This is a genomic window from Streptomyces sp. NPDC091416, from assembly GCF_044756845.1.
Lineage (GTDB): Bacteria > Actinomycetota > Actinomycetes > Streptomycetales > Streptomycetaceae > Streptomyces.
Map to the genome: position 1 here is coordinate 1 of NZ_JBIVTU010000015.1, position 57671 is coordinate 57671.

General features: G+C 70.9%; 31 protein-coding genes. 14 read left to right on the forward strand and 17 right to left on the reverse strand.

Annotated elements, in window-relative coordinates:
* Positions 1-664 precede the first annotated feature (664 nt).
* Entirely contained in the window at positions 665-1432 is a 768-nt protein-coding gene (locus tag ACIQMX_RS34130) for a hypothetical protein (protein WP_402483960.1), read from the reverse strand.
* Between the two features lie 315 nt (positions 1433-1747).
* Here ACIQMX_RS34130 and ACIQMX_RS34135 point away from each other — a divergent pair, with 315 nt between their 5' ends.
* A complete protein-coding gene (locus ACIQMX_RS34135) occupies positions 1748-2563 on the forward strand; it encodes a class I SAM-dependent methyltransferase (protein ID WP_363070245.1) in 816 nt (271 codons plus the stop codon).
* A gap of 191 nt (positions 2564-2754) precedes the next feature.
* Here ACIQMX_RS34135 and ACIQMX_RS34140 read toward each other — a convergent pair whose 3' ends face one another.
* A complete protein-coding gene (locus ACIQMX_RS34140; RefSeq protein WP_363069953.1) occupies positions 2755-3033 on the reverse strand; it encodes a hypothetical protein in 279 nt (92 codons plus the stop codon).
* Positions 3034-3480: 447 nt separating this feature from the next.
* Here ACIQMX_RS34140 and ACIQMX_RS34145 point away from each other — a divergent pair, with 447 nt between their 5' ends.
* The 4 genes from ACIQMX_RS34145 (at position 3481) to ACIQMX_RS34160 (ending at position 7558) form a co-directional block, all read left to right on the forward strand.
* Positions 3481-5625 (forward strand): cellulose binding domain-containing protein, encoded by a 2145-nt coding sequence (locus ACIQMX_RS34145; protein WP_363069955.1) that lies wholly within the window; start codon positions 3481-3483, stop codon positions 5623-5625.
* A gap of 454 nt (positions 5626-6079) precedes the next feature.
* On the forward strand, positions 6080-6364 hold the full coding sequence (locus ACIQMX_RS34150; RefSeq protein WP_363069957.1) for a transposase: 285 nt from the start codon (positions 6080-6082) through the stop codon (positions 6362-6364).
* On the forward strand, positions 6325-6672 hold the full coding sequence (locus tag ACIQMX_RS34155) for a hypothetical protein (RefSeq protein WP_402483963.1): 348 nt from the start codon (positions 6325-6327) through the stop codon (positions 6670-6672). Before ACIQMX_RS34150 ends, ACIQMX_RS34155 begins: the two co-directional genes overlap by 40 nt.
* Before the next feature lie 322 nt (positions 6673-6994).
* Positions 6995-7558, forward strand: a complete 564-nt coding sequence (locus ACIQMX_RS34160) for a DinB family protein (protein WP_402483965.1) — start codon at positions 6995-6997, stop codon at positions 7556-7558.
* Positions 7559-7597: 39 nt separating this feature from the next.
* On the opposite strand, the gene ACIQMX_RS34165 is transcribed toward ACIQMX_RS34160, so the two are convergent.
* Positions 7598-7894: a transposase family protein gene (locus tag ACIQMX_RS34165; RefSeq protein ID WP_402483967.1), complete on the reverse strand. Its 297-nt coding sequence runs from the start codon at positions 7892-7894 to the stop codon at positions 7598-7600.
* A gap of 252 nt (positions 7895-8146) precedes the next feature.
* Here ACIQMX_RS34165 and ACIQMX_RS34170 point away from each other — a divergent pair, with 252 nt between their 5' ends.
* A complete protein-coding gene (locus ACIQMX_RS34170; protein WP_402484171.1) occupies positions 8147-8911 on the forward strand; it encodes a GNAT family N-acetyltransferase in 765 nt (254 codons plus the stop codon).
* A gap of 29 nt (positions 8912-8940) precedes the next feature.
* Here the strand turns inward: ACIQMX_RS34170 and ACIQMX_RS34175 are convergent, their stop codons facing one another.
* Both ACIQMX_RS34175 and ACIQMX_RS34180 read right to left on the reverse strand, forming a co-directional pair.
* The gene (locus ACIQMX_RS34175; RefSeq protein ID WP_402483969.1) at positions 8941-9375 is read right to left on the reverse strand and encodes a hypothetical protein; all 435 of its coding nucleotides are present in this window, start codon (positions 9373-9375) and stop codon (positions 8941-8943) included.
* A gap of 299 nt (positions 9376-9674) precedes the next feature.
* Positions 9675-10037 carry a transposase gene (locus ACIQMX_RS34180; RefSeq protein WP_402483971.1) on the reverse strand — a complete coding sequence of 121 codons (363 nt, stop codon included), beginning with the start codon at positions 10035-10037 and terminating at the stop codon, positions 9675-9677.
* Between ACIQMX_RS34180 and ACIQMX_RS34185 the strand changes: the two genes are divergently transcribed.
* Positions 9946-10398 carry a hypothetical protein gene (locus ACIQMX_RS34185; RefSeq protein WP_363069965.1) on the forward strand — a complete coding sequence of 151 codons (453 nt, stop codon included), beginning with the start codon at positions 9946-9948 and terminating at the stop codon, positions 10396-10398. The two genes, ACIQMX_RS34180 and ACIQMX_RS34185, sit on opposite strands and share 92 nt — an antisense overlap.
* Before the next feature lie 695 nt (positions 10399-11093).
* On the opposite strand, the gene ACIQMX_RS34190 is transcribed toward ACIQMX_RS34185, so the two are convergent.
* Complete coding sequence (locus tag ACIQMX_RS34190; protein WP_402483973.1) at positions 11094-13031, reverse strand: NAD-binding lipoprotein; 1938 nt, start codon at positions 13029-13031, stop codon at positions 11094-11096.
* A gap of 809 nt (positions 13032-13840) precedes the next feature.
* On the opposite strand from ACIQMX_RS34190, the gene ACIQMX_RS34195 reads away from it, so the two are divergent.
* The gene (locus tag ACIQMX_RS34195) at positions 13841-17005 is read left to right on the forward strand and encodes a discoidin domain-containing protein (RefSeq protein ID WP_402483975.1); all 3165 of its coding nucleotides are present in this window, start codon (positions 13841-13843) and stop codon (positions 17003-17005) included.
* Between the two features lie 334 nt (positions 17006-17339).
* Here ACIQMX_RS34195 and ACIQMX_RS34200 read toward each other — a convergent pair whose 3' ends face one another.
* The 5 genes from ACIQMX_RS34200 to ACIQMX_RS34220 all read right to left on the reverse strand — a co-directional run bounded on the left by ACIQMX_RS34200 (position 17340) and on the right by ACIQMX_RS34220 (position 45538).
* Complete coding sequence (locus ACIQMX_RS34200; protein WP_402483977.1) at positions 17340-19514, reverse strand: discoidin domain-containing protein; 2175 nt, start codon at positions 19512-19514, stop codon at positions 17340-17342.
* Positions 19515-19738: 224 nt separating this feature from the next.
* Entirely contained in the window at positions 19739-21928 is a 2190-nt protein-coding gene (locus ACIQMX_RS34205; RefSeq protein WP_402483979.1) for a discoidin domain-containing protein, read from the reverse strand.
* Positions 21929-22745: 817 nt separating this feature from the next.
* On the reverse strand, positions 22746-30320 hold the full coding sequence (locus tag ACIQMX_RS34210; RefSeq protein WP_402483981.1) for an amino acid adenylation domain-containing protein: 7575 nt from the start codon (positions 30318-30320) through the stop codon (positions 22746-22748).
* Positions 30317-44914 (reverse strand): amino acid adenylation domain-containing protein, encoded by a 14598-nt coding sequence (locus ACIQMX_RS34215; RefSeq protein WP_402483983.1) that lies wholly within the window; start codon positions 44912-44914, stop codon positions 30317-30319. Before ACIQMX_RS34215 ends, ACIQMX_RS34210 begins: the two co-directional genes overlap by 4 nt.
* Before the next feature lie 405 nt (positions 44915-45319).
* Positions 45320-45538, reverse strand: coding sequence for an MbtH family NRPS accessory protein (locus ACIQMX_RS34220; RefSeq protein ID WP_363069978.1), 219 nt, complete (start codon positions 45536-45538; stop codon positions 45320-45322).
* A 762-nt stretch (positions 45539-46300) separates the two neighbouring features.
* Here ACIQMX_RS34220 and ACIQMX_RS34225 point away from each other — a divergent pair.
* Positions 46301-47194, forward strand: a complete 894-nt coding sequence (locus ACIQMX_RS34225; protein ID WP_402483985.1) for a hypothetical protein — start codon at positions 46301-46303, stop codon at positions 47192-47194.
* 242 nt (positions 47195-47436) lie between these two features.
* On the opposite strand, the gene ACIQMX_RS34230 is transcribed toward ACIQMX_RS34225, so the two are convergent.
* The 3 genes from ACIQMX_RS34230 to ACIQMX_RS34240 form a co-directional block, all read right to left on the reverse strand.
* The gene (locus tag ACIQMX_RS34230) at positions 47437-47661 is read right to left on the reverse strand and encodes a hypothetical protein (RefSeq protein ID WP_363069982.1); all 225 of its coding nucleotides are present in this window, start codon (positions 47659-47661) and stop codon (positions 47437-47439) included.
* 176 nt (positions 47662-47837) lie between these two features.
* Positions 47838-48443 (reverse strand): maleylpyruvate isomerase family mycothiol-dependent enzyme, encoded by a 606-nt coding sequence (locus ACIQMX_RS34235; RefSeq protein WP_363070249.1) that lies wholly within the window; start codon positions 48441-48443, stop codon positions 47838-47840.
* 378 nt (positions 48444-48821) lie between these two features.
* Positions 48822-49601, reverse strand: coding sequence for a VOC family protein (locus ACIQMX_RS34240; RefSeq protein WP_363069984.1), 780 nt, complete (start codon positions 49599-49601; stop codon positions 48822-48824).
* A gap of 422 nt (positions 49602-50023) precedes the next feature.
* Between ACIQMX_RS34240 and ACIQMX_RS34245 the strand changes: the two genes are divergently transcribed.
* Complete coding sequence (locus tag ACIQMX_RS34245) at positions 50024-50563, forward strand: metallophosphoesterase family protein (RefSeq protein ID WP_402483988.1); 540 nt, start codon at positions 50024-50026, stop codon at positions 50561-50563.
* 234 nt (positions 50564-50797) lie between these two features.
* Here ACIQMX_RS34245 and ACIQMX_RS34250 read toward each other — a convergent pair whose 3' ends face one another.
* Positions 50798-51739 (reverse strand): aldo/keto reductase, encoded by a 942-nt coding sequence (locus tag ACIQMX_RS34250; protein WP_402483990.1) that lies wholly within the window; start codon positions 51737-51739, stop codon positions 50798-50800.
* A 98-nt stretch (positions 51740-51837) separates the two neighbouring features.
* Between ACIQMX_RS34250 and ACIQMX_RS34255 the strand changes: the two genes are divergently transcribed.
* Positions 51838-52428: a TetR family transcriptional regulator gene (locus tag ACIQMX_RS34255; RefSeq protein WP_402483992.1), complete on the forward strand. Its 591-nt coding sequence runs from the start codon at positions 51838-51840 to the stop codon at positions 52426-52428.
* Between the two features lie 200 nt (positions 52429-52628).
* Here ACIQMX_RS34255 and ACIQMX_RS34260 read toward each other — a convergent pair whose 3' ends face one another.
* Positions 52629-53117, reverse strand: coding sequence for a lamin tail domain-containing protein (locus ACIQMX_RS34260; protein WP_363070251.1), 489 nt, complete (start codon positions 53115-53117; stop codon positions 52629-52631).
* A gap of 864 nt (positions 53118-53981) precedes the next feature.
* On the reverse strand, positions 53982-54179 hold the full coding sequence (locus ACIQMX_RS34265) for a DUF4236 domain-containing protein (RefSeq protein WP_219572337.1): 198 nt from the start codon (positions 54177-54179) through the stop codon (positions 53982-53984).
* Positions 54180-54792: 613 nt separating this feature from the next.
* Here ACIQMX_RS34265 and ACIQMX_RS34270 point away from each other — a divergent pair.
* From ACIQMX_RS34270 to ACIQMX_RS34280, 3 genes are all read left to right on the forward strand, one after another.
* Positions 54793-55053 (forward strand): hypothetical protein, encoded by a 261-nt coding sequence (locus tag ACIQMX_RS34270; protein ID WP_402483994.1) that lies wholly within the window; start codon positions 54793-54795, stop codon positions 55051-55053.
* A gap of 90 nt (positions 55054-55143) precedes the next feature.
* Positions 55144-56016, forward strand: coding sequence for an oxygenase MpaB family protein (locus ACIQMX_RS34275; protein WP_402483996.1), 873 nt, complete (start codon positions 55144-55146; stop codon positions 56014-56016).
* 227 nt (positions 56017-56243) lie between these two features.
* On the forward strand, positions 56244-57554 hold the full coding sequence (locus ACIQMX_RS34280) for a PP2C family protein-serine/threonine phosphatase (protein WP_402483998.1): 1311 nt from the start codon (positions 56244-56246) through the stop codon (positions 57552-57554).
* The last annotated feature ends 117 nt before the right edge of the window (positions 57555-57671 follow it).

Genomic DNA, 57671 nt, shown 5'->3' on the forward strand with positions numbered 1-57671 from the left:
TATGACGTGCACACAGTCGGCAAACCAGGCTCCGCCAAGCGACGAACGAAGAAGTCAACGACTCCACGTCCACGCCGCACAGGTTAAAGATCAAGTTAGGCCCGGGACGGGACAGAAAGCCGACCATCAAGGTGGCCTGCCAGGTACGGGCATGAACGTACATGCCGACAGTGCGACACTCCCAGCCGAGCTCGCGGGCCACGGAGCCGTGGCTCCGGCCAGCGCGAGTCAGAGCTCGGACCGCATCGAACAGACTCCGGGCATCACGCCCAGCCCTGCAGTTTACTGCGGCACTCTCAATAGTCTCCTCAGCCAGCAGGCCATCATCCTCCGTCCTCACTGACCGGTGGCAGGGCTGCAGGCAGGCAGCCGCCGCAGGCAAAGGGCCTGTCCTGAACTCGGCGAAACAAGCCCTGCCAGAGGTAAAAGCGGTCGCTGACCCACACAACTTCCAGGGCGCCAACTGCGATGCCCTGCCGGTAGATGAGGCAACCATCACGGCAAGCCACCTCAACACCCAGGTGATCACAGAACCAGCGCCCGAACTGTTCCACACCACGCCCCGCCCAGAAGGCGAGCGCGAACCAGGTGGATACGCCGACAAAGAAAGCGCCATAGCTACCGCCGTGAAGACAGGATGACAGCCGCCCTGCCGGGTAACGACCTACCGTGGGGGAATCTTCCCCGTGAGCTGCTGCCATCGGTGACGTTCGGCATCCAGGTCGGCCAGAACGGTTTCGCGGCGGGGGTTGGTCTTCTGCCAGGCACAGACCGTGCGCAGGTTCTCCACGGCTTCATCGCGGGCGGAGGTATCGGCCCGTGCGATTTCGAGTTCCTTGCGGGCCTGTGGCAGCCGAGAGCTCTGGCGTGCCCGGAACTCGTACTCATCGGCTGCCGCGTTCAAAATATCGAGGGTGAAGTCGCTGAGTTGCTCCGAGGTGAAAAACGAGGCGTTCTCGCAGTCCGGGTCGCGGCGGCGGGGGTACTTCGCCCGGTGGGTACGGCCGCTGGGCTCGGTCAGGTCGATCATGTACGTGGGATCGGACCGGAACACGGCTTTCAGCCCCGCGAGCGGGATCACACCCGACTGACCGGCCAGCTCTACCACGTGCTCGTACACGGTGATGTCCCCGACCGGGCCCTTCACAAGCCGCCCTCTCCCAGGGTCCAGCAGTACCCTGATCTCCTTCTCCAACGCCCGGATTTCCTGCTGGTACCCGGTCTCCGCCCGGTCGGCCTTCCGCTGCGCGGCTCTCTCGGCCTGGCGGGCCTCCTTGGCCAACGTGCTCAGATCACGCCGGCAGCGCCTGAGAGCCGACCGCTCGTCCGCGTACACAGCACTGAAGGCGAAGACCCACTTGCCGGGGTACCTCGACCAGTACCAGCCCACCCCGGCGAGCACCGCCAGTACGACGAACAGCAGCGTACGCATCCCGAGTTACTCCCCTGTCAGCCATCACGCATGGAACTCATGTCATACCGCTACAGAGCACAGGGACGAGGCCGAACCGGCCAGAACAACAGCAGAAGGCGTACCGCCAGCCGCCGACTCACCCGGCCCACATTCCTCGGTAAATGCGGCTCCAACCGTGCCCATTCGTCGTCAAAGAGATCGCCCCGCCCCATACTGACCGCAGCGATACTTCGCAAGGCGAGTCACGCGACCCATCGAGCAGACCCTAACCGTGCACGAGCTCGTTAGGCTGGCGTAGTGGCTAATGAGCAGAAGCGGGTGCAGCCGTCGGGAGTGTGGGCCACGGCGGTGGGGGTGGCCAGGGTGCGGGCGCTGGAGACCGAGCGGGAGAACGCTCTGTTCCGCGACCCACTGGCAGAAGCCTTCGCCGCTGCCGGCGGCCTGTGGCCTTCCTCGCCGCCGCTGCCGGATGACGAGACCGCGCGACGCCGTCGACTGGCCGTGTCGTTCTCCATCGTCATCAGGACGAAGTTCCTCGACGACCTGTTGCAGCAGGCCTCCGCATCCGGGGTCCGGCAGGTCGTGCTGCTCGGCGCCGGCATGGACAGCCGGGCCTTCCGGATGGGTTGGCCGGAGGGCACCCGGCTGTTCGAGGTCGACACCGCTGCACCACTGGACTTCAAGGCTTCGGTGCTGCGCCAGGAGCGGGCCGTCGCACGCTGCGAGCGGATCACCGTCGCGGTGGATCTGCGTGAGGACTGGCCAGGCGCGCTGGCCGCCGCAGGGCACGACCCGACCATGCCGACCGCGTGGATCGCCGAAGGACTGCTGATCTATCTGCCCGAGGACGCGGTGGAACTGCTGCTGGCCCGGATCAGCGCGCAGTCGGCAACAGGCAGTCGGATGGGGCTGACATTGGGATCGCGCGGCGTGATCGAGCGCTTCAGCGCGAAGCTCGTGCCGGGATCGGCGGCGTCCATGTGGCTCTCGGAGACGCCCGACGACCCGGTGGGCTGGCTGGCCGGACACGGCTGGGAGGCCGACAGCCACACCCTGCGCGAGCGCGCTGCCGCCTACGGCCGTCCGATCCGCACCCCGCCGCGGCGCGAGGAGCGGCCCGGCGGGCTGATCTCGGCGCTCCGCCGGTAGAGCGCCTCGAACGGCCCGCGCCGGGCAATCGCAACGACTGCGAGGCATGGGAACTGTCCGGAGCCAGGAGCTCGATCGGCAACACCACCAAGCATGGGGCACCCCTCGATGTCCACAAGGGCCACTGCTCCTCGACCGGGAAACTGTTCCTCGACCGGGAAGCGAAACCGCCCCATCACACGGGAACAGGCTCAGCTTGCCGTCCGACCTCGGCGTGAGACGAGCCGGGAGAGCGCCTCTGTGGGCCAGCAGAGGCATGCGAGAAGACGGCTGTTGACCACGAACCAGTGGACGCTGACTCGCCCCTGCTCCTTGTCCAGGATCAGTGGGGCTTCATCGCGAAAGACGTAGCGGAGGTATCGGCGGCGGACCGGCGCTCCGGCCATCAGCAGCACTGGTGAGGCGGCAAGGACGGCCACGGGAACCAGGGCTCCCGCAGCGGTGAGCTTCGGCTTCTCCTCGTATCGCATGCGCTCAGTGTGCTGGTCCCCGAACCCTGACCCGCGCCACTCGGTGACAGAACTGGACTCCGGATACGGCCGAGTGAGGCTGCGGGCTGGCGAACATCCGGCCCGCGCAGACGCCAGGGCCCGCTGACGTGCCGCGAAGAGCCCACGACCCGCAACAGCGATCAGTCCGTCTGCGGCAAGTGCGGGTCCTGGTTCCAGAGCGGCCGCAGAAGCAGTGCCCGATGGCTGCCCAGCTCATCCGCCTGCCTGCCGCACCTCGCCAACAACCGGCACAGCCAGATCTTGACTGGATCGGCTCCGATGGCCCTCGTCCGCACCATTGACGCGGTCATGCCTCCCCCGCATCATCATGGGAGCGCTCCCATACACGCAACGAAGGCACCCCACCGACCACTCACGCCGGGCGTCCTGCCGACCGACGCGGCACTCGCCCGAGGAGGACACGTCATGCCGCTCGCCCACCTCCCCGCCACCGGCCGGTTAGGCCGGCCGTCCCGCAGAGCCGGAAGAACCGCGGGCAGACGCCCGGCCGCCGCGTTCGTCCTCGCCCTCGCCACGATCGCCGCCCTCGCCGCCGCTCCCCCGGCGCCCGCCGCGACCGGCCGGACCGCCACGGCGACGGCCGCGGACGAGGCGTCGACCGTCGAGGTATCCGTCAACGCGGGGGTGGGGCTCGGCACCATCGACAAGGCTGCGTTCGGCGTCAACCACGCACTCTGGGACTCGCACATGAACGACCCCGAGGTGACCGGCCTGCTGGGCGAGGCAGGCGTCGGCATGATGCGCTACCCCGGCGGCTCCTACGGCGACATCTACCACTGGAAGGACCACACCGCCCCCGGCGGTTACGTGGCGCCCGGCACTACCTTCGACGAGTTCATGGGCAGCGTCCGCGCCACCGGCTCACAGCCGATGATCATCGCCAACTACGGCACCGGCACCCCTCAGGAGGCCGCTGATTGGGTCCGGTACGCCAACGTCACCCGCGGCTACGGCGCGAAGTACTGGGAGATCGGCAACGAGATCTACGGCAACGGTCACTACGGCGGTGGCTGGGAGGCCGACGACCACGCGGACAAGAGCCCACGCGAGTACGCCCGCAACGTCCTCGCCTACGCCGAGGCGATGAAGGCGGCCGACCCGACGATCAAGATCGGCGCCGTGCTGACCACGCCCGGCGACTGGCCGGACGGCATCACCGGCCCGGGTGACTCGGCCGACTGGAACCACACCGTGCTGTCCGCGGTCGCCGGAACGATCGACTTCGCCATCGTGCACTCCTACCCGGGCGGCGCCACCGCCGACGAGGCCCTGGAACGGACCGCCCGGCTGCCCGGACAGCTCCGCGAGGTCCGCCGGCAGATCGAACGGTACGCCGGTGAACGCTCGCCGGAGATCGGCATCGCGCTCACCGAGGTCAACTCCAACGTCCAGATGAACAGCCGCCCCAACGGCCTGTTCGCCGCGGAAACCTACATGACGGCGCTGGAGAACGGCGTCTTCAACGTCGACTGGTGGAACGTCCACAACGGGCCCACCGAGGCGGGGACGGTGGACGGCGACACCGACTTCAACGACTTCGGCCTGCTCTCCAGCGGCGGATGCGTCGGCGACGTCTGCCAGCCGGCCGTGAACACGCCGTTCCACCCGTACTTCGGTATCAAGTCGCTGACCAAGCTGGGTCGCCCCGGTGACACGATGGTCGCCTCCTCCACTGACAGCGAGCAGGTCTCCGCGCACGCCGTGCACCGGGCCGACGGCACGCTGAGCGTGATGCTGATCAACAAGGACCCGCTGAACTCCCACACCGCGGACATCAGTTACGCCGGATACACGCCCACTGCCCAGGAACCGGTCGTACACCGTTACGGCCGCGGCGACACCGATGTCACCCGGGTGGCCGCCACCGCCGGGGGCGACCAGGTGCTGCCGCCGTACTCGATCACCACCATCACCGTCGCCCCGCACGCCCCCGCGGCCTCGGTCGGCGCACCCGGCGCACCGAAGACCACCGTCACGGACAGTTCGACCGCCACGGTGAGCTGGACGGCCCCCGCGAACGGCAAAGCGGTGCGCTACGAGGTGTACGAACGCCTGGGCGCCAACGCCCAGCTGCTCGCCACCTCGACATCCACCTCTGCGACGCTGCACAACCTGCCGCCGGGATCCGAGCACACGGTCAACGTGCTCACCCGGGACGCCGACGGCCGCCTCTCGCGCCCCTCCGATCCGCTGACCTTCACCACCACGGCTCCGCGCGACAGCAGCTGCCTGGTCAACTACCGGGTGGACAGCGGCTGGGGCAACGGATTCGTCGCCACCGTCACGGTCTCCAACGTCGGTGACGCCCCGATCAACGGCTGGACGCTGGACTTCACCTGGCCGTCCACCGGCCAGGCCGTGCAGAGCTCGTGGAACGCGAACGTCACCAGCTCGGGAACACGCGTCCATGTGACCGACAACGGCACCAACGCCGAGCTGACGCCACGCGGCGGCTCCACCGCCACTTTCGGCATCGTCGGAGCCAACGACGGTGCCAACCCCATCCCGATGACGTTCACACTCAACGGCACGGTCTGCCGCACCTCCTGATCCACCGCCCGTGGCCCGGTCCGGCCCGTCCTCCGGCAGGCCGGACCGGGCCACGGGCGCGGGCGCGCTGGAGGATCCTCACCCGCACCACGCGGAGGCAGGCGTGGAACCAGTGCTTCGTTCTTGACAGGGACACCGTCCCTGTCGAACCCGGCCGCCAGGGTCGGGCGTCTGCACCTGTGCCAGGTTGCGGTGTCCCAGGCCGAGACCGGGCTGCCGTCCGGCCTCCGCCATTGGTCGACGACGAGTACGGCGTCGATTCCGCCGCACACATGGGCAAGGTCACGAACCGGTACAGGGGGCTATCACCGTTCACGCGACCCGCTGCTCTCCGCGTAGAGGAGCGGGCCCCAGTCCCGTCGGGCGACCCCGCTCCTCGACGGTCAGACGTCCTACGGGTCCGCGCGGTCGGTGCCTGCACCGGGCTGCTTCGGAAGTGGATCAAGGCCGTGCGATGATCAGGTTCTATGGCTCGGGGGGATCTGACAGACGCTCATGGGCGACGCTGGAACCTCTGCTATCGCAGGACATCAAGGCTGGCCGACCGTCGGTGCACACCAAGCGGCAGCTGATCAACGGGATACGGTTCCGGACCCGCGCGGATATGCCGTGGTGCGATCTGCCCGAGCGGTGCGGGCCGTGGGAGACGGTGTACGGGCTGTTGGCCGATGGCAGCGTGACGGCATATGGCACCGCATCTTGGAGCAGCTCCAGGCCTGGGCCGACGCGAAGGGCCTGATCACCTTGGACATCTCGGTGGACTCCACGATCGCCCGCGCGCACCAGCACGCAGCCGACGCCCGGCAAAGTGGGATCTGCAGGTCGTGCCGCCCGGCGGCGTCTTCGCCGAGCCCGACGACCACGGGTTGGGACCTCGCCTGCGGCATCAGTTCAGACGACCACTGGTACGACTGGTTCGACGTCCACATCCACGCCGAGGCTCTGCAGAGCCTCGGGCTGCACCCCGAACAGTCGGCCTCCCAGGTCACAGTCCCCTCTCCGCCCCGCTGGTGGCACGCCGCCGCAGACCGTCGCACCCGCTGGTGATCCACTTCTGAAACAGGCGCCCTAGCAAGGGACGAACCAGCCGCGACCGCGGCGTTCTATGAGCTTCGCCATCTTCGACCATGCAGGTCGAAGGCCTGGCGTTGGTGCTCGCTCGGGATACTCATGCTGATCTCGGGCGGGAGTCTGCGATATTGATCATCAGTCATGTCAACGGTCGCGGCTGTGACGCTGGCCGTGGCGCGGTCCGAAGGGCGCATCACGCCCCAGCGTCATCTCCTGGTGCGGTACGCCTCCGACCCACGGCCGGTGACGGCGTCCGCCAGGGGCGCAGCCAGGTCTCCGCTGTATGTAGTGTGCGGAAATGACAAGAAGCGAGCGAATCGCGGACCAGTTGGACTGGTACTGGGGCAAGAACCTGCGGCCACGACTGGAGGGTCTTTCCGGCGAGGAGTACTTCTGGGAGCCGGTGCGCGGCTGCTGGAGCATCCGCCCGCGTGGTACGTCGGACGCACCGATGTCGGAAGGTCCGGGGGAATGGACGATGGACTTCGCCTCCCCTGCCCCGGTGCCGGCGCCGGTGACCACGATTGCCTGGCGGCTGGCACACATCGTCGTCTCGTGCCTGGGCTATCGGGTCGGATGGTACTTCGGCGGCCAGGACCTCGAGTCCCAGGCATTCGCCTACGCGGGGACCGCTGACGAGGCGCTGAAACAGCTCGATGAGATGTACGGGAGATGGAACACGGGGGTCCGCGAGCTCTCGGACGCTGACCTGGATAATCCGCCCACGGTGGGGCCCGAGCGGTTTCCCATGGAGAACAGGGTCCTGCACGTCAACAGGGAGCTGATCCATCACGGCGCCGAGATTTCCCTGCTGCGCGACCTCTACCGCTGGCAGGACGGAACGGTGCCGCGCCGAATATGACTGGTCATCTGTCAGCGTGAAACTCTAGGTTCGAGAGGATCAGGAGAGCGCGCAGAGGGTCGGTGGCGCGAGCGGGTTCGGTGCGGAGTTGGTGAGGATGCGCCAGGTCTTCAGGTACCCGAAGCCGTGTTCGAAGGGGGCGCGTGTGGCGGCCATGACCCGGTTGGCCTCCTTCTCGCCGGGGGTGAGCTTGCGGGCGTGGGTGGCCTCGGAGCCGGTGACGATCATCGGATCGCCGCTGTCGCCGGAGAGGCCGAGGAAGCCGAGTCGGTCAAGGCGCCGATGGCAGCCGCGCGCGCAGGTGGGTGAGGATGTGGTCGCGGCGCAGAAACCCACTCTCCGAAGTCCGCCGACGAACGGAGGCTCCGCCCCCTCACCACCCGGCCGGGCGAGCGCCTTCAGCTCAGCCGGACCTCATACCGATACCTCTGCCCCCGCGTCTCCACGCACACCAACCTAGGACGCATATCGAAGGTGCTGGTCGGCGGCGTGGCACGGCCTAAAATGAGGTGCAGTCTTCGCTCAGTCGTGCTGGGATCGGTCCCTGTGAATGATTACTTTCTCCATGAAGCCGACTTGACGGACAGGATGGAACGGAACCTGGCGGAACACGCCTGCCATCTGCACCGGAGCATGTCCGCTGCGACCGTCGCAGAGACCGGTGACCTCCTGGTCGCGGACAGCGGCCTGGACGACGACACGTTTAACATCGTTGCCGCAGCCCGCTTCGCCGCCGGCGACGCCGCGGCCCGCATCTCCGAGACCGTCGGGACGCTGGCCGGCACCGGCCGCGATTTCTCCTGGTGGGTGGGACCGGCCTCGACACCGACAGATCTCAGCGCCCGCCTGACGGCGGCCGGACTGCCGGTGTCCGAGCGTGAGACGGCGATGTGGGCCGAGTTGGACGACGCCCTGCCGATTCCCTCTGTCCCGGGTCTGGACATCCGAACAGTAACCACGCCCGAACAGCTCGCCGACTACGCCACGGTCCTGGCCGCGAACTGGAATCCACCCGCCGAAACCGTCCGCGCCTTCTTCGCCCGGGCCGCTTCCCGGGCCCTGGCCGCTACCTGTCCCGCCCGGTACCTGGTGGGCTACGTGGAGAACAGTCCGGTCTGCTCTGCCGAGGTGTTCCACCACGCGGGAGTCGCCGGCATCTACAACATCTCCACCCTGGCCGCCCACCGCCGACGCGGCTACGGCGGAGCCATCACGCTCGCGGCCCTTCACGCTGCCCGCGAACGAGATCACAGCATCGCGGTCCTGCAGGCATCGGCCGACGGGGAGCCTGTGTACCGCCGCCTGGGGTTCCACGCCTGCGGCCAGTTCGTCGAACATGCCATCAACACCTGAACCTCCGCGACTCCACGGACATCCCTCCGTCACCCCTGATTTAGCTGGTCCAGCCATTCATTGATGGCCGTTACGAGGACAGTGGCCTCGTAACGGCCCGCGAGCTTGTCGTATCTGTTGGCCACTACCCGAATCCTTTCGATGCGGGTGATGCCGCACTCGACGGCATGCCGAGCCTTGCAGTCCTCGGCGTTGAACCCGGACGGCCGGCCACCGAGGGAGTCGAGCTTCTTGCGGTTGCGCACATGGTCGGCCTTGTCCGGAATGGTGTAGCGGATGCCGCGGCGGCGCAGGTAGGCGGCGGCTCTTCCGGGAGGCGTACGCCTTGTCCGCACGGACCCCCGGTTGGGGCGGACACGCGGCCGGTCGCCCTGCCCGAGGCGGGGCACACGTACCCTCTCCAGCACCGGCGGCTCGAGCTGCGGCGAATCGCCGCGCTGCCCTGCCGTGATCACGATCGACATGGGCTTCTGTCCCTGCTCGACCGCCAGGTGCAACTTGGCGGTGAACCCGCCGCCCGACCTTCCCACCCCGTGGTCTCCGAGCTCGGTGAACACACCACCCGGCGGTTCTCGCGGCCGGTCACCACGCTAATAGGCCCCAGCCGCATTGCTGGTAAGCGCGGCAGACTGTGGAGTCGACACTCAAGTCCCAGACGATCGCGCCCCTCGCGTCGGCCAGGGACTGAAGCCGAGTGAGAATCCGCTGCCAGGTGCCGTTGCGCTGCCACCGGTGGAACATGTCGTAGGCCCGGCCATGGTCCTTATTCGACCGGCACGTCCCGCCACGGCACACCGGTCCGTACACGGATCCGGATGCCGTCGATCAACTGCCGGCGCGGCCAGACAAGGGGCGGTCCCACTCTCGCGCCCTTCGGCAGCAATGGTGCCGGCACTGCCCACTGCTCGTCCGTGAGCAGCCCGGTCGGCCCGCTTGGCCAACTGAACTGCGCCTCTGACCATCGGCCAACACTGCGGCAGTTGCCGACCTGTAAATCGAAAGACGGATCCCGTCCCCCGCAGCAGACTTCCCTCATGTCTACCGATTTCAGCGGGATGGTCGAGTGCAACCCCGGAGCACATCTCTGGGGTCCGGATGACGAGGACTCCGTGTGGCAGTCCGCCATCGACGTCTGGCTCCTCAACTCCGGCAATGCCTACGACGCGCTGGCCGCTCTCTTCGGCATCCGCAACTACTTCGGCTTCCGTCCGCTGGCGGAGGACCGCGGCCTGCCGGAGGACACATCCGACGGAATCCGCGCCATGTTCGCCGCTGCCGGCGGACCCGATGGTGTGTACGGCACTACCTGGATCACCTGGGCGGAGCTGACCTCGGCCGACTGGAAGGAGACCAACAGCTCAGGTTCGCTCACCCGACAGGAGGTGGCAGGTGACACGACCCATTGGGGTCCGGTCTGGAGTGTGATGCGTACCCTTGCCGAGCTCCATGGCCCCGAGAGCGTCCGGCTCGTCGTCTGGTTCCACTGACGGGGCAGGGGTCTGCAGCACCGCTTCGACGGGTCGACGTGAGCGCTCAGAGGCCGACTCAATCGCTCAGTCAAACCGGCGCCGGTCAGCGTCAGCGCACACCCGAGCCGACCCCGGACGGGAGCACCACCAGCGGCACCGCGTAGGCGAGCCGGCGGGCCCAGCGCGGCACCCCTGCGGCGGGCTCGTGCGCCGCACGCCACGCCCGGGCAGGCGGCCCTCGCGGCGTGGCGTGTTTGCTGCTTCGTCGGTGGTCGTGGTCGGCCTGGCCTGGCCTGGAACATCTGCGCTCCTCTCGTCCACGGGCCGGGCCAGGCCGTGCGCTTCGAGACTCGCAGCAGGCGAGGCCGGTCAGGATCGCTCCGCAGACCAAACGACGTCCGCCGGGTGGGCGAGCACGAATGCGGACGCTCCGTCTCAGGGATGACGGGTCATCGGAGGACGATCCGTCCGTGCGACCCAGGTTCACCGGCAAGGAAGCCGAAGCGACCGGGTTCACTGTCAGACGCCTGTGTTCGATGACAGCGGACAGTCACAGAGGCTGAGCCGGAGCCGGAGCCGGAGCCACTACTGGTGAGTGAAGACGGGCAGGTCCTCTCCTTCAGTCTCCTGGGCGGCAGCCCTGGGCAACACATCCCGGATGCGCCGCCCTTGGCACCATGGGTGATCGCGCCGCCCGGCGGGCTGCCTTCAGGTCAGTGCCGGGCCATGACGATCACCTCGTCGTCCGCGGTCCAGTGGCGGACTTCGGCCTTGGCCGGGTTGATGCGCACCTCGTGGCCGATCCTTGCTCGTACGGCGCCGCGACTGCGGTAGCCGAGGGCGCATTCCCCGCGGCGCGAGGCGGCCTCGACGACCGTGGCGAAGGATGCCCGGTGTCCTGGGCGGATGTAGTCGGCGGCGGGCTTGAGATGAATCGCGTTGCCCTGCGGAGCCAGTAGCTCGCCGAACAGGCCGGCGAGGTGCCAGTTCTGGGAGATCTGGGCCATCAGAAGACCGACCAGTTTTCCACTCACGATGAAGTCGGCGCCGACGCCGGCGGGGGCGAGGGCTCTGTTGCGGTCGTCGGTCATTTCGGTGACCACCCGGACCGGGACCCCTGCCGTGCGCTCACGGTCGCGCAGAAGCAGCAGCGTGACCAGCGTCCGGTCGTCCGGTGAGTCATGACGGGGCCCGTGGTCGGGCCAGTGGTCGGAGGCGTGGTCGGGGCCGAGCACGATGACACCGTCGTGCTCGGAGAGGTCCACGTCGTTCAGCGTCTCCGGAAGGGTGGGGTCGCCCGGTCCGAAGGTGACGGTCAGCGTGGGAGCGGCTTGCGCGGCGGCGGCCCGTACCTCCGTTGCCAGGCTCTCGCCTCCGTGGGCGACGACGTGGAGAACGGAACCGGGCGCGACATGGCCGGAGAGGTGACGGACGATGTGCCGGGCGCGGCGGTTCCATCCCAGGAGCAGCACCCGTTCGGGGCGGGCCGCTGCCGGTGGCCGGTTCGTCATCACCGACTCGTCGAATGCGGCGGGTTCGAGGGTGGTGCGTGTGGTGTCGTCGTCCCGGGCGATTACGACGAGACGGTCTCCCGGGCACAGGACCGAGTCGCCCGGGGGGTTGAGGCTAAGGGTTCCGTCCGCCCGTACGAGCCCGACCACGCTGGACGTCGGGCATGTCCTCAGCACTTCGGCGAAGACACGGCCGATCCCGTCCGGGGCGTCGACGACGTAGAACTCGTCGCCGGCGAAGTCGAGCAACTCCTGGTAGACGAGCGACAGTCCGGGCTGTCTGGCGCACTGGGCCACCAGACGCGCGGTGACGTCGTCGATCTCGAGCACGACCCCGCCCGGGCCGGCCGCGAGTTCGGCGGCGAGGCGGTACTGGGCGTCCCGCACCACCGCCACGGTCCGCACCCGGCTGTCGTCGTCGACCGCGGTCCGCAGAGCCAGCAGGTTCTTGACGATCTCCGCGTCCTCGTGGGGGTGGTCACGCGGCAGGACCAGGACGGCGTCCGCCGTCGCCGGGCTGACTCGCGTGAGCGCGGCCGGGTCGGTGGGGCGTCCGTTCCGGCAGACGACTCTGGTCCGGCCGGTGTCGCCCACCTCGCTGCGCAGTTCCTCCTCCATTTCCGTCACGTCCCGGTCGGCCAGGACCGCGATGGCGCTCCGGCCCTGGTTGGCGTTTGCTGCGACGAGTTCGGCCACCACGGTGAAGATCTGGTCCGACCAGCCGAGCACGACGGTGTGACCGCTCTCCAGCACCGTGGAGTGGCCACGCCGCAGGGCGATGAGTTCCTCGGTGAGCGCCGTGGTGACGAGACCCACGATGGTGGAGACGTAGAAGAGTGCCATCAACGCCAGCAGGACCGACAGAATGACGCGCAGCGGTGAGCCGACCTCTCCTCCCAGCCTGAGGGTCTGCCCCACGCTCCGCCACACGGCCGCCGTCTTGGCGCCGGCCGTGTCCGGGGCCCTCTCGTCCGTCCACACCAGCAGTGCGCTCACCGGGATCACGACGGCCAGGCATGCGACGGCAAGCCATCCGATGAGTACGGTGACACCCCTGGCCAGTGTGTTGTCGAACCAGTACCGGGCGCGCTCGTACAACGGAGCCCGCGGCGGTGGCGTTTCCCGCACCGGGCGCGGCACCGGGGACGCTGTACTCCGTGGCTGTCTCTGCTTCCCCACGCGGGCGCCGACCGCGCTCCGGCGCCGGCCCTGATCCTTGATCATCCTGTACACAGCAGCAGCGTGCGGAATCGGCTTCTCCGCCACACGGGTATCGGGCGGCGTTTCATCCGATAGGGAACGGAACCGGGGCAGCGGGCAGTCGGGCGGCGCTGCGGCACGCCGGCCCGAAGGGCCGTCGAGCGCGGCAATCCGGCGGAGCCGGGCTGATGAACCCGCTCAGCCGTGAACAGCCTCAGCAGGAAGCCGAGTGCTCCGCCCGTACGGCGGTGCGCAGGCCGCCCGGGGCGGCGGGGGCGGCGGGGGCGGGAGGGCGGCGACGGACCCCGCGGCGTCGGCCCCCTCCACCACGCGTACGGGAGAACGGGGTGTGCATACGTCCGCTGTCATCCGCGACACCCGCGACACTGCCACGGTCACCGTCTCCGTCGTCCGGGCGATCTCCCTGCGGGGATGGTCGCCGGCACACCCGGGATCCGTACGGGCACGGGTCGACAAGGCGCCCCTGCGGCCCTGCCGGAATCGCGAACGGCATGGCCCGGTCCGTGCGCTCCCCGCGCACGGAGGCGCAGGCCGCACTCGCTCATGCACATCACGGGCGTCCCTGCCGTACCTCCTGGCCTGCCCGTTTCTTCCGCGCGCCCTGCGGCAGCCGCGATTCCGTTTCCTCGTTCCGCGCGGACCGGACACCACGGAACCCCTTGACGCACAACGGGGCACAGGACAGGATGAGCGAAATCTGACAACGTTGTCATTCTTGCGGAGGACCCATGCCCGACAACCCGGCCACCTACGACAGACGCCGGTTCATCCAACTCGCGGGCCTGACGGGACTGTTGACCGCCGGCTCGCTGAGCCTCCCGGGCATGGCGGCAGCTGCGGGACCGTCCGTCGCCCCCGGCACGCGTCATGGCGACGACGAGCGGGACAGCATCGCGGACACCTATTACCAGGTTCTGCTCACGCATACGCGCTGGGCGGAGACGCAGTGGAACCCGGCTCTCGGGCACTACACGGCCAAGGACTTCGGCTTCGCGGTGGTGCTCGGCAACGCGGTGCTCCTGACTCAGGGCACGTACGATTCGGAGCTCGCCGGCATCGGCAAGGACGAGCTGCGGTCCCGTACGCTCGCCACCATCAAGCACTTCGCGGCTTCCCACCGCCTCACGGGCGGTTCCGAGTGGGGCCGCACGCTGTTCTTCGACACGACCTTCCAGTTGTACTTCGTGCTCGCCGCCCGGCTGCTCTGGGACCAGCTGGACGATGTCACGCGGCAGAACGTCGACACGATCGCCCGCGAGCAGGCGCAGTACACCACCTCCCTCGGCAGCAAGAACGACCCCGCCTCCGGGAGCTGGACGCCGAACGGGCTGAAGGGCGGCTTCGTCGGCGACACCAAGCTGGAGGAGATGGGGGTATACGCCCAGTCGCTGGCGCCGGGACTCGCCTGGGCCCCCGCCGATCCGCGTCACGCCGAGTGGACGGCCGCCTTCGGCCGGTGGACGCGGAACGAGGCGGGTCTGCCCGCGGCGGATCTGGCCAATCCCGCCCTGGTCGACGGAGTCGCCGTGCGGGAGAACACCGCGACGAACCTCTACGACACCTTCATCGTCGAGAACCACAACTCCTTCGGCCCGCACTACCAGGAGGAACTCTGGCGTACCTCCGGCCGCAACGCCGCCCACTTCATCACCGCGGGCCGTCCCCTGCCCCAGGTCCTGACCGAGCAGCCGAACGCGGGTCCGCTGTGGCGCACCCTGCTGATGGTGATGAGTGACGCGGGCGAACCGCTGATGCCCATGGTCGCGGACCGCGAGCACCTCTACGGACGCGATGTGATCCCGCTGGCCTTCCTGGCCCAGGTGACCGGGGACCGCGCCGCCGCCTGGGCGGAGGCTGCGATGGCGCAGCGGCTGGCGCCCTACCAGGCGTATGCGCCGGAGTACCGGCTCGCCAAGTTCTCGGGGGAGGCGAAGTACGAGCCGGAGGCCCGGGCCGAGATCGCCATCAGCTATCTGCTGCACCGGTGGCGGGCGGCCCACGGTGGTGTCGTGGCACCGATGTCCGACGAGGAGTTCTACGCGAATGCCTCCGGCGTACGGGACTTCGCCGAAGGCCCCGGGCTGGTGGTCCAGCAGACGCCGGCGGCCTGGGCGGCCGCCGTGAGCAAGCCGGGCTTCGTCAAGTTCGCCTGGCAGCCCGCCCATGACGACTGGCTCTTCGCGCTGAGCGGCAGCACCCCGATGTTCCTGCCCTCGACCGCGAGCAAGGTGCTGCGGCGCTCGGTCACGACGTACCGCCAGGTCCGCGACGGCATCGACGCGACCGCTTCGGTGCTCGAACTCGAAACCGGCATCGCCGGATTCACCACCCTCCCGTCGGGCGAGGTCGTCTACGCGACGAGCGGTACGGCCGCCGGTGAGGGACACCTGCAGATACACAACCTGACGATGCCGGGCCTGGCCGGCCTGGACGGCAGTCGTACGTACACCGCGGCCGAGGGATCGGTCCAGGTGAAGTCGAAGGACAGCGGGAACACCTCGGGCGGTGCCGGGCCCCGGGTGGACACGCTTGTGCTCCCCCGCGGTTCCCACCGTTTCGTCCGGATGCAGGGCGTCTCCGGGCACCCGCAGTACGGGTACTCCCTGTACTCCTTCTCCGTCCGGGACGGTGCGGACGGAACCGATCTCGCCCGCACCGCCGTCGCCACCGCTTCGTCGGCGGCACCCGGCCGCGAGGCGGCATTCGTGCTGGACGGGGACGGCGCCACCCGCTGGGCCGTCGCCGTCGCCGAACGGGGGCGCCAGGACAGCTGGCTGACGGTCGACCTCGGCAGTGCCGTCGCCTTCGACCACGTCACCCTGGCCTGGGAGTCGGCGGCGGCGAGCAGGTACCAGGTGCAGGGCTCCGACGACGGCGAGAACTGGACCGAGTTGACGCGCTTCCCGGAGGCGGAGCTGACGAGCCGCGGTGGCTGGCTCTCCGTGGACGGAAGAGCCGGGCTTGTGGTCCGTGGCTCCGCGCATCCGCTTGCCGTCTACGGCGACATGCTGGTCCTGTCCGACGGTCCCGCCGAGGCCCTCACCGTGGAAGGGCATCCGAACGGGGATCCCGCCGCGCTGAAGGCGGCGGCGTCCCGGGAGGCGCCGCGGGCCGCTGACTCCGCCGTTCACGCCAGCACCGCTGGCGGACATCTGAGCCTGTTCAACCTCTCCCCCGACTCCGTGAAGACCGTGGTGGCGCTGCCCCGGCAGGATTCCGGCATCGTTCTCTACGCCGGTTCGCAGACGGTGACCGGCTCCGGCACCGACTTCACGGCCGAGCTGAAGGGCGCGACCGCGGCTGTCGCCGCGGCCCGGTTCACCCTGCGTCCGGCGACGGGGCGGACGGTACCGACGGGTGTCAGGGCGGATGTGGTCGACGCCTCGACCATGCGGCTGACCGGGCCGTCGTGCGACCTGCTGGTGACCGCCGCCGACGGACAGCGCACGAAGGTCCGGCTGCGCCGCGGCCGGACCTCGACGGTGTCGTTGCGCGACACCGTTCCCTATCCGCTCGACGACGCCGCGCTGGGATGCGACACGTTCCCGAACGCACCGCGCCCCGCAGGCATGTCGGACCCGTCGGCCGCGGTGGACGGCGACCGGCACACCTCGTGGACCCCGGGATCCGACCGGGCCCGGATGGTCGTGGACCTCGGCTCGCCGCTCCCCGTCGGGCGGGTCCTCGCGGAGTGGACGACGGGCAGGGTGCCGGGGGCGACGGTCGAGTTCAGCGACGACGGTGTCACCTACCGGCCCGGCGGGACGCTGCGGGGCCGGGCCACCTCGACCGGCTTCACCGCAGGCACCACCGCACGGTATGTGGCGCTCGACGTCACGGGCTGGCGCAGCGGGCACGCACGCCTCAGGGCCCTCTCCGTGCTCCCCCGGTAAGCACGCCTGACATCGCACGCGCCCCGGGCACGGCTTCGCCGGCAGCACCCAGCTGCCGGCTGAGCCGCCCGCGGGCCGGACGCGTCGGCGCCGAGCGGGGACGGCTCCACGTCCTGCCGCCGGTGGCGCGCAGCCCGCGGGCCGGAAGGTGGACGGCAGCGGCTGTCCGGCTTTCCGTCCCGCTGGGCGTCGTACGCATGCTGCGGTCCCGCCGGACCAGGTGGCCACCGGACGGGACGTGAGCGCGGAACACTCTGACACGGGCCGGCAGGACCCGGCCGCGCCGTGACGGCGGCGGCCGGGCCCTGCCGGACGTGCATCAGGCTCCGTACGATCAGCTGTAGATGCCGAACTCGTGCAGTGAGTAGCCCCAGGCCGTGCCTCGCGCCTTCAGCTGAAGACGCACATGGCGTGCGGTGGCGGGGGCGTCGATCGTGTCGATGTCCCCGTTGCCCGACTCGGTCGTGTGGATCGTGCGCCAGTTGGTGCCGTCGTCGGAGACCTGCACCTCGTAGGACTTCGCGTACGCGGGGTCCCAGACCAGCTGGATCTTACGGAACGCGGTCGGCGCGCCGAGGTCCACCTGGATCGACTGGGGGTCGCTCCAGTCGCTGGCCCAGCGTGTCTCCGTCTTCCCGTCCGTCACCAGCGAGGCGGGGCAGGGGCAGTCGCCGTAGGACGCCTGGAAGGAGGAGGCAGTGGCGGTCTTGTGCAACGCGACGTTGGTGCCGTCGACGGGCGGCACGACGACCTTGACCGACTTGGTTTCGATTCCGGCGTTGCCGTGGCCGTCCTCGGCCTGGATGTACACCTTCCACACGCCGAGCTTCTCGGGCGCGGTGACGGCGAAGGTGCCGTTGCCGGTGGAGCGCCACTGGGCCTCGACGAGCCGCTTGTCGCCGCCGGCGTAATTGCCGCTCAGGAAGATCTTGTACGTCACGGGGTCGCCGTCCGGGTCCCGCACGTCCGCGCGGACGGTGAACTCCTTGCCCGCCGGGGCCGAGGATGCCGGGGTGACGCCCATGTTCGTGATGACGGGAGGCGTGTTGTCCCCGCTCGTCGAACCGGAGTAGGCCTTCTTCACCGCGTAGTACGACAGGCGCTTCAGCCCGTCGGGCAGCAGGTTGAACCAGACGCCGCCGAAGTCGTGCTCGAGTCCGTAGTGGAAGAGCGTGGCACCGAGCGCCACGCTCTGGTGTCCGGTGACGCAGCCCCACGCCCTGGTGTAGCCGTCGGCCTTCTGGACGTCGGTGGGCTCGTCGGGCACACCGTTGGCATCGTCCGGGACCTCCCACTCGCCGGCCGGTCCGCCTTCGGTGATGATGTAGGGCTTGTTGTAGCCACCCTGCTCCCAGGCTCCGCGCACATTGCAGATGTCGCCGTAGGAGTTCATCGAGTAGAGGTCGAGGTCGGGGGCGTTGCGCTTGTAGTAGGGCCAGGCGCCGGTCCACGCGTCGGTGGAGGTGACCGGGTGGTCCGGGTCGATGGAGTGGATCTTCTTGGCGACGTCGTTGACGAAGGACGTGTAGGCGTTGCGCTGGTTCTCCAGCTCGGTGCCGCTGTAGCAGTTCTGGAGGCCGAGCACCGATTCGTTGCCGACGTTCCACATCAGAACACCGGGGTGGCTCTTGTAGACGTCGACCCACTTGGCGAACTCGGTGAGCGAGGTGCTCTTGTACGCGGCGTCGGTGACGTAGTTGACGCAGCCGCCCGCGCCCGGGCCCCCGCCGGGCTGAAGCCAGAAGCCGCTGACGACCCGGATGCCGTTGGCCGCGGCCTCGTCGAGCAGGGGCTTGCTGGAGCCGTCCGTGCCCCAGGTCCGGATGGTGTTCACGCCCATCGATCTCAGGTCGGGCATGTAGCGGGCCGCGTCGGCGACGGACGGGCCCCAGGTGAGGCCCTTGACCTGGTAGGGCTTGCCGCCGACGGTGAGCTGCCAGTTGCCCTGCGAGCCGGTCACGGCGACCGCGCCCCCGGTGGCGGGCGGCGGACCGTCGCCGTCGCCGTAGACCTGGAACTCCCACAGTGAGTACCCGTACCCACTCGTGCGCGCGGTGCCGAGCATCCGGACGTAGCGGCCGGCGCCGGACACGGCGACGTCGTCGGTGCCGCCGTCACTTCCCGTGACGGTCTTCAGGGTGCGCCAGTCGGTGCCGTTGTCGGAGGCCTGCAGTTCGTAGTTCTTGGCGCGTGCCGCTTCCCAGGTCAGCACGATACGGCTCAGGTTCTGCCTGCTGCCGAGGTCGACCTGGAGCCACTGGGGGTCGCTCCACTGGCTGGCCCAGCGGGTCCCGGTGAGGTTGCCGTCCACGGCGGCGGACGCGCTGTACGCGTCGCCTTCGCTGGACGACGCCGTGGCGGTTCTGCCCTGGGACAACAGAGTCTCGGCTGCCTGGGCGGGAGGGGCGGCGGTGAGGGTGAGTGACGACGCGACCAGCGCGCCGAGGGCCAGCAGGGGCACTCCGGCACGTCTGCGTGACGACGTGGGGTGCAAAAGGAGTTTCGACACATCTGCTCCTGGCAGGTTCGGGTGCCGGACGGAGGAACGTGCGTACGCAGGTCCTGAATCCGGCCGGCGTGTGGGGAGACGGCCCGTCCGCCGGACCGGGCGGGGCATCCGGCATCTGTGCGTGTGCGCTGTGCGATCCCTCCGGGCGGGTCGCGGGGCTGAAGCCCGCCCGGAGGGCGTTGCGTCCGGTCCGCTCCGGCGAGCCGATGCGGACCGGTGGATCATCAGGGGTAGGACACCACCGTCGACGGGACCGTCGAGGTGCCCGAGGTGGGCGATCCGGTGTCGTTGATGACGTGGTTGTAGTGACCGTTGCCGCCGAGGGAGACCACCAGCAGGCTGTGGAACTTCACGCCGGGCTTCACCGGGGCCTTGAATCCGTGGTCCTGACGGATCGTCGGGTCGACGTTGTAGTTGGAGTAGCTGCCCATGCCCCAGCCCTCGTGCGTGTTCACGGAGTCGTCGACGCGGTAGGCGGCGTAGCCCTTGGTGTCGCCGTTCTGGATGGCGGCCTGGTTGGGCGCGTCGTACGCCTTCTCGTTCTGGTAGAAGATCGTCCTGCCCCGCTCCCCGTACCAATCGACGTCGTACTTGTTGAAATGCTCGACGAACAGACCGGTCGCCAGTACGTCGTCACCGTTGACCCGTACGCCGTAGTCGGCGCGGTTGGTCTCCCAGCCCACGCCCTCGCCGTGGTCGGCACGCCACACCCACGTGTGGTCGATGATCACGTCGTCGCTGTTGACGACGATGCTGGTCGTGGCCTTGCCGGGGCCGGCGCCGCCGACCCGGACGTACACGTCCTGGACGGTGGTGGGGTTGGCGGAGTGGTCGGCGGCGGCGCCCTGACCGCCGACTTCCAGCAGGGTCGGGGAGTTGACCGGGCCGGCGTCGATGAGGAAGCCGGCGAGCCTGACCCCGTCGACGTCGGCGACCTTCATGGCGGTCACGCCGTTGTCGGGAATGATGGTGGCGAGGCCGAGACCCAGGACGACGGTGTCGGCCCGGTCCACCTCGATGGTCCGGTCGACGTGGTAGATGCCGGGGGTGAAGAGCAGATTCAGCCCCTGCTTCAGGGCGGCGTTGATCGTCGTGGCGGTGGCACCGGACTTGACGACGTAGAACTTGCTCAGCGGGATGGACGTCCCCTGCGGGGTGCCGTTGGCCCATGTGGTGCCGCGGGCGTTGGTCCGCTTGGCCGGCGCGAAGACCTTGAACTCGCCGCCGTCCATGTAGAGGAAGGGCTTCTCGCGCGAGACGGGCGTGGTGTCGAGGGTGGTGTAGCGGGGCTCGGGGAAGCTGTTCGCGGGTGCGCCCTCGACTCCGGAGAAGGTCATGTTCCAGACCCCGTTGGTCCAGCCGCCGATGGTGCTGTCGCGGGTGTACCACTGCTGCTGCGAGTAGGGGCCGACCTGGCCGTCGATCTTGCTGTCGGCGATGTACCCGCCGCTCGCCCAGCCGTAGCCGTTCGGCGCGAGGTTCAGGTCGCCCTTGACGTGCATACGACGGAACGACGCCGCCTGGGAGACCGCCCAGCGGTCCGTGCCGCTGACCGGGTTGAGTGCGAGGTTCTCGGCCGAACGCCAGAAGTTCTGGGTGGCATTGCCGTTGAACCAGCCCGCGTCGACGGTCACGTCACCGTTGAACGTGGTGTCGTCCGGCTTCAGCCCGAGGCCGGCGATCTGGGTGTAGAAGCCGATCTGGGCATTGATGTTGTCGTACGTGCCCGGCTTGAAGAAGAAGGCATGGCGGCCGCTGCCGAACTGCGCCGACTCCTGCTCGCTGAAGACCTGGTCCAGCTTCGCCTGGATGCCCGGCGTGGAGGGATCGAAGATGTGTACGTTCGGGCCGAGGTCTCCCCCACCGGGAATGACCGGTCCCGTCTCGCCGTCCGTGCTGCCGAAGACCTTGAACTCCCAGAGGGAGTAGCCGTACCCGGTGGCTCGCGCGGTCCCGAGCATGCGGACGTAGCGCGCGGTCCCCGAGACATCGACCGTCTCGACGCCGCCGGCTCCGGTCGTTGTCGAGTAGGCGGTCGACCAGTCGGTGCCGTTGGACGACAGCTCGATGCGGTAGGTCTTCGCGTATGCCGCCTCCCAGTTCAGCTCGACCCGGTCGAGCGCGGCGGGTGCCCCGAGGTCGACGCTCAGCCACTGCGGGTCGGAGGCCGCGCTCGACCAGCGGGTACCGGGATCACCGTCGACAGCGCTGCCGGCCGGAGTGCCGTAGTGCTCCTGGCTGGAGGCTGTCGCCTGCTTGCCCTGGGACAGGAGCACGGGCGCCGCTTCGGCCTTGGTGGCGGTTGTCAGAGCGAGCAGGGCGGCCGCCAGCGCAGTGACCACCGCGCCGACGAGGCCCTTGCGGACGGCTCTGGGCGGCGGAGTCGAGAGGGGGAATATCCCAACTTCGGGCATGGAACAGCTCCTTGCGAAACAAGTGGACGGGAGAGCGCTCTCCGAGAGAGTGCCGCGCTCCGCCCGCGCGGTCAAGGAGCCGGGAGGGACTTTTCTTTTGCCTTATATTAAGACGGGGTCGTGAAGCTCTCATGAATGGACGGCCACCCCGGCACCCCTGCGTGCATCCGCTGGGCCGACAGCGCCCCATGACCAGGACCGCGATCCGTTCCGGCCCGACCCCGACGACGCGCCCCGACAACACCCGGGCCGGTGGTCACTGTTCGCGCTCATCCCCCGCCGCGACCGGGCAGGAAGGCGACGCTGTGCACGAGTCGACGACGGTCCTCTCACCAGCCGATCGGGCTTCGGCGGGAAGGACACGATCGGCGCTGACCGCCTGCGCTGCGCCGTCGACCCGGACGGGTCGTGCAGGCCGCGGTTGGGACACCGACCGAGCTCAGGGACGGATGATGCCGCGGTGTCCGTGAGCCCTTGCATGCGGGGTGGGCCAGTCCTGATCCGCGCTTGTCCGGCGCGCCCGCCGGGCCGGGGCCACCGGCGACGCATCCGCCGGTGGCCCCGGCAGCGCCAGCCGGCTACATCTGGCCGGCGGCGAACAGCTCAAGGTGCCCGCACCCGTGCGGCGGCCCACCTCCGTCTGCCGCCGGGGCCGGCCCGTCCCCTTGGCGCCCTCGGTCGAGGGCCCCGGATCCAGGAACGGGGCCCGGCCGCGGCCACCCCGCCTCCAGGCCGCCCCGCGACCGGAGCCCGCACGCCCTCCCGCCACCCCGCGCCTCTGCCGCCGACCGGACGAGGGGTTGCGGGATTCCACCGGTCACGACGTGGCCGGCGCTCCCGGAGCCGGCAGGAAGCCTGATCCGTGGAAGTACGTGAGATAGCGGATCAGGATCTCGTCGGTCAACGCCGGCTGGAGGACACCCACGGCGGCCGCCGCCGCGGCGGTCCGCCGGGAGTCGAAGCGGCGCCGGTCCGCCGCCTCGTGCCCCGTCCGTCCCTGATCGCCGAGGAACAGCTGTGCCGCGTTGTCGGGTTGCTCCGCGACGCGGGCCTGCCACTGCGCCGCGGGAACGGTTCGCAGTTCGTGCCCGAGGCGGGCGGCCGCTTCGAAGACCCGGTCCAGGCCCGGCGCGTCCGGATTGGTGAAGTGGTAGGTCTGCGCACCGGTCGGGCCGGATACGGAGAGGGCCACGACCGCGGCACTGACGTAGTCCACGGGGACCCAGTCGGTCGACCCGTACGGCAGGTCCGGGACCGCGCCCGCCTGGAGGCAGCCCTTGACGAGCTGCCAGAGCAGGTCGCGGTCCTGGCAGGCGCCCGTGGAGGTGTCGCCGCTGATCCGTCCGGGCCGGTGGACGGTCACCGGAAGCCCGCGTTCACGGGCCAGGCCGACGAGTTGCTCGGCGACCCACTTGCTCTGCGCGTACCCGTCCGGCAGGGCGGGAGAGGGGCCCGTCGGGGTCGACTCCGTGATCGTGACCGTGCGGGGGCCGGAGGACGGGGCGTACACACTGGTGGTCGAGACGTAGTGCATGCCCGGTGAGGCGGAGTCGGCGAGCAGACGCAGCAGTTCCTCGGTACCCGCCACGTTGGGGGCGCGCAGATCACCGTATGCGGCAGCGAAGTTCACGTGTGCCCCGTTGTGCAGGACCGGGCCGAGGCGGCGGACCAGGGCGGTGCGGGCGGCGGGTGGGAGCCCGAGGCCCGGGGCGGCGAGATCACCCGGGACGGGGTTGACCAGGTCCGCGTACCGGGGGCGCCACAGGCCGTAGCGCTCCAGGTTGGCCCGCAGCCGGTGCGCCGCCCGGTGTTCGTCCTCGGCCCGTACGAGGCAGTCGACGGGGCCGCCGGTCGTCTCGATGAGGTCGCGCAGGAGGAAGGCGCCGAGGAAACCGGAGGCGCCGGTCAGCAGCGGACGGGCGGAAGGCCGCTGGGGGCGGCGTGCGGGGGACGTGGCCCCGCGTCCCGTCCCGGTGATGTCCGGTGCCAGCCGGACCTCGGCGGCGAGGTCGGGGGCGGCCGCCTCCTGATGGTTCTCCTCCCCCGCCTCGCGCCCCAGCAACCGGTCGACGCCCTCGACGGTGGGCGCCGCGAACAGGGACCTCAGGGAAGGGCGCCGGCCGCATCGTTCCGAGATCCGCCGGGCCAAGGTCACGGCGAGCAGCGAGTGGCCGCCCAGGGCGAAGAAGTCGTCCGTGACGCCTACCTCGGGCACACCGAGCGTCTCCGCGAACACCTCGCACAGGATGTGTTCGCGCGGGGTCACGGGCTTGCGGCCTCCTTCCGGAACCGGTTGGCGGGGCGCGGGCAGGGCCCGGCGGTCCGTCTTGCCGTTGGGGGTGACGGGCAGGGCCTCGAGACTGACGCAGGCGGCGGGAATCATGTGCTCGGGCAGGGTCGCGGCGAGGTGAGCACGCACTGCGGCCTCGTCCGGCCCCGGCACACCGTCCGCGGGCACGGTGTACGCGACCAGGCGCCGGTCGCCGGGGCGGTCCTCCCGGACGGCGACGCAGGCCGCGGCCACGCCGGGCAGGGCGGTGAGCGCTGCCTCGATCTCGCCGGGTTCGATGCGGAACCCGCGGAGTTTGACCTGGTCGTCGACTCGGGAGACGTAGACGAGTTCCCCGCCGGTCGTCCAGCGCACCAGGTCTCCGGTGCGGTACATACGGCCCCCCGCGCGGTCGAACGGATCGGCCACGAAACGGGAGGCGGTCAGAGCGGGCCGGCCGTGGTAGCCGCGGGCGACTCCGTCGCCGGAGACGTACAGCTCACCGGCCACGCCGGGCGGCACGGGTTCCAGCCGGTCGTCCAGGACATGGACCCGGGTGCCGTTGACGGGAACCCCGATGGACACCGTGCGGTCGGGCGCGAGCGGACCGTCCGCCTGCTGGAAGACGCTCATGGTGGCGCAGACGGTGGTCTCCGTCGGACCGTACGCATTGACGAGGAAGCGGCCTTGCGCCCAGGCGTGCACCTGGGACGGAGGGCATGCCTCCCCGGCGAGAACCAGCGTGGTGCCGGCGGGCAGCGAGCCGGGCGGCATCACCGCGAGTGCGGCAGGCGGCAGGGTGAGGTGAGTGATGCCCCGCTCCTGGACCAGGGCGGCGAGAGTGGGGCCGGGCAGCAGGGCCTCGCGTTCGTCGATCTCCAGGCAGGCTCCGGAGAGCAGGCCCATGCACAGTTCCCAGAACGCGGCGTCGAAGCTGACGGACGCCATGTGCAGCACCCTGCTGCCCGGGGTGACGCGCAGCCGTTCGCGCTGGGTCCTGGCCATGGCGCCGACGCCCCGGTGGGTGACCACGACCCCCTTCGGGCGGCCGGTGGAACCCGACGTGTAGATGACGTACGCCGGATGTGCCGGGTCGGGCAGCGGCGCGGGAGCGGTGCGGGCGGCGACGGGCGCGCCCGTCGTGGGACTGCTCCCGGGCTCGTCGGCGTAGAGGTGCGGCACGGGGGACGCGGGGAGGCGGCTGTGGATGGCGGGGGTGGTGAGCAGGAGACGCGGCCGGGCGTCGTCGAGCATGTGGGACAGGCGCTGGGCCGGGTAGTCGGGGTCGAGCGGCACGTACGCCGCACCCGTCCTGAGGACGGCGAGCAGGGCCACGACGAGTCGGTGCGTGCGGGGCAGGGCGACGGCCACGCGGTCCTCGGGGCCGATGCCCTGTGCGGTGAGGTGGTCGGCGAGGGCGGCGGCGAGCGCGTCGAGTTCCGCGTAGGTGAGGGTGGTGTCCGCGTCGCGGACCGCAGGGGCCCGGGGGGTGCGCCGTACCCACTGGTCGAAGAGCACGGGAAGTGTCGGCTCGGGCAGCTCCTGGACGGGCCCGGTCCCCCAGGCGGCGAGGCGGGTGCGCTCGGCGGGGGTGAGCACGTCGTAGGCGTGCAGGGGGCGGTCCGGGTCCGCGCCGACGGCGCCGAGAAGCAGAACGAGGCGGTCGGCGAGGGCGTGGACCGTTGTCGCGTCGAAGAGTTCCGTGGCGTAGTCGACAGCGGCCCGCATGCCGCTGGGGGCGCCGTCGTCGTCGTACGTCTCGGTGAAGGTGAACGACAGGTCGAACTTGCTGACCCCGGCGTCGACCGGCACGTCACTGACCGTGAGGCCGGGCAGGTCGACGGCGGCGCCAGTGGTGTGGTTCTGGAGGACGAGCATGGTCTGGAAGAGCGGATGGTGGCTCTGCGAGCGCGCGGGGTTGAGGAGTTCCACCAGGCGCTCGAAGGGAACGTCCTGATGCGCGTACGCGGAGAGGTCGAACTCCCGCACGCGCAAAAGCAGTTCGCGGAAGGTCGGGTCGCCGCTCAGGTCCGCGCGCAGCACGAGCGTGTTCACGAAGAAGCCCACCAGGTCCGAGGCCGCCTCGTCGGTGCGCCCGGCGACGGCCGTGCCGAGCGGGATGTCGTCGCCGGCGCCGTGCCGGGACAGTACGGTCGACAGGGCGGCCTGGAGGACCATGAAGAGGCTGCATCCGCTGGTGCGGGCGAGGTCCGCGAGCTGCCGCGATGCGGTGCGGTCGACGGCGAAGTCGTACGTGGCTCCCGTGTGCCGGGGCACGGCCGGGCGGGGCCGGTCCCAGGGAAGTTCGATGATCTCCGGAAGGTCGGCCAACGCGCTTTGCCAGTGGGCGAGTTGTCGTGAGACGACGCTTTCCGGGTCGTGCTCGTCGCCGAGCAGGCGGCGCTGCCAGAGGGTGTGGTCGGCGTAGTCGACGGGCAGTTCGGCCAGCGCGGGATCCTCTGCCCGGGCCCGGGCCCGGTAGGCGGCGCGCAGGTCCTGGGCCAGGGGCGCCAGGGACGAGCCGTCGGCGGCGATGTGATGGATCACGAGCACCAGGACATGGGTGTCCTCGGCCAGGCGCAGCAGGGTCGCCCTGATCGGGAGGCAGTGCTCGATGTCGATCGGGTCGGCCGTGGCGGCACTGATCCGGTCGGCGGCCTTGTCCTCGTCGACGGCTTCCCGCGTGAACGGGAGGCGGACATCGTCCGGGGCGGTGATGTGCTGGGACGGCCCGTGGTCGTGTTCGGGGAAGACGGTGCGCAGGGCTGCGTGCCGGCGCACGACGTCGCCCAGTGCCCGGTGCAGGGCTTCCGTGTCGAGCGGTCCTTCGATACGGACGGCGAGGGGGATGTTGTACGTGGCGGAGGGGCCTTCGAGCCGGTGGAGGAACCACAGGCGCTGCTGGGCGTACGAGAGCGGGAGCAGGGCAGGGCGCTCCTGCGGGACGAGGGCGGGGCGCGCGGGGCGGCTCCCGGCCTCCAGGGCGGTGGCCAGGGCGGCGACGGTGGGGTTCTCGAACAGGGTGCGGATCTCGGTCTCGGTGTCCAGGACGGTACGCACGCGGCCCACCAGCCGGGTGGCGAGGAGGGAATGGCCGCCCAGGGCGAAGAAGCTGTCGTCGACGCCGACGCGTGGCACGCCGAGCACGTCGGCGAAGAGCCCGGCGAGGATCTCCTCCAGGGCGCTGCGCGGTGACCGGCCTGTCGTGCCGGACGGGGTGGCGGGTGCGGGCAGCGCGGCCCGGTCGAGCTTGCCGTTGGGGGTCAGGGGCAGCGCGTCGACCGGCTGGATGACGGCCGGCACCATGTACGCGGGCAGGTGGAGTGCGAGGTGCGCGGCGAGCGGGCCGGGCTGTGGCGTGTGTCCGGGAGCGGGGACGACGTAGGCGGTGAGGGTCCGGTCGCCGGGCAGGTCCTCGCGGACCAGTACGCAGGCGGCGCCCACGGACGGGTCGGCGCGGAGCACCGTCTCGATCTCGGCGGGCTCGATGCGGTGGCCGCGCAGTTTGATCTGCTGGTCCGCCCGGGCCACGTAGTGCAGGCTGCCGTCGGTGGCGCGGCACACCAGGTCGCCGGTGCGGTACATGCGTGCCCCGTTGCCCGCGTGCGGGTCGGCCACGAACCGGGTGGCGGTGAGGCCGGGCCGTCCCAGGTATCCGCGTGCGACACCGGCGCCCGCGACGTACAGCTCCCCTTCGGCGCCCGGTGGCACGGGCCGCATCGCCGCGTCCAGGACGTAGGCGCGCATGCCGTCGAGCGGCCTCCCGATCGGGGCCGCGCCGCCGGGATCGTCGTCGGGGCGCACGCGGTGCACGGTGGCGAAGGTGGTGGTCTCCGTGGGCCCGTAGACGTGGAGGACGACCGCGTCCGGATGGGCGGTGGCGAGGCGCTGCAGGACGCCGGGCGCGGCGGCCTCGCCTCCGGTGGCGACCAGACGCAGCAGGCCTAGGGCACCCGCGTCGGTTTCGGCCAGCACGTTGAAGAGGGCGGTCGTCAGGAACACCGCTGTCACGCCGTGCCGGGTGACGAGGTCCCGGAGCACGGCGGGCTGGAGCGTGCCCTCGGGGGCCACGACGACGCGGCCGCCGTTGAGGAGGGGGGTCCAGATCTCGAAGGTGGAGGCGTCGAAGACGTACGCCGAGTGCATCAGGACGGCGTCGGCCGCACCGCCGTCCCAGTTCCGGTCGGCCGCGAGGGCTGTCACGTCGGCGTGGGTGACGCCGACGGCCTTGGGCAGTCCGGTGGAGCCGGAGGTGAACATCGTGTACGCGAGCCGGGTGCCGTCCGTGACCGCCGGGAGGGCTCCCGGGGTGGCCGGGCCCCCGTGGCGGACGCGGCCTGTGGCATCGACGGTCAGCACGGTGGTGTCCGGGCCGAGTTGACGGACCCAGGGGTGTGTGCGGGCGCGCTCGTCGACGATCAGGACGCGCAGGGCGGCCACCTCGGCCACCCGGTTGAGCCGTTCGGTGGGCCAGCGAGGGTCGAGCGGCACGTAGGCGGCACCTGCGCGCAGGACGCCCAGGGAGGAGGTGACCGTGGCGGCCGAACGGGCCACGAGGATGCCGACGCCGTCCTCGAATCCGGTGCCGAGCCCTGTCAGTGCACCGGCCAGGGCGCCGGAGAGGTCCTGGAGCTGCCGGTAGGTCACGTGCTCGCCCGCACCGGTGACGGCCACGGCGTCCGGGTTCCGGGCGGCGTGCTCGGCCACGGCGTCCGGGATGCTCTGCTCCCCCGCCGCGCGCCGCAGTTCCGCACCGGTTCCCTGGGAGAGCAGTCTCTCGCGCTCTCCGTCCAGGAGGAGGGGAACCGCGTCGGCGCGGCGGTCGAGCCCTTGGGCCATCATCACCAGCAGGCGTTTCGTACGGGCGACCGTGCGGGCCACCTCTTCGCGCTCCAGGACGGCGGCCCGGTACCCGAAGGTGATCCTCAGGGCGTCGCCCGGCGCGATGGTGAGGGTGAGGGGGTAGTGGGCGGCGTCCGTGCCGCTGAACCCGGTGACGGCGAGGCCCGGCAGGGCCTGTTGCGCGGTGCGCAGGGCCTCGTCGTCCATCGGGTAGTTCTCGAACACGGTGAGGGTGTCGAAGAGTTCGTCCAGGCCGGTGACACCCCGTATCTCGGTCAGTCCCAGGTACTGGCTGCCGAGGAGGCGGCTCTGTTCCTCCTGAAGCCGGGTCAGGAGCGCGGCCAGGGTTTCGCCGGGTGTCGTGCGCAGCCGTACCGGCACGGTGTTGATGAACAGGCCGACCATCGACTCGATGCCGGGAATCTCCGGCGGGCGACCGGACACGGTGGCGCCGAACACGACATCGGGGCGTCCGGTGAGGTGCCCGAGCACAAGGCCCCAGGCGCCCTGGACCAGGGTGTTGAGGGTGAGCCGGTGGACGCGGGCCGTCTCGCGGAGCCGGTGTGCCGTGGCGGCGTCCAGGTCGAGGACGAGCGTTTCGGGGAGTTCGGCGGAGTCTGCGGCGCCCGTGCCGCGAGGCCCGGCGAGCAGGGTCGGGGCCTCGATTCCGTCCAGGGCGGAGGACCATGCCTCCAGAGCGGCTGTGCGGTCCTGCTGCGCGAGCCAGTGGAGGTAGGTGCGGTAGGGGGTGACCCGCGGCAGGGCGCTGTCGTCGCCCTCCGAGGCGTACAGCGCGAACAGCTCCCGTACGAGGAGCGGCATCGACCAGCCGTCGAACAGGAGGTGATGGCTCGTCATGACGAGTCGGTGGCGCTGGGGCGCGGTGCGCAGCAGTGTGAACCGCATCAGCGGCGGAGTGGTCAGGTCGAAGCGCCGGGTGCGGTCGGCGGCGAGGAAGGCGGTGAGGCGTTCCTCCGTCGAACCGGTGCCCTGCGTGGCGGTCAGGTCCCGTTCCTCCAGCGGCACGGGGACCTCGGCGGCGACGGCCTGCACGGCTTCGTCCAGATCCTCGTGGAGGAAGCCGACCCGCAGGTTGGCGTGCCGGCGCAGCAGGCTGCCGATGGCGGCGCGCAGCGCGGGAACGCCGACGGGGCCTTCGAGGTCGAAGACGAACTGTGCGGTGTAGACGTCGACGGCGTGGGAGTCGTACAGGGCGTGGAAGTGCATGCCGGCCTGAAGCGGCGTCAACGGCAGTACGTCCTCGAGTCGGAACCCGGTCACTTGCGGCCACCCCACTTGTTCTGCAGTCGGTCGATCTGTGCCTGGTCGAGCGAGACCAGGGGAAGGTCGGACGGCGTGTAGCCGCCCGCGTCGGGTCGTTGTACGTGTTCCGCGATGGCGCGCAGCGCGCGCACGAACGCCTCGGACAGGGCGCCCACGTCCTCCTCCTTGAGCAGGTCGCTGGGCCAGGTCCAGCGGGTCACCAGGCGTGGGCCGTCGGGGAGGTCCTCGGTGTGCGCGTTGATGTCGATGACGTGGTGCACGGGCATGTCCGGGTCCTGGCTGCGCGGCCCGCCTCCGTCGAGCATGACGTCCCAGTCGGCGCCGTCGGCGGTCTCCCCGGGTTGCTGTGAAGCGGCGTACCTGCCGAGGTAGTTGAAGCCGATCTGCGGTTCGGCCGCGGGGGCGAGGCGGGAGCGCGTCGCCGGGTTGAGGTGGCGCAGCATTCCGTAGCCGACGCCGTGGTCGGGCACGGTCCGCAGCTGTTCCTTGACGCGTTTGACGGCTCGTTCGACGAGGGCGGCGTCGAAGCGTCGGGGGTCGCGGGCGTCGAGGGGCCCGGGATCGAGCCTGACCGGGTAGAGGCTGGTGAACCAGCCGACCGTGCGGGACAGGTCGAGGTGGTCGGCGATCTGTTCGCGGCCGTGGCCCTCCAGGTCGAGGAGGACGGTGGTGCCGTCCGGGCGGAGCCCGCCGGGTCCGGTGGCCCGTTCCGCCCGCCAGGAGCAGACGGCGAGGGCCAGGCCGGTGAGCAGGATGTCGTCCACTCCGGCGTGGAAGGCGCCGGGGGCGGTGGTGAGGAGGGACTTCGCCCAGGTTGCGGGCAGGTGTGTGACCAGGGTGCGGGTCTCGTCGGCGGTGTCCAGATGGGGGTCCAGCGGCCGGTATCCCAGTTGGGGATCCGGTGTGCTCAGCACGCTCTGCCACAACGGGAGTTCGGCTTCCCGGTCGGCGCTGCGCGCCTGGGACGCCAGAAGGTGCGCCCAGGCTCTGTAGGGCGTGGTGGCGGGCGGCGCCGGGGCCGGGTCCTCGTCCCTGTCCGCGGCTTCCGTGACCGTCTGCCACGTGCAGGCCAGGTCGTCCGCGAGGATGCGCCAGGAGACCGCGTCGACGGCCAGGTGGTGCACGACGAGCAGCAGACGCCCGCGGGCGTGCGGCCCGGCATCGCCCCAGACGGCCTCGATCACGTCCCCGGCCGCGGGCCGCAGACGGCTGCGCGCCTGTTCGCCCGCAGCGGTGACGGCAGCGCGGGCGGATTCCGCGTCGAGGCCGGTGATGTCGACCCGGGTGAAGCGGCGGCGGGCCTGCACGGCGCCGGGGGCCAGGGCTTCGAGGACGGGTTCACCCGCGGCGGGCCGGCGGACGCGCAGACGGAGCATGTCGTGCTGGTCGATGAGCAGTTGGAGGGTGGCGACGAGCGCGTCCTCATCCGCGCCCGCGGGCGTGCGCAGCACCCCGGACTGGTTGTATCCGTCCGTGCCGCCGGGCCGCTCCAGGAGCCGGGCGGCGATGGGTGTCGGCGGCATCTCGCCGGTGCCCTGTTGGGCCGGTGCGGCATCGTCCCGGCCCAGGGGGGTGGCGACGGCCGCGATGGCCTCGGGGGTGCGGTGGACGAAGACGTCGCGCGGGGTGACCGCGAGCCCGGCCTCGCGGACGCGGCTGACGAGTTGGATGGAGAGGATGCTGTCGCCGCCGAGCGCGAAGAAGTCGTCGTCCGTGCGGACGGCCGGGCTGCGCAGGACGGAGCCGAACACGTCGCACAGCACACGTTCCTGCGCGGTGCGCGGCCTGCCGCCCGGCCCGGCGGCAGGGCGCTCGGGGACGGGCAGGGCCCTGCGGTCGGTCTTGCCGTTGGGCAGGAGCGGCAGTGCGTCGAGGGCGACGAACACGGCCGGCACCATGTACGGAGGCAGGACCGATGCCAGCAGGGTACGCAGTTCGCCGCCCGCCGGATCTTCGGCGTCGCGGTGCCGGTCGGGAACGGTGTAGGCGACCAGGCGGCGCTCGCCCGGCCTGTCCTCGCGGACGACGGCGCAGGCGGCGGTGATGCCGTCGAGCGCCGTGAGCGCGGCTTCGATCTCGCCGAGTTCGATACGGAACCCGTGCAGCTTGACCTGGTCGTCGGCGCGGGAGACGTAGGTGAGCAGGCCGTCGGCACCCCGTCGGACGAGGTCGCCCGTGCGGTACATGCGGCTCCCGGCGGGGCCGTACGGATCGGCGACGAACCGCGCGGCGGTCAGACCGGGGCGCCCCAGGTAGCCGCGCGCGAGGCCGTCGCCCGCGATGTGGAGCTCGCCGGTGACTCCCGGCGGCACCGGCCGGAGCCCGGCGTCCAGGACGTAGGCCCGGGTGTTGTCGACGGGGCGGCCGAGCGGCACGCCTCCTTCCGCGGCGTCCTCCGCCTCCCCGCTGCGGTGGTGGTGGGCGGTGGCGTCGATCGTCGTCTCGGTGGGTCCGTACAGGTTGTGCACCTCGACCTGCCAGGCCCGACCCGTACGCGCCGCGAGTGACCGGGGCAGGGGTTCACCGCCGCACAGGACGGCCCGCAGGGTTGTCGGGACCTCGTCGGGACCGGTCTCGGCGAGGATGAGCGAGAGGTGCGCGGGCACGAACTGCACGAGCGTCGCGCCCGCTTCGCGTATGCGTGCCAGGAGTCCGGCCGGGTCGTGGTTGAGCGCGGGCGGCACGGGGCAGGTGGAGGCGCCGTGCAGCAGCGGCAGCCAGGTCTCCCAGACGGAGGCGTCGAAGCTCGGCGAGGTACGTGCCAGCACACGGTCCCCGCCGGTCAGGCCGAGGTGGCCGGCCATCCACGCCATGTGGTTGACCAGGGACGCGTGCGTGACGACCACGCCCTTGGGGCGGCCGGTGGAGCCCGAGGTGTAGATGACGTACGCGGCGTCGAGCGGGTCCGGCGCGGCGGCCGGCGGTGCCGCGCGCCCGGTGGACCATGCGGCCCGGTCGTCGAGTGCGAGGCAGGGCACGGACGGGACGTACCGCGCGGCGCGGGCGGTGCCGTGGGTGAGGAGCAGCGCCGGGCGGGCGTCGTCGAGCATGTGGGCGATCCGGGCCTCGGGGTATGCGAGGTCGACCGGCAGGTAGGCGGCTCCCGCCTTGACCACCGCCAGCATCGCGACGACCTGGTCGGCGGTGCCTTCCAGGGCGAGGGCGACGAGGTCGCCGCGTCCGATGCCCCGGTCGTACAGGTGGTGCGCCAAGTCGTCGGAGAGAGCGTCCAGTTCACCGAAGGTGAGCAGGTGTGCACCATCCCGTACGGCGATCGCTCCGGGGGTCGCGGCAGTCTGCGCGCGGAACGCCGCGGGCGCCGTGGGCGTCGCCACGCGCCGGACCGGGCCGTGCGAGGCCCGCTCCAGGCCTGCCTGCTCCGCCGCGTCCAGAACGACGGCCGAGTGGACGCGCCCGCCGGGGTCGGCGGCGAGCGAGGCGAACAGGCGGGTGAGGCGCGCGGCCAGGGCGTGCGCGGTGGTGTGGGCGAACAGTTCGGTGGAGAACTCCAGGACTCCGTCGAGTCCGGCGGGCCGTCCCGCGTCGTCCCGGGTCTCGGTGAAGGTGAAGGTCAGGTCGAATTTGCTGATCCCGGTGTGCACGGGCTGCCGGGTGACCGTGAGACCGCGGAGGCCTACGGTGGTGTCCGCCTGGTTCTGGAGGACGAGCATGGTCTGGAACAGCGGGTGATGGTTCTGCGCCCGCGACGGGCGCAGGGCGTCCACCAGCCGCTCGAACGGCACGTCCTGGTGCGCGTAGGCCGCCAGGTCGAACTCGCGCACACGGTCGAGCACTTCGGCGAAAGTGGGGTCTCCGGTCAGGTCGGTGCGCAGGACGAGGGTGTTGACGAAGAAGCCGACCAGGTCGTCGAGGGCTTCTTCGGTGCGTCCGGCCACGGCCGTGCCGAGCGGGATGTCCTCACCGGCCCCGTGCCGGGACAGGAGCACCGACAGGGCCGCCTGGAGCACCATGAAGAGGCTGCAGCCGCGGGCTCGGGCGAGGTCCGCGAGTGCCCCGTGGGTGCCCGCGTCGACGGTGAACGCGAACGCGTCGCCGCGGTACGCGGTGACGGCGGGACGCGGCCGGTCGTACGGCAGGGCGAGCAGGTCGGGGGCGTCGGCGAGCGCGGTACGCCAGAAGTCCAGCTGGCGGGCGGCCTGGCTGGTGGGGTCGTCCTCGGCTCCGAGCAGTGCGCGCTGCCACAGGGTGTAGTCGGCGTACTGGACGCCGAGTTCCGTCCAGCAGGGTTCCTCGCCGTCGCCGCGGGCCCGGTAGGCGTCGCCGAGGTCGCGGGCGAGCGGGGCGAGGGACCAGCCGTCGCCCGCGATGTGGTGGACGAGGAGCACCAGAACGTGGGTCTCGGTGCCGAGCCGCAGCAGCCGGGCCCGTACGGGAAGACCGGCACTCACGTCGAAGGCGTGCGCCACCTCGTCGCTCAGGACGTCGTCGAGACGGTCGGGGTCGGTGTCCCGGGGCGTCAGGTCGAGGTCGGCTCCGGCGGCGTCGAGGACCAGTTGGCGCGCCACGCCGTCGGTCTCGGGGAAGACGGTGCGCAGGCTCTCGTGGCGTTCGACGACGTCCGCGAGGGCGCTGTGCAGAGCGTCCTCGTCGAGCGGGCCGTCCAGGCGGAGCACCAGCGGCACGTTGTACGTGGCGGAGGGGCCTTCGAGCCGGTTGAGGAACCACAGGCGCTGCTGGGCGTAGGAGAGAGGCAGCGGATCGGGCCGCCGCCGGGCCCGCTCCAGCGGGGCCCGGGCTTCTTCGGCGCCGGTCAGGGCGGCGGCGAGGGCGGCCGGAGTGGGGTGCTCGAAGACGGCCCTGACCTGGACCTCCAGGGCGAGCGCGGTACGGATGCGGGCGGCGAGCCGGGTCGCGAGCAGGGAATGGCCGCCCAGGGCGAAGAAGTCGTCGTCCGCGCCCGCCGTGTCGAGGCCGAGCACGTCGGCGAAGAGCGCGCAGAGGATCTCCTCGTGCGCGGTACGGGCGGCGCGCCCGCGGACCGGAACAGGGTGTGCGGGCACGGGCAGGGCGCGCTGGTCCACCTTGCCGTTGAGGGTCAGCGGAAGAGCCTCGACCGGGACGAACGCGGAGGGCACCATGTAGGCGGGCAGGGACCGGCCGACGGCCCGGGCGAGGTCGGCGGATGCGGGTCGTGATCCGGAGGCGGGCACCACGTACGCCACGAGCCGGCGGTCGCCGGGGACGTCCTCGCGGACGACGGCGAAGGAGTCGGCGACGCCGTCGCAGCAGGCCAGTACGGTCTCGATCTCTCCGAGTTCGATGCGGTAGCCGCGCAGCTTCACCTGGTTGTCCGCGCGGGCGACGTAGGCGATCTGCCCGCGATCGGTCCACCGGACGAGGTCGCCGGTGCGGTACATACGCCCCCCTCCCCCGTCGAACGGGTCGGCGACGAATCGTGCGGCGGTCAGGCCGGGGAGCCCGGTGTACCCGCGCGCCACGCCGCGGCCGGCGAGGTACAGCTCGCCCACCACGCCCGGCGGGACCGGGCCCAGGGAGCCGTCGAGGACGTAGCCGCGCATGCCGTCCAGGGGCCGTCCGATGGGTGGCGGGCCGGGTGGCAGGGCGGCCGTCACGTCGTAACGGGTGGCGAAGGTGGTCGTCTCGGTGGGCCCGTACACATGGAGGACGCGCACACCGGGCGCTGTGCCGGCCACCCGCTGCATCGCGTCCGGGGAGGCCAGTTCGCCCCCGGCGCAGACGAGCCGGAGACCGGCGAAGGCACCCGGATCGGTCTCTGCGATCACGTTGAACAGGGCCGTCGTCAGGAAGACGGCGGTCAGTCCGTGCTCATGGACGGCATCACCGAGGGCCCCGGCCTCCAGGACGCCCTCCGGTGCGATCACGACCTTGCCGCCATGCAGCAGCGGGGCCCAGATCTCGAACGTGGAGGCGTCGAAGACGTACGCCGAGTGCATCAGTACCGCGTCGGCGGCGCCGCCCTGCCAGGCCGAGTCGGACGTCAGCGCCACCACGTCGGCGTGCGTGACCCCGACGCCCTTGGGCAGACCGGTCGAGCCGGAGGTGAACATCACGTAGGCGAGGGTTGCGGGGTCCGGCACGGCAGGGAGGCGGCCCGGCCGCTCCGGCGCGCCGCGCAGGATCCGTCCGAGGCGGTCCACGACGAGGACCGGTACCCGCGGGGCCATGGCGGCCACCCACGGGGAGGCCGAGGCGTCCTCGTCGACGACGAGGACGCGAAGGGCCGCCACCCCCGCGACCTGGTCGAGCCGCTCCCCGGGCCAGCGCACGTCCAGCGGGACGTAGGCGGCGGCCGCTCGGACCGCCCCCAGCGACACCGACACCACGGCGGGCGACCGGGTGAGCAGAACTCCGATCCCCGCCTCCGGGGCGACACCGAGACCCGTCAGGGCGCGGGCGAGGTCGGCGGAGATCCGGTCGAGTTCGGCGTAGGTGAGGGCCGTTCCGCCGCCCGCGACGGCCACCGCGTCCGGTGCGCGGTGCGCCTGGGCCGCGAAGAGGGCGGGCAGGGTTTCGGCGGAGGGGACGGGCGGGATGCGGCCGGTTCCCCAGTGGGTGACACGGGCGTGCTCGCCGGGCGTCATGAGGGCGTGGCTCGCGACGGGCAGTGCGGGCTCGGCGGACACCTGCTCCAGGAGCCGGATCAGGCGGTCCGCGAGTGCGGCGACCGTGGAGCGGTCGAAGAGGGCGGTGGCGTACTCGATCCCGGCGGTGAGGCCAGCCTCGCCCCGCTCCTCGTCGAAGGCGAAGGTGAGGTCGAACTTGCTCAGGCCGTTGTGGACGAGCCGGTCCACGACCGTGAGGCCGGGCAGGCCGGGGCGAGCGGTCTCCTGGTTCTGGAGGACCAGCATGGTCTGGAACAACGGGTGGTGGTTGCGTGCCCGGACGGGGTTGATGCTCTCCACGAGGCGCTCGAAGGGAACATCCTGGTTCGCGTATGCGGCAAGGTCGAACTCCTTGACCCGCTGGAGCAGTTCGAGGAAGGTCGGGCTGCCCGACAGGTCCGTGCGCAGGACGAGCGTGTTGACGAAGAAGCCGACCAGGTCCTCCAGTGCCTCGTCCGCGCGGCCGGCGACGGGCGAGCCGAGCGGGATGTCGTCGCCCGCGCCGTGGCGGTGCAGCAGGGTGGCCACCGCCGCCTGGAGCACCATGAACAGGCTGCTGCCGGACTCATGTGCCAGGCGCAGGAGTCGTGCGTACAGTGCCGGCGGTACGTCGAAGGTGTGGACGGCTCCCCTCGGGTCGGTGGTGGCCGGACGCGGCCGGTCGAGCGGCAGGTCGATCAGCCCGGGAAGGCCCGCGAGGGCGCTGTGCCAGTGGTCGAGCTGTCGGCGCAGGAGGCTCTGCGGTGCGACGCCGTCGCCGAGGGCGGCATGCTGCCAGAGGGCGTAGTCGGCGTACTGGAGCGGGGTGCCGGGCGCGCGTTCGGGCTCACGTCCCGTGAGACGGGCCGCGTAGGCCTCGCCGAGATGACGGGTGAGCGGGGCGAGGGACCAGCCGTCCCCCGCGATGTGGTGCAGGACGATCACCAGCACGTGGTGGCCGGGTGCGGAGCGCAGCAGCAGGGCCCGTAGCGGCGGGTCCGTGACGACGTCGAACGGTTCACGCACGGCGGCCAGGACGGCCGCCTCCAGGTCCGCGGGCGCCGTGCTCACGACAGTCAGCCGGGGTGTCACCGCGTCGGCCGGAAGTACCAGTTGGTGCGGTACGCCGTCGCGTTCGGGGAACAGGGTGCGGAGCGCCTCGTGACGCTCCACGACGTCGCGCAGCGCGTCGCGCAGCGCGTCCGTGTCCAGGGCGCCGTCGAGTTCGAGGACGAGCGGGATGTTGTAGGCGGAGCTGGGGCCTTCGAGCCGGTTCAGGAACCACAGGCGTTGCTGGGCGAAGGAGAGCGGCAGCGGATCGGGCCGCTGTGCGGCGGGCACCACCGGCGGGCGGACACGGCTCTGCGGGTCGAGGGCGCGGGCCAGTTCCGCGACGGTCGGGTGCTCGAAGAGGGTGCGGACGGTGATCTCCGCGCCCAGGACGGCCCTGACGCGGCTGACGACCCGCATGGCGAGGAGCGAGTGCCCGCCGAGGTCGAAGAAGCTGTCGCGCGGGTTCACGCGGGGCCGTTGCAGGACGTCGGCGAAGATGCCGGCCAGCAGGCCCTCCTGGAGGGTGTGCGGCCCCGCTCCGTCGGCGGGGTCGGACCCCGCCGACGGCTCCGGCAGGGCCCGCCGGTCCACCTTGCCGTTGGGCAGGAGCGGGAGGTCGTCCAGGATGACGACGGCACCGGGCACCGCGTAGTGGGGCAGACTCCCGGCGAGGGCATCGCGCAGGGTGACAGGGCGCAGGATCGGGTCGCCGGTGACGGCATAGGCGACGAGGTGGCGCCCGCCGGCCCCGTCCGCCCGGATGACGGCGCAGGCGGCAGTAACGCCGGGGCACGCCAGGAGCGCGGCTTCGACTTCGCCCAACTCGATCCGGAACCCGCGGAGTTTGACCTGGTCGTCGGCGCGTGCCACGTAGTCGAGCAGACCGTGGCGGTTCCACCGCACGAGGTCACCCGTGCGGTACATGCGCGCGCCCGTGCCGTCGAACGGGTCGGCGACGAACCGTGCGGCGGTCAGGCCCGGGCGGTTCAGATATCCGCGGGCGAGGTGCGCACCGGACAGGTACAGCTCGCCGGTGACACCGGGCGGCACGGGACGCAGCCGGCCGTCCAGGACGTAGGCGCGCATGGTGTCGACGGGGCGGCCGATCGGCACGGTCTCGTACGCTGCGCCTTCCGGCTGCCCGCTGCTCTCCTGGCCCCTGCTCTCCGGGCCACCGTTCTCCGGATCGCTGTTCTTCTGGGCACTGTTCTTCTGGCCGGTCACGCGGTGGGCGGTCGCGTCGATGGTCGCCTCGGTCGGCCCGTAGAGGTTGTGCGCATCGGCCCGCCACAGCTCGGCGATGTCGTCGGCGAGGGTGCGGGGTAGCGGCTCACCGCCGCACAGCACGGCGCGAAGGCCGGGCAGCGACGCGGCGTGCGCCGCCTCGGAGAGGACGAGGGTCAGGTGGGACGGCACGAACTGGGCGATCGTGACACCGAACCGGCTCATCCAGGAGACCAGAGTGCGGGGTTCCGTGTTCGCTCCGTCAGGCAGCACACAGACTTCGGCGCCGTTCATCAGCGGAAGCCACACCTCCCACACGGAGGCGTCGAAGCTTGAGGAGGTACGTGCCAGGACCCGGTCGTCCGGAGTGACCGTCAGGTGCCTTGCCATCCACGCCATGTGATGGGCCAGGGCCGAGTGCGGCACGACCACGCCCTTGGGCCGGCCGGTGGAGCCCGAGGTGTAGATGACGTACGCGGGGTCCGCCGGACCGGGTGGATCCGGGAGTGGCCCGGTGGGCTGTGCGGGCCGGACCTCGTGGCTGTCGAGGGCGAGCCACGGAAGGTCGCAAGTCGGCAGCCCCGCGTGGACGTCCCTGGTGGTGAGCAGCAGGACGGGGCGGGCATCGTCGAGCATGTGGCTGATGCGGGCGGGCGGATACTGCGGGTCGACGGGCAGATAGGCGGCGCCGGACCGCAGCACGGCCAGCATGGCGACGACGGTGTCCACGGACGGCGGCGCGGCGATGGCCACCCTGCTCTCGCGGCTCGCGCCGCGCTCCCGCAGGACATGGGCGAGGGCGTCCGCGCGGGCGTCGAGTTCGGCGTAGGTCAGGTGTGTGTGCGCGTCGCGCACGGCGACGGCATGGGGAGTGGCCTCGGCCTGCTCGCGGACCGATTCGGGGGCGGTTCGGGAGGGCGCCGGCTGCTTCGCGCCGCGCCCCTGGGCCAGGAGGCGGTCCCGCTCCCCCGGGACCAGCGGGTCGAGGTCGCTGATGGCCAGGCCGGGGTCGGTCACGGCGAGGGTGAGGACGCGGGCGAACCGGGCGCACAGCGCGCGGGCGGTGGCGGCGTCGAAGAGGTCGGTGGCGTATTCCAGGTACCCGCCGATGCCTCCGGCGCCGTGCCGGGTGTCCGCGGCAGCGCACCCTTCGGGGTCGGCGGGTCTGCCGGTTCCGGGAGCCCCGGCGGGTCTCCCGGAACGCCTCTTCGCGGCTTCGGCGACAGCGGCTTCTTCCGCAGCTTCGGTCGCTTCGGTCGCTTCGGTCGCTTCGGTGAGCGAGAACGTCAGGTCGAACTTGCTGCCCCCGCGGTGCCGGGACCTGTCGTGGACGGTGATGCCCGGCAGATCGAGGGTTGCCCGCTCCTGGTTCTGAAGGACCAGCATGGTCTGGAAGAGGGGGTGGTGGTCGCCGGACCGCTCGGGGTTGAGGGCCTCGACGATCCGCTCGAAGGGAAGGTCGCCGTGGCTGAGGGCGGCTATGTCGAATTCCTTGACCCGGTCGAGCAGTTCGCGGAAGGTCGGGTTCCCGGACACGTCGGTTCGCAGGACGACCGTGTTGACGAAGAACCCGACCAGGTCATCGAGTGCCTCCTCGGTGCGTCCGGCGACCGCGGTGCCCAGCGGGATGTCGGAGCCCGCGCCGTGCGCCTGGAGGGTCACGGCGAGAGCCGCCTGGAGCACCATGAAGGGGGTGCAGCCTGCCGCACGGGCGAGCCGGACGAGCGCGGCGTGCGCGGGGGCGGGCAGGTCGAAGGGCACGGCGGCGCCCCGATGGCTGGGCACGGCCGGACGGGGCCGGTCGAGAGGCAGATCCAGCAGGTCGGGGGCGCCCCCCAGCGCGCCCTTCCAGTAGGAGAGCTGGACTGCGGCCAGGCTGTCCGGGTCGCCGTCGTCGCCCAGCAGCCGGCGCTGCCAGAGGGTGTAGTCGGCGTACTGCACGCGCAGCGGGGCCCAGTCGGGCGCGCCCCCGCGCTCGCTCCTGGCGCGGTAGGCGGTGCCCAGGTCACGGCTGAGCGGGGCGAGGGACCAGCCGTCGGCGACGACATGGTGGAGAACGAGGACCAGGAGGTGGCGGGCGGGGCCCAGACGGAGCAGTCGGGCGCGGACTGCGGCGTCGGCCGTGAGGTCGAAGGGCCTGGTGGTCAGCCGGCGCAACGTTTCGTCGGCCCAGGCGTCGGCGGTCTCCTCGGCGGGGGCGTGCTCGACGACGAGAGGGACGAGCGTTGCGGCAGCGTCCGCGTCGAGGACTTCCTGGCAGGCGATGCCGTCGTGTTCGGCGAAGAAGGTGCGCAGGCTCTCGTGGCGGACGACCACGTCGGCGAGGGCGCCGCGCAGGGCGTCGGTGTCCAGAGGGCCGTCGAGTTCGAGGACGAGCGGAATATTGTAGGTGTCACCGCTGCCCTCGACCCGGTTGAGGAACCAGAGGCGCTGCTGCGCGTGGGACAGAGGTACCGCTTCGGGCCGTGGCTGCGGCGAGAGGGCGGGCCGGGCCGCGGCTCCGGCGTCCAGAGCCGCGGCCAGGGAGGCGACCGTGGGGTGGTCGAAGAGCGTGCCCAGGCCGGCTTCGGCGCCCAGGGCGGTCCGTACCCGGCCGGTGAGGCGGGTGGCGAGAAGCGAGTGTCCGCCCAGGGAGAAGAAGTTGTCGTCGATTCCGACCTCGGGCACGCCCAGGACATCGGCGAACAGGCCGGCCAGGACCTCCTCGTAGGCGGTGCGCGGTGCGCGGCCCGTGGTGGTGACGCGAGGGGCGGGCAGGGCGGGGCGGTCGACCTTGCCGTTGGCGTTGAGTGGCAGCGCGTCAAGGGATACGAACGCGGAGGGCACCATGTACGCGGGCAGAGCGCGCGCGACACGACGGGCCAGGGCTGAGCCCTCCGGTCTGGCGCCGGGGGCGGGCACGACATAGGCCACGAGCCTGCGGTCACCGGGTATGTCCTCGCGGACGACGACGCAGGCGCCGTGCACATCCGGGTCGCCGAGCAGGACGTTCTCGGTCTCGGCCGGTTCGATGCGGAACCCGCGGAGTTTGATCTGACCGTCCGCGCGTCCGACGTATTCGATCTCGCCGCTCGCGTTCCAGCGCACGAGGTCGCCGGTGCGGTACATGCGGCCACCGCGTGCGTCGTACGGATCGGCGACGAACCGGGTGGCGGTCGGCGCGGGAGCGCCCTGGTAACCGCGGGCGACGCCGTGCCCGCTCACGTACAGCTCCCCCACGACGCCGGGCGGCACCATGGCGAGGGAGTCGTCCAGTACGTACAGGCTCATCCCGTCGAGGGCCCGGCCGATGGGCGGCACGCCCGCGGTGCCGGCGGCGACCGGGTGGCGGGCGGTGAAGGTCGTGGTCTCCGTGGGCCCGTACACGTGCAGGACGAGCGTCGCGGGCGCCGCCGCGGCCACCCGCTGCATCAGGTCCGGGGTCGCCGCCTCACCCCCCGCCGCGACCATACGCAGTCCGGCGAAAGCCGCCGGATCCGCCTCGGCCACCACATTGAACAGGGCAGTCGTCAGGAAAAGTGCGGTGAGACCGTGGCGGTGCACCATGTCGTGCAGCACTCGCGCGTCCACGACGCCGCTGGGGGCGACCACCACGCAGCCGCCGTTCAGCAGCGGCACCCAGGTCTCGAACGTGGAGGCGTCGAAGACGTACGCGGAGTGCAGCAGTACCGCATCGCACACGCCGTCCTTCCAAGTGGTGTCGGCCGCCAGCGCGAGGACATCGGCATGGGTGACGCCGACGCCCTTGGGCAGACCGGTGGAGCCGGAAGTGAACATCACGTAGGCCAGCCGGTCGCCGCGGGTCAGGCACGGCAGCGGGCCCGGTCGAGGCGGAGCACCACTCAGGACGCCGCCGAGAGCGTCGACAACGATCATCGGCAGGCCGGTGGCCGACTCCTGCACCCAGGGCTGACCGGCGGTGGTCTCGTCGACCACCAGAGCACGGACGTGGGCGGCCTCGGCGACGCGTGCGAGCCGCTCGGCCGGCCAGGCCGGGTCCATGGGTACGTATGCCGCTCCCGCGCCGACCGTGGCGAGCGTGGCCGACACGACGGCCGCCGAACGGCCCACGAGGACACCAACGCCGTCCTCGGCTCCGACGCCCCAGCCCGCCAGTGCACTCGCCAAGCCGTTCGCCGTCCGCGCCAGCTCCCGGTACGAGAGCGTGACGGCGCCGTCCACCACCGCGGGGGCGTCCGGCGTCCGGCGTGCCTGTGCGCCGAATGCCTCCGGCAGGCTAGCGGCCACGGCTTCCACGGGCAGGGCGGTGCCCCGCCCCTGCGCGTGCAGGGCCTCGGCGGTCGCCTCGTCGACGAACGGCAGGTCGCGCAACGGGGTTTCGGCGTCCGCGTCGGCCAGTGTGGTCAGGAAGGAGACGACAGCATGCTGGTGCAGCCGTACGTCCTCGGGGCGGTACAGCTCCGGGTTGGCGTCGAACCCGATCAACGGCCCTTTGCCCGCGGCCCGTTCGGAGACGAAGAGGGACAGGTCGTCCACCGGGCCGATGGACAGCACGCGGGAGGCGCCGGGGCTGCCGGCGAAGTCGAGATCGTAGTCGTAGCCCATGATGTTGACGACGACACCAGTGAGCCGTGCCGCGTCGTCGGTCATGTTGAGTTCACGGGCGAGTTGCTCACGGGAGAACCGGCGGTGTCGCAGGGCGCCGCGCATTTCGGCGGCGACGGCGCGGACGAGCGTGCCGACCGACTTGTCGGAGGCTACGGTCAGGCGCAGCGGCAGGATGTTGGCGGTCATGCCGACGATGTGCCGCAGTCCGCCGTGCCGGCCGTTGGAGGCGAGGCCCACGGTGACTTCCCGCATTCCGGTGACCCGGCCGACGTACGCGGCGACCGCGCTGACGAGGACGGCGCTCCAGGTGGTGCGGTTGTCCGAGGCGAGCCGGCGCAGAGCGTCGAAGACGGCTACGGGCAGCGTCTCACCGGTGTGCAGCCGGACGTCCGGCCCGTCGGGGACCGGCGGTGGCGGAGCATCGGTGCGCCGGCGCACGAGCGCCCGGCCGCTTTCCGCGTCCGCTTCGCCCCCGGCAGGGGCCGGGTCCACGGTGCGGTCGTTGACCAGGTCCGCGAACCGGTCGGTCCAGTACGTACGGTCGGCCTCGTACCGCTCCGAGCCGCGGTAGGCCAGTTCGTCGGCGACGAGTTCGCGCAGAGGCGCGACGGGAAGCCCGGCCTCGGCCAGGTTCTCGCCGCGCACAGCACGCGCGTAGAGGTCGGCCACGGTGCGGGCGAAGACGGCGCCTCCGAGGCCGTCGACGACTATGTGGTGAAAGCGGACGTACCAGTAGTGCAGTCGGGGGCCGAGCCGCAGCAACGCGAAGTGGTAGTGCGGGGCGTCGAGCCCGTGGACGGCGGCCATGTCGTCGGTCAGGTAGCGCTCGGCCTCCCCGACGGGGTCATCGGCGTCGGACAGGTCGATCACCCGGAGTCGGCCGATTCCTTCCGGGGAGCGTCGGACGACTTGCTGGCGAACGGCCTCGTCCGTGACGACGAACTCCACGTTGAGGCTGTCGCACAGGGCTACGGCCCGGTCCAGCGCTGCGGCGAACAACGGCTCGTCGAGGCCTCCATGAATCTCGAAGCACTCCGCGATGTTGTATTTCGGACTGTCCGGATCGACCAGCTGCCCATACCAGACACCCTGTTGAGCCGCGGTAATCCCAAAGGGCTCCACGAGGTCCGTGCGGGAGGAGAGAGAGTCGTTTTCACGCATGCCGAGTCACACCTTTGGGGAGAGGTTTCGGGGGACGAAGAAGGCAGGCCGAATCCGATCGCGCCGACGCGGTAGGCATCGCCGACAAGGACCGGTTCACATCACAGAGAACAACGCAGCGACAATGCGGCAGGCAGCACCGGGATCCCTGCCGGCTCAAGAACCCGGCAAGGCACTTCGCGGTCTTCGTGTTCTTCCGGGATCAGAGACGAACCACACGGCATCCCACCGGTGGTTCACATCAGCCATGTGAAAGCGGTATGAAGAATTGCGGGCACGATACGATCGGTGACTACTTCTGCCTGATCACTTTTGCTCGAATAGAGAGCAGAAGTGATCAGGCAGAAGCGTCAGAACCCGCAGGGCCCACCGGGGGCAAGCGACACCCTCGACGGCAGGGAGCCCTTATCCGGTGCCGGCCTCCATCGCCCGCACCAGACTGGCGGGCCGCATGTCGGCCCATGCGGCCTCGATCGCGTCCAGACACTCCTGACGCGACCCCTCGGGTCCACCCGCACTCCAGCCGCCCGGGATGTCGATGTGCGCCGGCCACAGTGAGTACTGACCCTCACCATTCACCAGCGTCACGAACCGCCCCGACTCGTCATCAAAAGGATTGCTCATGACCGCCCCCTGACCTGTTCTCACACTTTCCACGACATGTTCATCAGCGCTTTCCAGGCACGCCCGCGCAGATCAATTCCCTGCCCCCACACCACCGAGCCGAGCACCCCTGGCGGGGCACTATCAGCCACACATGGCGGAAATCGTTAGATCCGGAGATAGCGAGGCCATGCCGACGGGTCCGCCGGGATTCCCCGGCTTCACCCGATCGCCGCAATCACCATAGATGACCCTCAACGGCCGAAGACGTAAATCCAGTCCATTGCTTACGAGTCTCCGATCAGGCAACCAGGAACCGGGGCGCCCGAGACATATGCCAACCCTCCTTCGACGTAGATAATCAGCCACCCCCATGCCCCGATTGTGCACGTATCACTGAATACGACCCGAACAAATCCGGATAGGCGCGGGCGTGCGCCCGCAGACTCTCTGACATCAATGAAATCCGCCGCGCCCCCGTGCGCCGGTCACGCGCCCCGCCGCCTGCCCCCATGCCGAGCGGAGGCGGGGCCTGCGCCGGCAGGCGGCTTGGACTTCATGGCGCAAGGCGCCGCCGACAGCGGACGGACAGACACGGAGGCAACGGGCTGTCGTCGCGGACCAACGGACAACGGTCTCCGGTCCCTGCCCATGGTCCTGCCTCCGAGCCGCGCCTCCAGGCCGTGCCTGGACCGCGCACGACGACCACGCAACTCGGCCTGGTCGAGCCAGGAAGCCGACGACGGGGACGGGGACCCCCGGCACCTTCCGTAAGCTCCAGTCATGCCGAACGAGGTGGACGCGCGGGAACTGTACGAAGCTCTGGCACGGCACGACGGAGGGCGATCGTACGAGACGATCATCGCGCCATGGCTTGATCAGGCCCAGGGCCGCTACCGCGCGTGGCTGGCCACGGCGGGCGAATTCAGCTCATGGTGGGCCGAGAAAGAGGCTGAGCCCGAGGGCCAGGACCTCGTACGGGAACTCTATGCCCTGCAACGGGTCAGCGACCGGCTGCTGCTCACCTTCCAGCCGCCGTCCGGCGATCCCGGCTCCGCAGACCCGCAACCTTCGCTTTCGGAGGGCGAGTACCTCGACGCATTCGCCTCTCTCGGCATGACGTCGTTCAGGGACGGCGACGCATTCGACCCGTTCCTTCACGAGATCGTCGAGGTCGAGCAGGCCGACGACCCGCACGCGCCGATCGCGATCACCGAGGTCCTCTGGCCCGGCCTGATGCTGGGCCGGTTGCTGTTCAACCGGTCCGGCGTACGAATCCGAGCCGGTGTCGAGCACGCGCAGCGCGGCGTCGCCGACCGCTCACCGCTGTACTGGACCTTCCTGCGCCGCCACCGTCCCACGGTCGACCTGTCCCAGGGCTGGGGCAGCAATTCCCAGTGGCGCACGGACTTCCGCCTCGACTACCGGACATCGGCCGGCGATCGGCTCAACGTGGCGGGGTGCCGCCCGATCGACGGCGATGCCGACCTGGACCCCGGCCACCCGATGAATCTCAGCCCCGAGGAAAGGCTCCTGACATCCGGCGTCCGACGCGAACTGCTGCGCCACCGCTGCCTTCTGCGTACGCCGGAGGCAGCCGGCACCCTGGCCGGCTCACCCGGCTGGGAGCGGGATCTGATGCCGTTCGACTGGCGGCTTCCCGGCTCCGAGGCCTGACCTCCGGGCGGCTCGCATCCGGGGCGGGGGGCGCGGCTGTCAACGTGCGACGCGAATGCTGACGCGCAGCCCTGACGTCATGACGCAGGCGCCGCCGCGCCTCCGCGCCCTCGCCGCCGCTACCCCGGCCGGGCCGCCGGCCTTCGCACCGGAGGCGGCTCCTTGACGATCGGCCGTGACAACGAGCCGGTGAGGTACCGGGGGGCCCGGCGCGCGGGTCGTCCGCGTACAGCGACGGCTGACTACACCTCACCGGTGGCGAACAACTCGAGGTGCCCGCACTTGGGGCAGCGGAACGCCTCTATCCGTCGCCGGGGCCGGCCCATCCGCTTGGCGCCCCCGAAGATGCCCCGCTCCAACGCGCCCTCGATCCAGCGCGCGTACCCGCGCGAGTGCTCACCTGCGTCCTCGATGAATCCCTCCGTCAAACCGACGGTGCCGCACTGGGTACATGTGTAGTTGTCCATCCCGCGAGTCTAGGAAACGGCGCAGCAGGGGCTGCCCGCCAGGGCACCGCAGCACGGTCGCACCACCCTGTACTGCCTCGACCCGGCACATGGCAACACGTGACGAAGCCGATGGACGGCCGCACGTTTCGTCCTCGGCCAGGGCATCGGCCACGGTGGGCGGAGGTTATGGCTGCTCAGGTCCCCGCGGCAAGTGTGTGAACGCCCGGCCCCTCGAGCTCGTCCAGGGCTGATCGGCGCCCGGAGACGGCCAGGAGCAGGGCGAGTACGGGGCCTGCCACTGCGGGGCCGGTTCCGAGCGTCAGTTCGCCGTCGGTTGCCGTGAGCTGAACGCGGCCCATGAGTTCCTTGGCTCCGCCGAATGACGCCGGGGTGCGGGTCTGCAGGCGGAGCGCTCTGACCACGGCCTGCGGCGGGTACGTGCGGGTGAGCCCCAAGGGACGCCGGATGTCCTCACCGTGGACGATCTCCTCGACGAGGCGGCTGTCGAGGGGCGCTGGAGGCGTCGACTTGCGCGAGGCCGCCTGGCGGAACCGCTCCAGGGTCTCCTGTGGTGTGGCCCCGCGCTCGCGCGCCACTCCCCGGGTGTTCTGACGGTCGAAGTCGAACCGTGCCAGGGCGAGGCCCACGATGAAGCCCAGGCGTGTTGTCCGAGCCGTGTCCACGAGGTGGGCGACCACGTCGTGCACGGTCCAACCGTCGCAGAGTGACGGTGTGGCCCACTGCTCGTCGTCGAGGTGCGCGAGTTGCTCGATCAGCGCCGCACGTTCTGCGTGCACCATCGACCAGACGTCGGCCGTCACGGCGTCCTCCTTCGTTGATCACAGTGTTCTGAGTGTGACGACTCCAGCAGTGGCGGAAACTCATCGCCCGGTGCCCGAATGGACGAGGTCGGGCGTTCGGCTCGGCAACGGGCCCGCTCCGCGCGCGAGGGGGCCCGGCGGCGAGGGTGTGCGGTGCCCCATACCCTGGGCAGGCTGACGGCACTCTGTGCACGAGGTCTTCAGCGATCTCGTGAACGCTGAGGTCACACGGCCGGACATCGGGGAGGCCGGGCCGGACGCTGTCCGGCTGTACGGGCCCGGAGTCTCTGCCCTCAAGCGAAACGTGCCCGCCCGGAACCGGGGCGGGCACGTCGGGATGTACTGGAGCACGGCGGCTTACAGGGGTTGCGGCTTGATCATCGCGAACGGAGCGCCCTGCGGGTCGGCGACGACGGTCATGCGGCCGGCCATCATGTCGAAAGGCGGCGCCAGCACAGTGCCGCCCCTCTTGACCAGGGCATCCACCGTGGAGTCGACGTCGTCGACCGCGAAGTAGGTCAGCCAGTGCGCGGGAGTGCCGGGCGGGTCGTTGTCGAGCAAGGTGACGCCGCCGACGGGGCGGCCGCCGACACGCAGTTCCCAGTAGGAGTCGGCACCGTCCATCGGCTCGATGTCGATGCCGAACACCTCGCCGTAGAATGCGGTGGCGGCCGGGACATCGCTGGTGTGCAACTCGTTCCAGACGAGTGCGCCGGCCTCGTTGGCGACCTGGGCGCCGGAGAACTCGCCGGACTGCCAGACGCCGAACACCGCCCCCTGTGGATCGGCGGCGACCAGCATGCGGCCGAGGTTGCCGACATCCATCGTCGGTGCGAGAACGGTGCCTCCCGCCGAGACAACGGCTTCCTGGGTGGCCTGGGCGTCGGTGCTGGCCAGGTAGTTGGTCCACACCGTCGGCGGCTCCGGCACGCCCTCGGGCGCCATCGCCGGACCGATGCCTGCCGCGGCCTTGCCGTGCAGCTCGCAGACCGCGTACCCACCGAACTCGGCCGGGCCCGGCTTCCCCTGCCAGCCGAACAGATCGCGGTAGAAGTCCAGCGCGGCCTGCTGGTCCTTGGCCATCAGATCGACCCAGCACGGGGTGCCAGTCGCATACGGAGTGGTGACTTCAGGCATCTTTCTCCCTCGGATAGAGCTCTTTGTCACCTTTCGTCACCAGTCGGAGCAGATCCGTCCGACACGCCACCACGAAAGTGGGGAACCCGGGGGCCGAATGAGCAGGCGACAGGTGTCGAACCCGCCTCGGACTCTCACATGCCTCATGAGACACCTTGTCCCGCAGCGCCTCGGCACGTAACGGTGTTCGCATGACCGCTCGTTGGACGGCAGGCCGCGTGCGGTCCTCGGCCCGACGCCGCGGCCACGACTTCCTGGCCACCGGCACCGCGGCCGGCCCGCGCCCGCGGCCTGTGGTGACCTGCCCCGGGCAGCGCCACACCACCGTCCGTCCCACGGCCGCCACGCCGGGGCAGCCTCCCCTCCCCCGCCAGGACACTCACGCCCGGTAGACCGGACAGCCCCGAGGAGAAGGCAGGCGGATGGACGGCGACACGACCGGGGCAGCGAGGGGCTCTCTCGTACGGCTGCTGCTCGTCTCGGACACCCATGTGCCTCTGCGCGCACAACGGCTCCCCGACGAACTGCTGCGCGAGACGGACCGGGCGGACGTCGTCGTCCATGCCGGGGACTGGGTCGACCCGGCCACCCTGGACCTGCTGGAAGGGCGCGCGCGGCGCCTGGTCGGCGTGTACGGCAACAACGACGGCCCGGAACTGCGGGCCCGTCTGCCGGAAGTGGCCCGCGTCCGGCTGGGAGGCCTGCGCTTCGGCGTCGTCCACGAGACGGGGGCCGCCCGCGGACGGGAGGCGCGTTGCGCCACGCTCTATCCGGACCTGGACATCCTGGTCTTCGGCCACAGCCACATCCCGTGGGACACCCGGGCGCCGGGCGGGCTGCGCCTGCTGAACCCGGGGTCTCCGACGGACCGCAGGCGACAGCCGTACTGCACGTACATGACGTGCACGGTGGCAGAGGGTGTCCTCGGCGACGTCGTCCTGCACCGCCTGCCGAGGCACTGATCCCTTCCCGCCGGGCCAGGCAAGGAGGGCGTCAGCGGCAGGGCGGGCTGATCCCTTCCCGCCGGGCCAGGCAGGGAGGGCATCAGCGGCAGGGCGGCCGACCGCGCAGACACCCCGGCCATCTTGCACGGCACCGGCAGGGTCCGTCTTCGGCTCAAGCCTGAACACTGCCGGTGCTGTCATGCGCGTTGCTCCGCCGGACGGCGGAGGCGGACACGGGGCTGTGGCGGAATGTCAGCTCCGGCGTCCGCCGACGCCCCCGGTGGGCGCGATCTCGGCGATGCGGTCGAGGTCTGCGGGGGTGAGGTGCAGGTCGGCGGCGGCGGTGTTCTGCGCGACTCGGGCGGCATTGCGGGAGCCCGGAATCGGGACGATGTAGGGCTTGCTCGCCAGCAGCCAGGCCAGGGCCAACTGCGGGAGGGTAGCGCCCTTGCCGGCCGCGAACTCGGCGAGCTTGCCGACGATGGCGGTGTTGGCGTCGAAGTTCTCGGGCTTCCACCAGCCGATGCTCTGCCGGAAGTCGTCGGCGGCGTAGTTCTCGCGGGACTGGACGGCACCGCCGAGGAAACCGCGGGCGAGCGGCGAGTAGGCGACGAACCCGATCCCGAGCTCCTCCAGAACGGGCAGCACCGGTGCGACGTCATGGGGGGCGAAGAGCGAGTACTCGTGCTGGAGCACCGAGATGGGGTGCACCGCGTGGGCGCGGCGCACGACGTCCTCACCGGCGTTGGACAGACCCAGGTACTTGACCTTGCCCGCGTCGACGAACTCCTTCATCACTCCGACCACCTCCTCCACGGGCGTGTTCGGGTCCGGCACGTGCTGGTAGAGGACGTCGATCACGTCGATGCCGAGGTTGACCAGGCTGTTGTCGACGACCTCCCTGATGTGTTCAGGTCGCGAGTCGGTCGCCCAGGTCTTCGTCAGGCCGAACTTGGTCGCGATGGTCACCTCGTCCCGGATCGGCGCGAGCGCGTGTCCGAGCAGCTTCTCGCCCTCGCCCCAGCCGTACATCTCCGCAGTGTCGAAGTGGGTCACGCCCAGCTCGTGGGCGGCGCGGATGGCGGCGATGGACTGCGTGTCGTCGGCGGGGCCGTAGCCGGTGGCGGTGCCCATCGCGCCGTAGCCGATCTCGGAGACGGTCAGGCCCCGTGTACCGAGCGTTCTGGTGCGCATGCTGCATTCCCTTGGTCAAACCAAACTGTTCGGTTCTACCGTACGACCCGGGCCGCGCCTGGGGCAAACCAAACGGTTCGGCCCGTTAGATTGGAGCCATGACGCCCTCGAACGCCCCTGACTCCACCCGCGAGCGCATCCTCGCCGCGGCCACCGCCGAGTTCGCCCGGCACGGAATCGCCGGAGCCCGCATCGAGCGCATCGCCAAAGCCGCCCGGACCAGCAAGGAACGCCTCTACGCCTACTTCCGCAGCAAGGAGGAGCTGTACGCGACCGTCGCCGCCCAGGAGCTCACAGCCGTGGCCGAGGCGACACGCCTCGATGCCACCGACCTGCCCGGCTACGCAGGACGGCTGCACGACTACTTCACGGCCCACCCCGAGCGTCATCGCCTGATGAACTGGGGCCGGCTCGAACTGGCCGACGAGACCACGGCGAGCGACGACGACCCCATCCGCGCGACCGTCCGCCACAAGACCGAGCAACTGCGGGCCGCACAGGACGCCGGCCACCTCGAAGCCGCGTGGGAGCCCATTGACATCCTGGTCTTCGTCAACCAGCTCGCCACGGCCTGGGCCGGCCAGAGCGACCTGCTGCCCCCCGACGCGGACGAGCGCGAAGCCTTCCTCGCCGCCCGCCGCACCGCCATCGTCGCCGCCGTGCAGCGCCTGTTCCCGGCTGCCGCATAGAGCACAGGATCCGCCGTGCGCCGCCGAGCGGGATGGCGCAGCCGTCGCTGTCGCTGCGGGCCCGGAATGATCGGGACGAGAGGCCCTGAGAGGAGGGGCCGGGCAGGGCGGCTGCCCGGCCCCTCTGCGAGGGGACAGGAAGGGCTGCCTGCCGTGGGGCGGCAGTCAGCCCTTCACTGTCCCCGGCTTACGGCCTGGGGTCAGCGGCGGTGGTGGTGTCCGCGGCCCCAGGACTCCTTGTCGACGGTGCGGCCCCGGTCGTCGCGCAGGGTCGCGGTGTCGGAGTAGTTGTCCCAGACGTAGTGGTAACGGTCCTGATAGAGGTCGGTCCGGGTGTCTCGGCCCACACCGGTGTGGATGCGGACGGTGGCGTAGCCGCCGAGGCGGACGTCGTCGAAGCGGTAGCGGTTTCCGTTGTCGCCGCGCAGGGTCCATCCGTCCAGGTCCACCGCGCGGCGTCCCTGGTTGGTGATCTCGATCCATTCACGGTTCAGGGACCGGTTGGATCCGTTGTCACGTCCGGGGCTGTCGGCCTGGACGTCGCTGATCACGACCCGGGCCTGAGGGCGGTGGCGGTCGTTGTCACGGTCGTGCGCGGAAGCCGGCAGCGCGACGGCCGAGACAACAGCGCCGGCCGTGAGCACGGTCGCGGCGATACGGCGGGTAGCCGAAGAAGCAGACAAGGTGATGTCTCCTCAGGAACAGTGCCCATGCCGTTCGATAGGGCCGGCATGGGCGGTGCGAGTTCCCGACCCGTACTGGGCCGAGAGCCAGAACACTGCACCCAGGAAGCCGTCCGCGGCAGGCTCAACCGGGCCGGTTACCAATCAGGGACATTTCCGCAACTCTCGGGTGCAAACGGCACGCATAAGCGGCGGGCCTCGCCCTGACGTTCACTGACCGCTACACCCACCCGTTCAATCATCAACAGCAAGCCCTTCCATACCCGGGCGCGCGGGCCTGGGCGTCACCCGGCTCGCCACTCGCACGGCCGAGGCAGTCTTCGTAACGGTCGTTCTTCACGTTTCTTCGCACACGTGGACCCGCATCGGCAGGAATGGCGAGTCCGCACGCGTGGACAGCTCTCCTGACGGGGGTCATCGCCGGATGCCCGCGCCCCGAACGCTTCGGCACCCCCGGCGGCGAACACCTCAGTGCCCGCCGACGCCAGGTGGCGCCGCTGGCGGAGCATCCTGCTCTCCGTCGGCCCTCCGGGCGCGGGCTCGCCTCGAACGTTGCGGAAGGGCCGCCGGGGCTGGGGGCAGCGGGGCCGGGGCCCGGCGCGCAGCCGATCCGGATGGGGCGGTCGTCCATGGCGCGAGTGCCCCCACAGGGGGCGGGCCGGCCGGGGGATCCAGGACACGCCCATACATGTCTGCCGGTCCGCGCCGGGTTCAGCCACGGCAAGGTCGCTCTCCACTCCTCGCTCGCCCATGACCCTTGGGGACCCCGGATCGATGCGGACGCGGTGCCCGGAGTGGGCACAGCCCGACCAGAACAAGGGCGGCGCGAGAACGAACATCAGCCGCGTCGCAGGCCTGCGTCCCTCCCGCTCAGTGGCGACTTGCGCGGGTGGTGCGGCGCCAGCCGAAGGGGCCAGGCAGATTCATCGACGTCGTACGCCGGCCGGTGCTGCTGCGGGTCCGTCGTGGACCGTGCTTGCCGCCTGTCGTGATCGACCACGACTTACGGTTGATGTTGAGGGTCACGCCGGGGAGGATCCTGAAGCTTTTGCGGAACGTGAGCGGCATGGTGCCTCCTGGCTCGGTGTTGTCGACCAGCCTTCTCCATCGGCCAGTTGGCTCTCGTGTTGCCTGAAAGTCGCCGTGCATGCGCGGCGGCCCGGCTGAGTACGGGGCCCGGCCGCTCCCTGTGTGGAGGTCTCGTTGCGCAACGGCTTCGGGGCTCACCCGATCCGCTGCCGTCCGTGGCTGTTACCGGCCCGTCGTCGCCGGGTCACTTGGCCCTCGGCCCGCGCCACGGCACGGGTGCCGCGCCGCCGTTCCGCTGCCGGCCGTTGCCCCCGGCCGGTCTCTCGTCCGTCGCACGCCGGCGCAGCCGAGCATCGTGGAGCGTCTCAGAGGTGTGGCACGCTGCCAGGCCGGCCGACCAGGCAGCATGCCACCGCACGCACCTGTCGTCCGCTGCGTTCACGGGCGCGGCGAACGATCCCTCCGGAAGAACCGTCTCAGCGGATGCGCGTGACGCGCGGATGCCGTGCAATTGTCAACGCCTACTACATCGTCCCCCGTGCCCAGGACGGCACGGCCGGTCTCCGCGCGTCGTGCCGGGCGCAGGGGGTACGCGAGGTGTCACACCAGCCCGCCACTGCCGAGGCGGGCGCGTACCGACGGGAGCAGTGACATGACCGATCGCAGGCCGCAGGGCACCGCCTACACCGGGGCCGAGGGCAGCCCCCCGCCGATACCCGCCGATATTCCCGACCAGCAGGTCCAGGACGGCGAGGACGCCCTCGACGTGATTCTCCCGCCAGGTTCCGAACAGCTCGAAGACGAGAGGGAAGCCGCCAGGCCCGACCCCGACGAGGCCGGATCGGGCCGCAACGCCGCACGCAACGCAGGCATTCACCCGGAGCACCCCACCCCGGACGAGTCGACGGGGTGACGGGCAGCCCATCGGCTCCCGGATCGAGGCCGGGGCCCGGCGGCAGGCACGAAATCAGGCTGGTCGTGCCTGTGAGCGCATACTGGCCGTATGGACACGTCCACGCGTGCCGGGTCCGGCCTGCGGGAGCGGCTGGGCAGCGCGATCTTCAGCCAGGTCGCCGGTCCCGCAGGGCCGGAGAACCGCGCCCGCATCCACGGGGAGCCCGGCCCGCGCTGGTTCGGTCCGGACCGGCCGATCCGCACGGTCCACGGCGATGCTTCGATGTTCATCGGCGGACTGCGGGCGCTCCTGCTCCAGTCCTTGCACCCGTTGGCCATGGCTGCCGTGGAGGCTCATTCCGGCTACCGCGGCGACCCCTGGGGACGGCTCCAGCGCACCAGCACCTTCCTCGCCGTCACCACATACGGAACAGCGGACGACGCACAGCAGGCAGTCGACCGCGTGCGTGCCGTGCACCGCCGGGTACGCGGAACGACCTCGCGTGGCGAGTCCTACTACGCCGCCGATCCACACCTTCTCGGCTGGGTGCATGTGGCCGAGGTCGAGAGTTTCCTCCTGGCCCACCAGCGCTACGGGACCGAACCGCTCGACGCGGCCGGGTGCGACGGGTACATCGCTGACACGGCGCGGGTAGCGGAAGCACTCGGCGTCACCGAACCTCCGCGCAATCGCAGAGAACTCGCTGCCTGCCTCGGGGCCTACCGCGGTGAACTGCGCCCGACCGGGCAAGCGCGCGAGGCCGCCCGCTTCATACTGCTGCACCCTCCCCTGCCCTGGGTCGCCCGAGCCCCCTATGCCGTCCTCGCCGCGAACGCCGTCGCCGCCCTCCCCCGGTGGGCCCGTACGTCACTGGGGCTGCCCAGACTGTCCGGCGCGGCCGAAGCTTGCGTGAAGCCGACCGGGCGAGCCCTGACTGCCGCGATTCGCTGGGCCATGGTCCCGCCACCGCCGTCGGCGTGATCGCTCACATCCTTCTCCGCCCCGGGGTCCGGCTGTCGGCAGCGGCGGGTTCTCCGCGCTGCGCTGTCGCCGTCGCCGACCGCAAGAGGCCGCTCCGCCGTCGTATCTCCGGTCGCCCGTAACCAAGGGCGGTCTCTGCTTCCGCTTCCGCTTCTCGGCTGAGCGCCCGCCTCCGAACTATGGTTGATCGTGAGGTGATTCTCCGGGCCGTAGGGAAGGTGTCGTTCATGAGCGGCACGGAAGTGGCGCGTGCCAGAGTGCTGGGAGAGCTGATCGCTGCGAGCCATCTGATGACCCTGGAGCAGCTTCCCGGTGCGGTCGCTGCGCATGCCTCACTGGCGGGCTGGCCGCACGTGCTCATCTACGTGGCGGACCTGCGGCAAGAACGGTTGTGCCTGCTCGCCGGCAACGTCGGTCTCAGCCCCGGCGGAGTGGACGTGCCGTGCGAGTTGGCCGTTGAGGGAACGGTGGCCGGGCGAGCCTTCCAGCTGGGAAGGATCTCGCCGGCCTCGGCTTCCACGACGGGGCAGTGGTGGGTTCCGCTGCTGGATGGAACCGAGCGGCTGGGTGTGCTCCGGGTCGGTATGCCGGGCGCAGAGGTCGAAGCGGATGACGATCTGGACAGGCTCGCCGGCCTCGTCGCCCTGCTTCTGGGGAGCAAGCGCGGAACGAGCGACCTGTACTCCAGGCTGGTGCGCCGCCGGAAGATGAAAGTGGCGGCGGAGATGGAATGGCGGCTCATGCCGCCGCGGACTTTCGCGACCGACCGGCTCTTGATCAGTGCGGTCATGGAACCGGCTTACCAAGTCAGCGGGGACGCTTTCGACTACGCCCTGTCGGGGGAGATCATGCATCTTTCCGTCTTCGACGCCATGGGGCATGACACCGCTGCCGGGCTGACTGCCAATCTTGCGTTGGCCGCTGCGCGCGTCCACCGTTGCCAGGGTTCCGACCTCTTGCAGACTGCCGAAGGTGTGGGGGCGGCGCTGACCGAGCAATTCGCCGGCAGCCGCTACGCCACGGGCGTCATGGCCGACCTTCATCTGTCCACGGGCGTCCTGACCTGGACGAACTACGGTCACCATCCCCCGGTGGTCATCCGTGGCAACCGCACCGTCGTGCATCTGTTCTGCCCGCCCGCACCTCCGCTGGGGACCGGGCTGGGCGTGCGGGGAACGCTGCGCCGCGACCAGCTCGAACCCGGGGACCGCCTGCTGTTCTACACCGACGGCATCACCGAAGCACGCAATGAAGACGGCCAGGAGTTCGGCCTTGACGGGCTTACCGACTTCCTCATCCGCCACCACGCCGACGGCCTCCCGGTCCCGGAGACTCTGCGGCGACTGGTGGGGCACCATGTGGACTACCACCACGGCCGCCTCAACGACGACGCCACCGTGATGCTGCTGGAGTGGCACGGACCGAACCCCTACCAGCCGACCCAATTGAAGGCGCTGACGGGTCTGCCCCCGACCATCGCCGCAGACACCATCGCCTCCGCATGGATCCAGCAGCCCGCTGACGACGAGAGCGCCTGACAGCGCCGCCCTGCGGCCGTTTCGGGCTGCGCCCGTATCGCCGAAGGGCATCCGGTGCACGAACCGGCCGCTGTCCGACCGGGCATGACGTTTCGCCAGATGTTGAGACGGTTCCGG

Excerpts from the sequence above, each read along its gene's own strand:
- ACIQMX_RS34215 (WP_402483983.1), bottom strand. The coding sequence starts at position 44,914 with ATGCGTGAAAACGACTCTCTCTCCTCCCGCACGGACCTCGTGGAGCCC.
- ACIQMX_RS34220 (WP_363069978.1), bottom strand. The coding sequence starts at position 45,538 with ATGAGCAATCCTTTTGATGACGAGTCGGGGCGGTTCGTGACGCTGGTG.
- ACIQMX_RS34175 (WP_402483969.1), bottom strand. The coding sequence starts at position 9,375 with ATGTCGATCGTGATCACGGCAGGGCAGCGCGGCGATTCGCCGCAGCTC.
- ACIQMX_RS34180 (WP_402483971.1), bottom strand. The coding sequence starts at position 10,037 with ATGGCGGACTGCCACACGGAGTCCTCGTCATCCGGACCCCAGAGATGT.
- ACIQMX_RS34160 (WP_402483965.1), top strand. The coding sequence starts at position 6,995 with ATGACAAGAAGCGAGCGAATCGCGGACCAGTTGGACTGGTACTGGGGC.
- ACIQMX_RS34230 (WP_363069982.1), bottom strand. The coding sequence starts at position 47,661 with ATGGACAACTACACATGTACCCAGTGCGGCACCGTCGGTTTGACGGAG.
- ACIQMX_RS34130 (WP_402483960.1), bottom strand. The coding sequence starts at position 1,432 with ATGCGTACGCTGCTGTTCGTCGTACTGGCGGTGCTCGCCGGGGTGGGC.
- ACIQMX_RS34265 (WP_219572337.1), bottom strand. The coding sequence starts at position 54,179 with ATGCCGCTCACGTTCCGCAAAAGCTTCAGGATCCTCCCCGGCGTGACC.
- ACIQMX_RS34170 (WP_402484171.1), top strand. The coding sequence starts at position 8,147 with ATGGAACGGAACCTGGCGGAACACGCCTGCCATCTGCACCGGAGCATG.
- ACIQMX_RS34150 (WP_363069957.1), top strand. The coding sequence starts at position 6,080 with ATGATCAGGTTCTATGGCTCGGGGGGATCTGACAGACGCTCATGGGCG.
- ACIQMX_RS34270 (WP_402483994.1), top strand. The coding sequence starts at position 54,793 with ATGACCGATCGCAGGCCGCAGGGCACCGCCTACACCGGGGCCGAGGGC.
- ACIQMX_RS34250 (WP_402483990.1), bottom strand. The coding sequence starts at position 51,739 with ATGCGCACCAGAACGCTCGGTACACGGGGCCTGACCGTCTCCGAGATC.
- ACIQMX_RS34205 (WP_402483979.1), bottom strand. The coding sequence starts at position 21,928 with ATGCCCGAAGTTGGGATATTCCCCCTCTCGACTCCGCCGCCCAGAGCC.
- ACIQMX_RS34185 (WP_363069965.1), top strand. The coding sequence starts at position 9,946 with ATGTCTACCGATTTCAGCGGGATGGTCGAGTGCAACCCCGGAGCACAT.
- ACIQMX_RS34225 (WP_402483985.1), top strand. The coding sequence starts at position 46,301 with ATGCCGAACGAGGTGGACGCGCGGGAACTGTACGAAGCTCTGGCACGG.
- ACIQMX_RS34245 (WP_402483988.1), top strand. The coding sequence starts at position 50,024 with ATGGACGGCGACACGACCGGGGCAGCGAGGGGCTCTCTCGTACGGCTG.
- ACIQMX_RS34235 (WP_363070249.1), bottom strand. The coding sequence starts at position 48,443 with ATGGTGCACGCAGAACGTGCGGCGCTGATCGAGCAACTCGCGCACCTC.
- ACIQMX_RS34255 (WP_402483992.1), top strand. The coding sequence starts at position 51,838 with ATGACGCCCTCGAACGCCCCTGACTCCACCCGCGAGCGCATCCTCGCC.
- ACIQMX_RS34195 (WP_402483975.1), top strand. The coding sequence starts at position 13,841 with ATGCCCGACAACCCGGCCACCTACGACAGACGCCGGTTCATCCAACTC.
- ACIQMX_RS34140 (WP_363069953.1), bottom strand. The coding sequence starts at position 3,033 with ATGCGATACGAGGAGAAGCCGAAGCTCACCGCTGCGGGAGCCCTGGTT.
- ACIQMX_RS34275 (WP_402483996.1), top strand. The coding sequence starts at position 55,144 with ATGGACACGTCCACGCGTGCCGGGTCCGGCCTGCGGGAGCGGCTGGGC.
- ACIQMX_RS34240 (WP_363069984.1), bottom strand. The coding sequence starts at position 49,601 with ATGCCTGAAGTCACCACTCCGTATGCGACTGGCACCCCGTGCTGGGTC.
- ACIQMX_RS34280 (WP_402483998.1), top strand. The coding sequence starts at position 56,244 with ATGAGCGGCACGGAAGTGGCGCGTGCCAGAGTGCTGGGAGAGCTGATC.
- ACIQMX_RS34145 (WP_363069955.1), top strand. The coding sequence starts at position 3,481 with ATGCCGCTCGCCCACCTCCCCGCCACCGGCCGGTTAGGCCGGCCGTCC.